Here is a 46,366-nt window from a genome sequence, read left to right as displayed (position 1 = left end):
AGCAGCACCTTGGTTCCAGTCTCCACCTTCAAAAAACCAGTTATAAATAATCTGGGTAAACCAACGACTACCGGGTGAACCGAGCAATGCAGGCACTGCATAGCTACCTGCAGCCAACATAAAGGTCATAATGCAGCCGGTAGCAATACCTGGTTTAGCATGGGGAATAATCACTCGATAATGGGTTCTGATCCAGCCAGCTCCTAGGTTACGAGCAGCTTTAACCTGATTGGTATCGAGACTCTCAATGGCGTTATAAATAGGAAAGATCATAAATAGTATGTAGGCGTATACCATACCGATCAAAACGCCCCCGTCACCAGAGAGAAATCTCACTGGACGATCTATCAAGCCCAACCCTAATAACAGAGCATTCAATGGCCCCTTGTAAGCCAAGATGATGTACCAAGAAAAGGTACGTAGAATCTCGTTAATCCAAAATGGAATAATAAGTAACAACAAACATAACGCCGCTTGCTTTGGCGTGGCCACTTTCGCTAGATAAAAAGCCAACGGGTAACTGACCACTAAGGTTAAGAAGGTAACCAACACACTTGACCAGATGGTTTTGAAGAAAATAGATAAGTGAATGGTGTTCCCGAAAAGGGTGGTGTAATTCACCAAAGAATATTGATCCTTTGGCCCCCCAACTTCGCTCGGAAGCAAATTAGGCTTAAACGAGTAATCCACCATTAAGAGCTGCGGCAGTATCACCATGCCAATTAGCCAAATCGCAATGAGTGCAATGATGCCAACTGACAAAGGCCCGCCAAAGCGACCTTTAAGCTGACTATACATCGCTGGCCTCCCCTGCAATGACGATGGCATCTTGAGCACGATAAGACAGGCTCATTGCCCTCCCTGCGACCATATCTTCAGTATATTGATTAGCTGCCAGCTGAATGGCCAGTGACTGAGCTCCCGCAGACTGGCTATTTAAGGTTAGATATGAGCCTTCAAAGTTCACCTCTTCAAGAGTGGTTGGCAACACAAAATCAGCCCCTTCTCCTAACTGGAACGACTCTGGGCGAATGAAGAGTGTCGCACGAGCACCAGGCGCAATGGGCTCAGCTACACGCCCAGCTAATTTACCTAACACCCCCGCATCGATAATAGCCTCACCATTTCGTGATTCAACGACGGTTCCTGAAATGCCATTATTCTCCCCAACAAAGGAAGCAACGAAGGATGTTTGTGGATCACGATAAAGAGCAATGGGATCAGCCACTTGCTGCAGTTTTCCTGCTGACATGACTGCCACACGGTCTGACATTGTCAGCGCTTCACCTTGGTCATGGGTAATATATATAAAAGTGATGCCTGTTTTACGCTGGATTTCTTTTAATTCAGTACGCATGTGCTGACGCAATTTTAAATCCAACGCTGACAAGGGCTCATCTAATAACAACACTTGAGGCTCAACGGCTAGCGCTCGAGCAATCGCGATACGCTGCTTTTGCCCCCCAGATAACTCGGATACTTTTTTAGTACCGCTACCTTCCAGCGCCACTAACTCCAACAAACGATCAGACGTTTTCTTACGCTCCGCCTTCGAAACCCCGCGGACCTCTAGGCCAAATTCGATATTCTCTGCCACCGTCATTAGGGGGAACAAAGCTAAATTTTGGAAAATCATAGAGGTCGGACGCTTGTTAGCAGGCACGCCACGCATATCTTTCCCGCCGATACGAACGGCACCCTCACTAGGGTCTAGGAAACCACTCACCATATTTAAAATAGTGGTTTTACCGCAGCCAGAAGGCCCTAGAAAGCTAAAGAACTCGCCGGATTCTATTTTCAAATCCATCTTTTGTACGGCGGTAAAATCGCCAAAACGCATGACTACATCATCTAAATGAACACTACTGTCCATGGGGCCTCTCGAATCATTTTTATATAAAACGCGGAATGCCCGCTGGCGAACCAGCAGGCATCTATAGAAGGTTACTTGGATAAATTATGCAGATAGGTAACGGTCTTGATACTCGTTACGAAGCGCCACATACCAAGGTTCTTGGATTGGCCACCACCATAGGTTTGCCAAGTCCTGATCGGAGTAGGAATCTTTAAAGAACTGCTTAGTGGCTTCCGGTAGAAGATCCGCAGCGCCCTTAGAAGTAGAGTTGTAGCCCGTCGCTTTCACAAACATAGCACCCGCTTCAGGAGTGTAGTACCAGTTAATGAACTCGTAGACTGAATCGACGTTATTAGCATTTTTAGGAATGACAAAGCCTTCCATCCACGCCAAAGCACCTTCTTTTGGCGCGCCGTAGGCAATTGGCTCACCTTCTTGGCCAAGTTTAAAGGCTGTACTGTCCCAAGTTTGACCTATCAAGGCGCCGTTAGTACGGAAAGCACCTTGCGCTTCGTTTTCAGTAGACCAGAATTGAGCGATCATATCTTTATGCTTAACCGCTTCTTTCAGGATCACATCGAAGTTAGCACGCATGGCTTGTTCTGTTTTGTATGACTCTAAAAGTGGGTAAGGAAGCTTGCCCATTTTCTCTAGCCAAAGACCAATGCCCACAAGTGCTGAATGACCACGCACGGTCACACCGCCCGCATGCTCTGGCTTCCATAAATCGCCGTAGCTCAGATTTTTAGGATCCACATCAGCATAGTCTTTATGGTAAGCAATCGCTTCAGTACCCCAGTCAGACGGAGCAAAATAACGTTTACCGTCTACCACTCCACCCACTTCGGAACCTGACATAGCGCTGTCTAAACAGCCATCCCAGTTAATACGAGTTGTATCTAGTGGTTGAACCAGCTCGTAATCAACATAGCCAGGAACACGATCGACTGTCGGCATGATAATGTCGAAACCCGTGCCGTCTGTAGCACGTAATGAGTTCATCAACTCGTCGTTAGTTCCATAGGGTGTGAATGTCGCATTGATACCCGTTTTCGCTTTAAAGTCGGCCAACATTTCATCGGTAATGTAACCAGCCCATGCGTAAATTCTAAGCTCTTTTGTTGCAGCTATAGCGTTGCCAATTGAAAACGGCGTTGCAGCCACTGCTCCAGCAGCAGACGCGCCCTTTATAAACTGACGGCGAGAAATTGTCATATTAGCTCCTTGTATCCTTTTGACATTCGTTCCCATGACGGGCGACGGAAAGCCACCTTTTTATTAAATATTTGTTTAATTATCTGTGACTAATGTTTCAATTTAGTGACGAAAAAACAAACAGTCAATAGAAACTGACATTTTGGTCAGTATTCATAGCCGAAAAAACCTTCAACTTTTCCTCCAGAGGAGCAATCTATCCAGTCACACCAGAAACTGAAACAAAACCGTCACATTTTGATAATAAAGTAGCCCCATCCAATCCAAGGCCTAATTATTGAAAGCGAGACTAAATTGAAAATCTCCCATGTCACCCGCATCACCACCTCAAGCTATCTAGTGATTGCCGTTGCACTCATTGCGCTGCTACTTTGGAGCACTCAAAAATATCGTAACGCCTTTGAACAAAACGAGGCCTTTAATACGGTGTGGGAAGCGTCTGCCATTCAATTAGAACAAAGGATCGAGCACTACTTAACGACTGGAGAAGCCTCTCTATTAAATGAGTCCGAGCTTTTTATCTCCGAAACCATTACCCCTCTACTAGCCACTTTGCCTGAATCACTTCAGATCTCGTTATCAGAACGTCTTGCGGCCATCTCTAACAGTTTACAATCCGATGTGAGAGCGGCAGGAAAGCTGTCGGGAAATCCCTACGCTTTAATTGAGAACAACGAACGCCAAATGTTGCTGTCGTTGGAGTATTTAAACCAAGAGCTCAACAATGCAGACAGCAGCATCGATTCAGATTTGGTGCTGCAGTACCTCAAAGCCCAAGGCAATATATTCGCAGCACTTTCGACAATGCGTCAGGCCTCAGGCGAATTCTTAAACAGCCCGTCTGATGACAATCGCAACAACCTTACTCAAGCCAATCAATTACTTATTCAGCAGGTGTCTAAGCTCAGCGCCTTACCTGCCTGGCAAAATAGTGATGACTCAGAGGACTCATCAGGAGACGACCTATCAGCCCTGATGGGTTGGGGTAGTGACGAAGACGAAGATGAGGTGTCGGACGCCTTTGAAGAAACGAAAAGCGAGCTTAACACTTGGTCAAATCGATACTTAAAAGATGTGAATACGAGCCTAGAGGTTATCGCTCAAGCAGACCAAGCCAAACAGAATATTCGTCAGCTCATTTCTCAACTAGAAGAGGAGCTTGAAAAAGGCACAGCAACGATTAAGGCCGCGACTGCTGAAACCGAGCGCAATACCTTAATCGCATTTGGCGCTTTCGTGGTTATCATGATCTTAACCACCATCATCACCCACCTATTCCAAACTCGAGTCGTCGTCAACAGTGCTAAGGATTTATACAATGCAGTGAAAGCCTTGGTTGAGAGTGATGACATTCATACTCTCGCCGTTGCCAATAGCAAAAATGAGCTGTCTGATGTCGCTCGTTATTTAAATCGCTACCTTGAGCAAATCGCTGCACAACGGGTTCAAAGGGACAATGAATTACAAAACATTTCAGCGTCCTTGAACGAAATGCTGAACGCATTTGGCCAAGTTCATGACATCAGCATGGCATCTAAACAGGCCCTAGAGCAAACTGTAGAGCAAGCTGGCCATGTGGACGTATTGGCAAACAAAGCGGAGGTTCGCGCTAAAGAGGTAGAGAGCTACGCCAGAGAAACCAGCGTGGCCATGCAGACCAGTCTTCAACAAGCGTCTTCTTTGGAAAAAGCAAACCAAGCAACAGTAGAGCAACTGCAAAGCAGTAAGTCCGCTTTGGTAAACCTTGAAGAGTCCGTGTCCAGCGCCAACTCAATCGTGACAGGTATTCGAGACATTGCCGAGCAGACCAACTTACTCGCCCTCAACGCCGCCATAGAAGCTGCTCGAGCAGGTGAAGCGGGTCGAGGATTCGCTGTGGTGGCCGATGAGGTGCGCACTCTGTCTGGCCGCACTCAACATTCTCTCGCTGAGATTACCGCCATTTTTGATTCACTAACCCTTTCGACGACTAACTTACGCAAAAACTTGGAGCTTATTGAATCAGTGACAGGCGATCAACGTAACCTCACTGTGGAGCTGGGACACTCGGCTCAGGAAGTTCAAACAAAATCGGAGCAGTCTTCAGTCTTATCCCGTAAAGCAACAGGTTACGCAGAAGAACAAAAGCGTAGTGTAAGCTTACTGACAGAGACCGTTGATCGGGTACGCGAACAAGCAGAAGAATCTGAACAGTTCCTAGCACAGATGACAGCGAATATTCGCAAAAAGATCCAAGATATTACGACCACTCTGGGTATTCGCTAACACTGGATGCGTTTGCGACACCTATAAAAAAGCCGATACACACTGTATCGGCTTTTTTGTTCTGAAGGGATCAAATGAGATTAGAACAACACTCGTGCTTTAATAGTGCCTTCTACTTCTTTCACTTTTTCAAGTGCAAGCTCGCCTTCGTCTGCATCCACTTCCATTACCATGTAGCCAAGTTTCTCAGTTGTACGTAAGAACTGGCCTGTGATGTTAATGTCATTTTCAGAGAAGATAGCGTTGATCTTAGACAACACACCTGGACGGTTCTCGTGAATATGTAGAATACGGTGTTTATCCGCTTGTGCAGGCAATGCCACCTCAGGGAAGTTCACTGCAGCAGTTGTCGTACCGACATCAGAGAATTGAATCAACTTCTCAGCCACTTCCACGCCAATGTTTTCTTGTGCTTCCATTGTGGAGCCACCAATATGCGGAGTCAAAATAACATTGTCTAGGCCGCGTAATGGGGATACGAACTCTTCTGCGTTGCCTTTTGGTTCAACCGGGAATACGTCAATCGCTGCACCAGAAATGTTGCCCGCTTTGATAGACTCAGCTAAGGCATCTAGATCTACTACTGTTCCGCGAGAGGCGTTAATGAAAATAGCGCCTTTTTTCACTTGCGCGATTTCTTCAGCACCGATCATCATCTTAGTGCTCGCCGTCTCAGGAACATGCAAGCTGATGACATCTGACGTAGATAACAACTCTTCTAAAGATTTAACCTGACGTGCGTTACCTAATGGTAATTTCGTCACGATGTCGTAGAAGCAAACCTCCATGCCTAAGGATTCTGCCAATACGCTTAACTGAGTACCTATGCTGCCATAGCCAACAATACCCAGACGCTTACCGCGAGTTTCGTAAGACCCTACGGCAGACTTCATCCAACCACCACGGTGACACACAGCATTTTTTTCTGGAATGCCACGAAGTAGAAGAATCAACTGACCAATCACTAACTCAGCAACGCTTCGTGTATTTGAGAAAGGCGCGTTAAAAACAACGATACCTTTTTCAGAGGCTGCGTCTAAGTTCACTTGGTTTGTGCCAATACAGAAACAGCCAACAGCTACAAGCTTGTTCGCATGCTCCAGTACTTTAGCAGTAAGTTGAGTACGGGAACGAATACCGATGAAATGCGCCTCTGAGATTTTCTCAATCAGCTCATCTTCTGCTAGGGCAGTTTTATGGTATTCAATGTTGTCGTAGCCGGCAGCGTTCAACGCTTCGATAGCAGATTGATGCACGCCTTCCAGCAATAAAATTTTGATCTTTGATTTATCTAAAGAGGTATTGCTCATCGCTTCTTCTGACTTCTCTATGGTAATGGGGGATTTTTAAGGGGTTATGTTAACACACAACCCAAATAGACGTAGCAAAGATAGAGGAATGTGGTTCATCTTGACTGGAGCAAAACTCAACTCAACGATAAATTACGTCTTTTTTACGCAATTTAACTGGAGATGTACTGACCAGCCCACTAGAATATACTGATCAAATTTCAAACAACGAGGTGTTCTATGGACATCCAAGAACTTAATAACAATGGTTACGTCAGCCCGGTATCGAGTCAAACATCGACTGGGACTACCGCTAGTTCGGCGACGACCAGCGTAGCTCCTACATCGGTAGATGTGAGCGTTGAGATCTCACCTCAAGCACAACAGTTAGCCCTAGAAAGCATTCAACAGACGACCGTTACACAAGCTTCTGACATTTCTACATTGGCCGACTCAACGGTGGCAGATCCAACGTCAGAATCTCAGTTTGGAACAAATGCAACGGTGAATAACTCCGCATTAGCAGCAGAAGTCTCCGGCACCTCAGGCGCCACATTGAATGGCACACCATCTAACTCAAGCCAAAGCGCGAGCGTTGCTTCCCAATACAATGTCAGCCCTGACACCGCTCTTGGCCAAACCATCGACTTTTCCGCTTAACACCCCAAGTTAGAGCGACTTAGCGTCGCTCTAAAAACACCCCAGCTTCAACGTGATGGGTATATGGGAATTGATCAAACATGGCGAAACGCTTAACTTCATGAGTAGAGCTCAACGCTTCCAAATTATTCTTTAGCGTCTCTGGATTACAGGAAATGTAAAGAATCTGGTCCACTTTACGCACCAACTCTACCGTTGCATCATCCAATCCAGCCCGCGGCGGATCAACCAACACCACTGATGGGTTGAGGGTATCCATACCAGCTTGTACCAGTGCCTTAGGCAACTCCCCTTCTCCATTCAAGGCGGCAGACACATCTTCACTGGCCATTTTAATCACTTGAACGTTCTTAACGCCGTTCATGGCAATATTCAAACTGGCTGAATTCACTGACACTTTGGCAATTTCAGTACCAATAACACGATCAAATCGGCGAGATAAAGGTATGGAGAAGTTTCCATTACCACAGTACATTTCTAGCAAATCGCCAGAACAGTTTTGCGTCACATCCAACGCCCATTCCAGCATCTTTTCACTGATGCCAGCATTAGGCTGAGTAAAGCTATTTTCCACCTGCTGGTAATGATACAGACGACCACCCACTCGCAAGGTTTCCATAACAAAATCGCGAGTAAGCACCTGCTTACGCTTACGGCTACGACCAATAAAGTGACACGCAGGGAACTGCTCGTTTAAAGCCACTGCAGCCTCATGCCAGGCCTCATCGATGGGCTTGTGGTACAGCATACTAATAAGCGCTTCACCCGTTGTGGTCGTTAAGAAATCCACTTGAAAAAGCTTATGACGCAGCACTGGAATGTCTCGAATGGCATCCAATAACTTAGGCATTAATTCATTAATCAACGCAGATGCCGGAATAAACTGATCGACACGAATAGGCTGACGCGGGTCGGCAGAATCAAACATGGCGTAAAATAAGTCGTCACCTTCATGCCAAATACGAAACTCTGCTCGCATCCGGTAGTGGCTTGGCGCACTTTCAAATACTTCGAGTTCTGGCAAGTTCTGATCTGCCATTAGGGCAATCAAAGTATCTTTCTTTGTTTGTAGCTGAGCATCATATTGCTCAGGCTGAATCTGGTCCGGTCTCATGCATGATTTCCGCAAGTGGTTCGTGGAGGCGCGGCATTATACAAAGAGTCCGATTGTTTTGCGAACACCTGAATCACTGCCGCTATAGGTACTCTTGTCCCAGTAGCACTTCTAATGACAAAGTCAGGGACAGAGCCGCTTCATAATCATTGTCCCTTGCATGGGCAATTTGTGGCTTCACTTCGCCAATTAACCAGTTCTCATACAAGAGCTTCTGATACTGAACAAAGTAAAGGACGGTATCAGACGTTAGATTAGGCCACCCATATTGTAGATAACTTAATTGATAGCGTAGTTTGCTGTCACGATTAAGGGCATGGGTCAGATAAAGGTTTTCTCGCCAATAGGTTTGCGAGTCAGAATCCAAATAGGTCGCCCCAAAGTCCACACCCGTACTATAGGTATCATTAATCCTTCGGTCAGCTTTAAGACTGTAACGCCCGCCATTTCCCAGAGAGTAATAGCTAAATAACGACTCCGATTGGGACCACTGCCATTGACCGGTTTTCCAAGACTGAGCGACTTTAAATCGTAGGAACGGGTCCATGGGCATATCTAACAATACCCCCAAGTCCACATTGGTATTCCACTCTTTCTTGATATAGCGTAATGCTGTGGCGACTCGAGTATTACGAGCAGACTGCAAAATGTTTTGCCCTGCTTCGTTTTCACTCACACGGTTATCTTGGGTCAGCTCATCCCCATCCGTCTCAATCACCAAGTTAAGGCGGTTTTCTGTGTTGGGCAGACGAATACGGGTATCTAGGTTAAAAAAGCCAGAAACACCGTCGCCTTCGTCAATAATAGAACCAAATCGCATACTGACGAAGCTTTGGTTAGCAACCTTGTCACGACGTCCAGAAAAGAACGAATCCAGACCGTTTGACCAGTCACTGACTTTCTCGGAGATCACTTCGTGGGTCGATAGAAACCATTCCTGTGAAGCACTCTTCAGAGTGGGCTCCAATGATTTCTGAGGTTGGGATGTGCTGTCTGCGAAAGATAAGGGACTCAGGCAGCCTATCACTGCCCAACACAACACCTTAAGAGAACACACATCCCTGTAATACAACATTTAGATATCCTGCAACATGGCACGAATCATTTTTGACGAGTTTTGCGCCGCCACGACGAGGTACTCTTCAAAACTTGCCGGAGACTCTTTGTCCGCCACATCGGATAGAGAGCGCACGACTACGAATGGTACTTCAAACTTATGACACACTTGGGCAACGGCTGCCGCTTCCATCTCTACGGCTTTCATAGAAGGGAAAAGAGCCCGTGCTTGCGCAACTCGCTCAGCTTCACACATAAACACGTCGCCAGAGCCGATCAAACCTGTTTTGGCTTTAACTTCGCCCACCTTAGCCACTGCCGCCTGGGCGATTGCAATTAATTCTGCATCTGCCGAGAAAGTCTCAGGCATACTCGGAAGCTGACCCGGCTGATAGCCAAATGCCGTGACATCCACATCGTGATGTACCACTTGGTCAGAGATGATCACATCCCCCACTTCTAATTCAGGATCAAAGCCACCAGCAGAGCCAATATTGATCACTTTAGCGGGTGCAAACTTGGTCATCAGTAGTGTCGAGGAGATAGCAGCATTAACTTTGCCGATCCCAGACTTCAGCAACACAACCTCTTTACCATCTAATTTGCCATGGTAAAAATCGCAGCCAGCTTCACTGGACTCAACGACGTCTGTCATCCACTCTTTGATCACAGCAACTTCTTCGTCCATCGCTCCGATTAAACCAATTACACTCATGTTTTTTACCTTATGTTTTAAATCGCCGACACAAATCAGCTACTTGATCTGCACTTGGGAGCGCAGCTCCCACTTCAAAATATTTTATAAAATCAGGACGCTCTAAGAAGTCCTCTACGGTCACGACAACTGACGTTTCCGGTAAATCTAGCGTCATCAGACCTTGAGCTGTGTGCTTGTCTAAAAGAAGAACAACCGTCTGGGGACTAAAGCCCAGATTGGCTTCTAAACGCTCCATATCAGGCTCTTTACGGGCGGTCACACCTTGCGCTCTCAACTCAGTTTGCCAGACTGCCTGTACTAAGGCGCTCCCCCCAACTAACAACCACTGCTGTTCACGCTTGAAACCTTCTACCAGATTGATAGTGGGCCTAGTAAAGACTTTTTGCAAAGCTCTTAACATGCCATAACTAAATAAGTGGCTGTGAGGAAGCCTAGGATATGGGTCTTCTTGTTTCACATCGCCAACGTAAAGCAGAGGTAAATCGGATGCCTCATCACACATGGTTATAAGGCGAGAAATACCTTTTTCAGCTTTGCTTTGATCCCCTACGCCGACTAACAAACCGTCATAGGGAACAAGCTGCGCCCGGCTGGAATGAAAGAATTCATCGAACGAACCAAAAACATCCAGCTCAATATTTAACCCAGTAAGTAAGGCCTTAACCTTCGCAGCACTATAAAAATCATTTTCTATGAATGCGACTACTTTGTAAGCAAGGCCGCTATTATCCTCATCAGCTCCTATCGGCTCAATCGTTGATAGTAAGGTAATACGCCCTGAGCCTTCATAAAACACCCGCCCTTTCACAAGCTTAGGCAGCACTTCTAGCAACCACGCTAGAATTGGAGTGGGTTCAGAGGCCCCCTGAACTGAAATCGTTAACTTACTTACTTGCCAATCAATCATTAGTCGACGACCGGCCATGTTGCCATTAAGACAAAGCAAAAGTGCTATTTGCAACAAACATTTATGGTCTGAACTCCAACGCGCCTTTCTCGTGGCAGCCGTTAATGGCATCCCAAGTTCAATCTCTGCTAACTGCCCAGACGACAAATGAAATATGCGCCCTACTGTCTCTAATTGCTCAATAAAAAGATCGCCTAAAGTCTGCTCAGAGGTCGCGATTTCAGCCTGGTTAGAAAGGGCGCTTAATAAACCATGAACTGCCCTTAGCCAATATTCAGGTCGAACAGCGTCAACCTCATCGTAGTCTCGATCTAATAAACTCATTTCATTTATCAAAACTTCGGGTTCGGGACGCGGACGATCCAAAGCGTTATTCGGATGTAAGTTATCGATATGCCAAGCCAAACGCCTCAACTCAGTGATATCTCTACCAACCAACATCACACCACGAAAGCCATACTCATTTACGAAAGAGTAAGTCAGCCACTCATAGATCTTGTTTACATGTTCTGCTTCTAGTTCGAAACGACCACCAAAGTCACCTTTCAAAGCGCTCTGAATGGGCTGATGGAAATCTAACGGTGCCATGTCAAAAATCGTCTTTGCAACACCATAATCAGGGAAAATAGTTTTCGCTTCTTGGTTGATAGCCGTGACGCGGGCGGACTCATCACAAAATAATATAGCTGACTGGAGGGAATCCAAGAGGAGATGCAAATGCTGCTCACCAGCTTTAAGCTGAGTTTGAAAGCGATTCATTTGCGCAATCAGAGGCTCAAATTCTTCAAAGCTTACATTAGACTTCTGTGCCATCGTAGGCATGGACGACAGGGGCCGATACATCCAGCGGCGAGCATAGTACTGCACAGACCAATACAACAGGGCTATGCCAAATACCACAGCACCACAAGCCAATAAGAACCATTGACTGACACTCCCTGACAAGGGCTGGATAAGCTTTAGCTCCACCTTAAATTTATCGACCAATGCTGGCAAAGAGAGCACGCTAGTATGACCAATAGTCACCGTCTCATCATCCAACCTCGGAAGCGTATCTTCAAATAAGGTCTTGCCTGTTAAATCTTGCAATCTCATATAGTCCACATCCGCTCCGGACATAAGATCGCTGGATAAGGCTAGGTTATTATCGAGTGAGATAAAGCCATAGAGGTAGCCTTTACTTCTGCCGACGTCATCCACAGGCAATACTTTTTTGAACACCAGCAGCTCACTACCTTCACTTGAGGTTAATCTCATCCAATAATTGAGCCGTGCTTTATTTGATAAAACATTTAACGCATCACGAGTATAAAGACGCGAGCGAGGGTCTAACATGCTCTGCCCATCCGACAGTTGCACATAGAAAAAATCTAAGCCACCAAAAAACAACACATCATGGAGCTGGAACAAGCTATCTAAATCACCCTCTTTACCTACTTGCTGGGCCAAATATTTCGCTTCAAACTCAGCACGATCTAGATAAGCCGAAAAGTTTACTTGAACCGCCAAAGCCCTTTGTTTTAACAACTGCTCCGCTTGGTCTTGGCGCGCGGCAAAATCCGTGGCCCAGAGAATGCCGATCAGCAGCAGTCCAATTAAGGTAAAAGCAAAGCCTGAATGGCGGGTAAACTGCCGCTTTAAACTCACTGAGGCCATAGGGGCCTCGAATAAATAAATGCCTGCTCGTAAATGATGTTCAACGTTTGTTCATCCATTTCTTGTGTAATCAATTGCGAGGATTCGGCATAAACCATGGGGGAAAGACGAGACTCCATATGCGCCTTGACCACTTCTGCCGTTGCTATAGCCATATTGTCATGCATACCCAAAACTGTAACCAATAAATTGGGCCTGGAAGACTCCCCTGGATACGGCGCCTGACCACTCCAGCTATTGGTATAGGAATAGGGAACTTGTGCTGCTTTGAGCGCCTCCCACACACCTAGACTGATATTCGGCGTGCAGGCAAAAATAAACTGCTCACGACCAGTGTCTTCATCATCAATGTGAAGACTGCTGTGGTCAAGGGATGACATGGCCGCTCGATACCCTTCTTCAGATGAATCCGCCACAATATAATAATCGCGAACGGATCGACCAACCGTTTCCAGAGCATTTACAAAGGTACTACATCGGCTGTCATAGAGATAAGCATCTTCCACAGTCACCACATCAATGGTTGCATCGTTACTTAGCCGACGATCCAAATAGCTGGCTAATCGCCCCATAGACTGAGAATAATCTACCCCAATATAAACTAACGGCGGATGAAAGCGCCAAACACGAAAGGGAGTGGAAACATTCAACATAATGACTTTTGGGTAATCACGTTTTAGCACACGCTCTAACTCGGGACGTAGATACTCAGTTACACTATCTATCACTAAATAATCAAAGCGTGACACTCCTACCGCGTCAAATGCCCTCACTACATCTCTCACATCGTGGCCATTGGGGAGATAGTAGACATCCAACCGATAATCAATTCGCAAGATCTGCATGCGACGCTTGAACGCAATCAGCCAGGCTTTATTTTCGATATCGCTGTCGCTACCAGAGAAAATCACGCCAATTTGAAGTGTCGCGGTTTGAAGGGAGTTTATTGGGGCCGGGAGCGAATGCACACGTACTGCGAGTTGATCAAGCAAGGCCTGTTGGCCAGGGTTTTCTTCTAAGAAGCGCTGCAGGGTGACACCTTTTTGACCGAACACGCCCCCCCAACTGATCATGGGGATCATTAAAAGCAATAGGCATAAAGAACGGACATCAAAGCGCATTGTTAGAGTACATCTCAATGGGGAATCAAGACATTCTAACGGGAACACACCTGAAATAAACTGCAGACGAAAAAAAAGCCGACTTAAAGTCAGCTTTTTTTAATTTGGTGCGGAAGGAGAGACTCGAACTCTCACGCCGTGAAGCACTGGAACCTAAATCCAGCGTGTCTACCAATTCCACCACTCCCGCTTGGAATGGCGAGCATTATAGGTTAATCAGTTTTAGGGTCAATAGTTTTTTTTCAAAATCACCTAAAAAATATGCCTAAATGCTCGCGGATACCCGTTTTAGAAGCGACGACCGTTCGCGTACTCGCCACGCTCGTAACGAATGGCCATTTCTTCCAAGTCAATTGTCTTAATACGAGACGCCTGACCTGCACAACCAAAGGCTTCATAACGATCGATACAAACTGCCTTCATAGCTTTGATACTTTCAGTCAAGTATTTACGTGGATCAAAGTTGCCTTTGTGCTCCGCCAAGCTACGGCGAATCGCGCCCGTTGCCGCCAAACGCAAATCCGTATCAATGTTTACCTTACGAACACCGTAGCGAATCGCTTTTACGATTTCTTCTACAGGTACGCCGTAAGTCTCTGGGATCTCACCACCAAACTCATTGATGATTTCCAACCAATCTTGTGGCACTGAAGACGAGCCATGCAACACGATATGAGTGTTTGGCAAGCGTTCCGCGATACGGTTAATACGCTCGATGTCCAAGATATCGCCAGTTGGTGGACGCGTGAACTTGTAGGCACCGTGGCTAGTACCAATGGCAACGGCCAAAGCATCAATACCGGTCGCTTCCACAAATTCGAAGGCTTCATCTGGGTCTGTTAGCATCTGGGAATGGTCAAGAATGCCTTCCGCACCCACGCCATCTTCTTCCCCAGCTTGGCCGGTTTCAAGTGATCCCAAACAACCTAATTCACCCTCAACAGACACACCACAAGCATGTGCAAACTCAACGGTACGACGAGTGACGTCAACATTGTAATCGTAGTCTGCTGGTGTTTTGCCGTCCGACTTCAAGGAGCCATCCATCATAACCGATGAAAAGCCAAGTTGGATCGAGCGCTGACAGATTGCTGGGCTCGTACCGTGATCCTGGTGCATGACTACCGGGATATGTGGGTAATCTTCAATCGCCGCTGCAATCAGGTGGCGAAGGAAGTGAGAGCCTGCATATTTACGCGCCCCTGCTGAGGCTTGCATGATCACTGGCGAGTTGACCTCGTCAGCGGCTTCCATGATCGCTTTGACCTGCTCCATGTTATTCACATTAAATGCAGGCAGTCCGTAATCATGCTCTGCAGCATGATCTAGCAGTTGACGCATACTTATTAAAGGCATAAAAGTTTCCTCTGACAATGAAGTATTTGGTGGTTAGCAGGCAAAGCCGTACGAATCACCCTGTGATTGTTATTCATGCGCATGTGTGTCACATGTGGCTTTCGCCTTATCGTTATATTGTCATTCTGTCTAATGACAGACCGGTCACTCTCTAAGTGTTAGTTATTATAGGGATGAGACGCTCATCTCCGTGACATCTCATCCTGCAGGGTTATCCCTGTCTTATTCAAGCATAAGCATTAAGCTTTACACTAATTTTGCGTGCATGACTCCAACATAGCAACAGCTGGAAGCACCTTTCCTTCAACAAATTCTAAGAAAGCACCACCACCAGTAGAAATGTAGGACACCTTATCCGCGATTTCGTACTTATCTACCGCGGCCAAGGTGTCACCACCACCGGCAATAGAGAAGCCATCACTGTTAGCAATCGCCATAGACAATGCTTTGGTGCCTTCACCAAACTGATCGAACTCAAACACACCGACAGGGCCGTTCCAAATGATCGTTTGCGCACTTTCTAACAAGCCAGCCAGCTTAGCCGCAGCTTTAGGGCCAATGTCCAAAATCATGTCATCAGGCGCAACATCTTTAGCATCTTTTACTGTTGCTGCTGCGTCTGCAGCGAACTCAGTGGCAACAACGACGTCTTCAGGCAAAGGAATACTGACCTTTTCCATCAAGGCTTTCGCTTGCGGGATCAAATCTTCTTCATAAAGAGATTTCCCCACTGGGAAGCCTGCAGCCGCTAGGAATGTATTGGCGATACCACCACCTACAATCAGTTGGTCCACTTTATCTGAAAGAGACTCCAATACCGTCAGCTTCGTTGAAACTTTTGAGCCACCTACGATTGCTGCCATTGGGCGAGCAGGTTTAGCCAAGGCTTTTTCAAGGGCTTCTAACTCGGCTGCTAGCAATGGTCCAGCACAGGCAACTGGCGCAAACTTACCCACACCATGGGTCGATGCTTGAGCACGGTGGGCAGTTCCAAACGCATCCATGACATAGATGTCACACAAGGCCGCCATTTTCTTAGAAAGGGCTTCGTCGTCTTTCTTTTCGCCTTTGTTGAAGCGAACGTTTTCGACTAAGACTAACTGGCCAGCAGCCACGTCGACGCCGTCTAGCCAATCTTTCACTAGGGGCACATCTTGGCCAAGTAAACCGGCCAAATGATCAGCCACCGGCTGCATCGAATACTGTTCTTCGTATTCGCCTTCCGTTGGACGGCCTAAATGGGACATCACAATCACTTTGGCACCCGCTTCCAACGCTAGCTTAAGTGTTGGCAACGCTGCACGGATGCGTGCGTCACTGGTTACTTTGCCTTCTTTTACCGGCACATTAAGGTCTTCACGAATCAACACGCGTTTGTTCGCAAGATCCAAATCGGTCATTTTAATTACGGTCATGCACGATTCCTCGTCGTTTTAAAATTGCTAGTGCTGCGCACCATCCACCAATAATTTTTGCCAATAGCAGGCCACGTCTAACATACGATTAGCGTAACCCCATTCGTTATCAAACCAACACAATAATTTAACCATATGACCATCCACCACTTGGGTCTGGGTGCCATCTACAATGACAGATCGAGGATCATGGTTAAAATCGACTGAGGCATGGGCCTCTTGGGTGTAGCCCAGCAGGTTCGCGTATTTTGAAGACGCCGCCACCTGCAGAGCCGTATTGACTTGTTCCACTGTCACAGGGTGTTCTGTTTGGATCACCATATCAATCACGGATACGTTCAAGGTCGGCACACGAATCGCGTTACAACCAATTTTACCCGCCAACTCTGGCATCAGACGGGCAATACCTCTGCCCAATCCCGTATTAACAGGAATAATGGAACTGATAGCCGACCGAGTCAGTCTCAGGTCATTGGTATGGTAAGCATCAATCACAGGCTGATCATTCATCGCCGAGTGAATCGTTTGAGTGGTGCCATGGACGACCCCAGCAAGGGACTGCAAGGTATCCAACACAGGGATCACACAGTTTGTGGTACAGGACGCCGCCGAAACAATCGTCTGTTCAGCGGTGACCTTAGATTCATTAAAACCATACACAATGGTGGCGTCTACTTCCGCATCGGCTGGTTGAGACAGTAATACACGGGGCACACCAGCATCCACAAAGCGTTGTACCTGCTCACGAGCAGAAAACGCCCCAGAACACTCCAACACTAGGTCAACATTCAGTTCTGCCCAATCAATGTCTTCAGGGGCTTTTGCGTTAGTACAAAAGATTTCGTCTTCACCGATCACTAGATTCTGACCACGTACGGAAACAGGCTTAGGAAACCGACCATGTGTAGTGTCGTATCGGGTGAGATAACTGATGGTTTCAATATCAGATAATTCGTTAATTGCGACCACATGCAAACGGTCTCGGAAGCCGTTTTCATAAATCGCACGCAGTACAGATCGACCAATTCGGCCGTAACCATTAATCGCTACTCGCAACATAGCCCTTCTATTCATGTTCTTACAACAAAAAAGAGGAGCTCAAACGCTCCTCCTTTTGCTGTGATGCCGTTAGGCTTCTAGCAGTTTACCTGCGGTTTCAACAACATTGTCTACCGTGAAGCCGAAGTGTTTCAGCAAGTCACCGCCTGGTGCAGATTCACCAAACGTACGCATGCCCACCATAGCGCCACCAAAACCAACATATTTGTACCAGTAATCCACATGCGCCGCTTCAATGGCAACACGCTTAGTGACACTGCTTGGCAAGACAGATTCTTTGTAGGCAGCATCTTGTGCATCAAACGCATCGGTAGATGGCATAGAGACAACGCGCACTTTAGTGCCTTTCTCCGCCAACACTTTTGCAGACTCAAGAGCCAATGATACTTCTGAACCAGTGGCGATCAAGATTAGCTCTGGTGTACCTTCGCAATCAGACAGCACGTAGCCACCTTTAGCGATGTCAGCAACTTGGGCCTCTGTACGCGCCAACGCAGGCAAACCTTGACGGCTGAAAACCAAAGACGTTGGACCATTGCGACGCTGAATACCCGCAGCCCAAGCCACCGCTGTTTCCGTTGCATCTGCTGGACGCCAAACGGACATATTAGGAGTCATACGTAGGTTAGCAAGCTGTTCAACTGGCTGGTGCGTTGGACCATCTTCACCTTGACCAATGGAGTCATGGGTGTAAACGAAGATATTTTGAATGCCCATCAAGGCAGACATGCGCACAGCGTTACGAGCGTATTCCATAAACATCATGAAAGTCGCGCCGTAGTTGATGAAGCCACCGTGCAAAGAAGCACCGTTCATAATACCGCTCATACCGAACTCACGCACACCGTAGAATACGTAGTTGCCGGCTGGATCTTCTTGGATACCTTTTGAACCAGACCATAGGGTCAAGTTAGAACCCGCCAAGTCAGCAGAGCCACCTAGTAATTCTGGAAGCATAGCGCCGAAAGTACCGATGGCGTTTTGTGACGCTTTACGGCTGGCGATGTTTTCGCCTTTTTCCTGACATTCTTTCACGTAGGCAGCCGCTTTTTCAGCAAAGTCTGCTGGCAATTCACCTTTGATCACACGACGTTCGAATTCTGTAGCAAGTTCTGGGTAAGCGGCCTTGTAGGCTTCAAATTGCGCTTCCCATGCAGATTGAGCCTCAGCACCTTTCGCTTTACCGTCCCAACCTTCGTATACGTCAGCAGGGATTTCAAATGGTGCATGGGGCCAACCTAGGAATTCACGTGCTGCGGCAATCTCTTCGTCACCCAATGGCGCACCGTGACAGTCGTGGGAGCCAGACTTGTTTGGAGAGCCAAAACCGATAATCGTTTTACAGCAAATCAATGTAGGTTTAGACGTTTCCGCTTTCGCGGCTTCAATTGCTGCTTTAATCGCTTCTGGATCATGACCATCAACACCTGAGATCACGTGCCAACCGTAGGACTCAAAGCGCTTAGCGGTGTCGTCAGTAAACCAACCTTCAACGTGACCGTCGATAGAGATGCCGTTGTCATCCCAGAACGCAACCAATTTACCAAGACCTAAAGTACCCGCTAAAGAACAGGCTTCATGGGAGATACCTTCCATCATACAGCCGTCACCAAGGAAGCAGTATGTGTTGTGGTCTACCACTGTGTGACCTTCACGGTTAAATTGCGCCGCCAAAGTTTTCTCTGCGATCGCCATACCTACAGCGTTACTGATACCTGCGCCCAATGGACCTGTAGTGGTTTCAACACCATCAGTGTAGCCGTACTCTGGGTGACCTGGGGTTTTAGAATGTAGCTGACGGAATTGCTTCAGGTCTTCGATTCCTAGATCGTAGCCAGATAGGTGAAGCAAAGAGTAAATCAACATGGAACCGTGACCGTTAGACAACACAAAGCGGTCACGATCAACCCACTTAGAGTTGCTCGGATTGTGTTTTAAAAAGTCATTCCAAAGCACTTCCGCAATATCGGCCATGCCCATTGGTGCACCTGGATGTCCTGATTTTGCTTTTTGAACGGCATCCATACTAAGAACGCGTATGGCATTGGCGAGTTGTTTACGAGACGGCATTGTTAATCCACTCCTGGTTACTGTACGAAATGTCATTTCATTTTCCATGCTATCTCTCTGCCATGCAACGACTCGGGGCATGATATGCCCAGTAATTAGGCAAAGAACATGAAATTGCACAAAGATGGTGGAGAGCATAACAAAAAAGCATCATAAACGCCCATCAAAACCGCCGTACTGCTTGAATTTTAGCCGCACCTAGTCCATTATTCGCACCACAGCGTCGATTTGTTTCGGCTTGCGGACGCTATATAAATTCAGCTAAACAGAAGCACAGAATGCCTGTTTAGCCCTTTAATCCAGCTAAGCGGGTTTTTTTATGCCTGTTTGGCTCTCTTGACGACCATTTGATAGAGGCACAAACATGTCAGAATATTCTCTATTTACTTCAGAATCCGTTTCTGAAGGCCATCCAGATAAAATCGCAGACCAAGTCTCCGACGCCATCCTAGATGCCATCCTTAAAGAAGACGCAGACGCTCGCGTTGCCTGTGAAACCCTTGTGAAAACAGGCATGGTTTTAGTGGCAGGAGAAGTCCGCACCAACGCTTGGGTCGACATCGAAGACATCGCCCGCGGTGTGATTCGTGAAATCGGCTACAACAGCTCAGACATGGGTTTTGACTGGGAATCTTGCGCCGTCCTAAATGCAATCGGTAAGCAGTCTGCAGACATCGCTGTGGGCGTTGACGAAGCAGACGAAAAAGAACTGGGTGCCGGTGACCAAGGCCTAATGTTCGGCTTCGCCACCAACGAAACCGATGTTCTCATGCCCGCTCCTGTGACTTACGCACACCGTTTGGTTCAACGCCAAGCAGAAGTTCGTAAAAACGGCACCTTAGATTTCCTTCGTCCAGATGCGAAAAGCCAAGTAACCTTCCGCTACGATGAGAATGGTAAGCCTTGTGCGATTGATGCCGTAGTATTGTCTACCCAGCACAGCGCTAACATTAAACAAGCGGATCTTCGTGAAGCGGTATTGGAAGAAATCATCAAGCCCGTACTTCCTGAAGAATGGCTATCAAAAGACACTAAATACTTTATCAACCCAACCGGCCAATTCATCATTGGTGGCCCTGTAGGGGACTGTGGTTTAACAGGTCGTAAGATCATCGTTGACACATACGGCGGCATGGCACGTCACGGTGGCGGTGCTTTCTCTGGTAAAGACCCATCCAAAGTAGACCGCTCAGCAGCCTATGCTGGTCGCTACGTGGCGAAAAACATTGTTGCTGCTGGCCTAGCGGACAAATGTGAGATCCAGGTGTCCTACGCTATCGGTGTTGCTGAGCCAACGTCCATCAGCATCAACACCTTTGGCACTGGCAAGGTGAGCGATGACATCATCTCTCAATTGGTTCGCGAGCACTTTGAATTGCGCCCAGCTGGCTTAATCAAGATGCTAGACCTTAAACGTCCAATCTACCTGCCAACGGCTGCATACGGACACTTTGGTCGTGAAGGGGATAACTTTACTTGGGAGCGCACGGATAAAGCCGACGCACTTCGTAAAGCCGCTGGTTTATAATTAGCTCGTTTTCCGTTATAAAAGCCCTCTCAATAGAGGGCTTTTTCATTTATGCGCATTCCACGAATATTCGTCGACCTACCACTGTCAGAACACACACTGTTTGACTTACCAGATGGTGCTTTCCAACATTGCTGTAAAGTGCTTCGACTCAAGGATGAACATCCCGTAATAGTGTTTGATGGGGCCGGTGGACAATATCGAGCCCACCTAACCAATGTTCAAAAACGCAGCGCCCAATTGGCAGTAGAGACGTTTGAAGAATTAACCAATGAATCCCCCCTACAAGTGACCATTGGCCAATCCATTTCCCGGGGGGAGCGCATGGACTATGCGGTACAAAAAGCGGTGGAAGCCGGAGTCTTCAAGATCCAGCCCCTATTCAGCGAACGGTGTGAGGTCAAACTTAACGATGCTCGCATAGAAAAGCGCGTGCAACATTGGCAACAGGTTGCTATTAGCGCAGCGGAACAATGCGGCCGAGGAATCGTGCCTGAAGTCGCCATGCCTATGCCATTAGCTAACTGGTTGCAGACCTGTGACAATATGTTGAAATTAACCCTTCATCATCACAGTGCGCGGCCAATACGAGAATACACCCTGCCTGAGTCCAAACAAGTGGCCCTTTTAATTGGCCCAGAAGGTGGCCTAACCGAGCAGGAAGTTAATCGCGCCCAAGAGGCAGAATTTCGAGCTATCGCTCTAGGTCCGAGAGTACTTAGAACCGAAACGGCTCCCGTTGTTGCCCTGACTGCATTGAACTTGCTTTGGGGCGACATCTAGACATTTACAATTTATTACATAAAACATCACTTAACCCGTACATAAACCGCCCCTTGGTTAACACTAACTCTACACACCGTGCAGCATTTTGTCATACGATGGAGGGACTTAGGATGAAAACGCAACACACTTACAGGTAAACAAAGTCATGATGCGACGCAAACAACTAGTGAGCAGTCTAGTATTAGCCTCTTCACTGGCTGCCTTTCCAGCGTTAGGGATCACGCTAGAAGAAGCAACCTACATTGCTATCGAAAATAGCCCTGAAGTTCGACAAGCTTTAGCAAGTTACCGTGAAGGCATAGAGAATACCGAAATCACTCGCCGTGGCGGCTTGTATCCGTCTATTGATTTGTCAGCAGGTCTAGGGCACGAAACCACCTATGACTACCAAGACTCAGGTGAAGATGTGGGGTTAACGCGCCGCGAACTGTCTTTAAGTCTTACCCAACCTATTTTTGATGGCTTCATGTCTAAGTTCGACACTCAACGTCTAACAGAAGAAACCGAGGCCAGCCGCTGGGGTGCGTTGATCGCCGTAGAAAATACCGCCCTAGACGTAGCCGAAGCCTATGCCAACGTATTGCGTCATCGTGAACTCGTGGATTTAGCCAACATTAACCAACAAACCCACGAGCGCATTTACGATCAGATCAAACTCAAAAGTGATGCAGGCGTGGGTCGTCAATCAGATCTTAGCCAAATCACAGCGCGACTAGCAAAGGCCAATGCCAATCGCCTTTCAGCTATTAACAATCTACAAGATGCGGAATCCACTTACAAAAAAGTAGTGGGTGAACTGCCACCGGAAGAAATGATCTATCCAGTGCCGGATCGCGACCTGATTCCAAGTTCCATGGAAGAAGCCGTTGCCGATGCGATGAAGTACAACCCCGCTATCGAAGCCGCCCGATGGGACGTGAAAGCTACCGAAAGCTTCATTAGCGCAACCGATTCCAACAAGTACCCAGAAGTTAACTTCCTACTTGAGCGCACATTTAACAACAATATTGATGGCGATGAAGGTCCTTCTGAAGACCTAACCGCAATGTTTCGTATGACCTACAACCTCTACGGTGGCAACACAGATAAGCGCCGTAAAGAAGTGGCCGTCCAGCAAAATGTTCAGGCTTCGGAAATTCAGCGTAACACCGCCCGCGAGACAGAGCTATCCGTGCGCCTTGCTTGGTCTGCCTATGAAGCCTCTTTGGGCTCTAAAGAGTATCTACGGGAATACGTCATCGCCACCAAAGAATCGCAAATCGCCTACGACAAGCAATTCCGTCTTGGTCGTCGTACCTTGCTAGACGTACTCGACAGCGAAAACGAGCTGTTTACTGCGCGCCAAGACTACGTAAACGCGGACTATGATGAACTCTTTTCTGAGTTCCGACTGTTCAATGCCAAAGGCGAGTTAATGCGCGCCTTCCGTATTTACCGCCCACCTGTACTTGGTTTTGCTGATGCTTTTGAAGAAGATGAAACGCCACCACGAGGCGCTTCCGCTATTGATGAATTAAAACAAGCGGAGACACAGATTCAAGCACCAGCGACAACAGAACCACAAAGTGCGCCGGCCCAATCTCCTGCAACAGACACAACCTCGGATGAAGACAGCTTATTCCTTGATGCTACTGAGGAAGGTCGCAGTTGGTAAAAGCGATGCCCTTGTTGTTTCCTGTATTGATAGCTTTAGTTTGGGCTGGCATGACACCAGCCCAAGCCGAGTCCCTGTTTGGCGATCGAATTACCAAGCAACAACTGCAAGACAATGATGAAGACGGTGTCATTAATGCACGGGATCTGTGCCCCAACACGCCACAGGGTGCCCGCGTGGACAACGACGGCTGTCATGAAGTCACCACAAAGCTGTTATCGGTGGAAATGAACGTCCTGTTTGACTCAGGTCGCTTTGACGTCAAACCCCTGTATTTCTCTGAAATCAAAAAAGTCGCAGACTTTTTACGATCTCAACCCAACAGCTCCGTAGTCATTGAAGGCCATACGGATGACGTGGGTAACGATGAATACAACCTTAACCTGTCACAAAACCGTGCCGACGCCATCGCTAACGTCCTGATTAACAATTTCCGCATTGCGGCCTCCCGCGTGGAAGCCATTGGCTATGGTGAAACACGCCCCATCGCCAGCAACAGCACCACCTCAGGACAAGCCCGTAACCGCCGGGTTGTAGCAGAAGTCTTTGCAAATTCGGTAAGAGACGTGGAGCGCTGGACCATATACAGCGTGGACTAGGTACGCAAACTTTTCGCGCCCTCTCCCTTATTTTTCCTTCGCTGAGTCCTTATACTGCTATACCATCCCTATTAAAATTTAGGCTTTATACTTAATTCAAAGCCACCACAGGAATCGATTCAGATGACCATTAAACTCGGCATTGTCATGGACCCTATCCAGTCCATCACCTACAAAAAAGACACGTCTCTGGCCATGCTCTGGGCTGCGGCAGAAAAAGGCTGGTCACTCCACTACATGGAACTAAAAGATATGTTCCTAGACCAAGGCAAAGCCTTTGCCATGACCAAGCCTTTATCCGTTTTCAAAGATCCAGAACATTTCTATGAACTCGGCGAAGAAGCGCCAATGGCCCTAGGAGACTTGGATGTCATCCTAATGCGCAAAGATCCGCCATTTGATAGCGAATTCATGTACAGCACCATGATCCTTGCCCAAGCCCAACGTGATGGCGCCATGGTAGTGAATGATCCAAATGCTCTGCTTGAATGCAATGAGAAGCTGTTTGCCACACGTTTCCCTCAATGCGGACCCAACGTACTAGTGACACGCCGCGCAGACTTACTAAAAGCCTTCCACAAAGAGCACAAAGACGTCATCTTTAAACCATTGGATGGCATGGGTGGCAGCTCCATCTTCCGCATTAAAGAAGACGACCCTAACGTTAGCGTTATCATCGAAACCCTAACCCAAATGGGCAACGAACAAATCATGGCGCAAAAGTTTATCCCAGAGATCAAAGATGGGGACAAGCGTATTCTGATCGTAGACGGTAAGCCTATTCCTTATGGTTTAGCACGCATTCCGGCCTCTGGCGAAACTCGTGGCAACTTAGCCGCAGGGGGACGTGGCGAAGGCCGTCCACTGACTGAGCGAGACCTTTGGATCTGTGACCAAGTGATTCCAACTTTGAAAGAAAAAGGGCTAATGTTCGTAGGGCTCGACGTGATCGGCGATTACCTAACCGAAATCAACGTCACCAGTCCAACCTGTGTCCGTGAACTCGATAACCAATACGGTCTAAACATTGCCATGACACTGATGGATGCAATCGAGGCTCGCCTGCAAGGCAACTAACCTCCATGCGCGTAGCTGACCGTTTTTCCATTACATTGTTTATCGCCATCAGCTTACACCTGATGGCGATAACCTTGGTTAACTTTGACTTCTTGTCAGAGCGGCCAGCAGCGCGCAAAACCCTTGAGGTGACACTGGTTCAACACCGATCAACACCTCCTAAAGAAGCTGACTTCATCGCCCAAGCTGACCAACAAGCAAGCGGAACGGAGCTGCACAAACAAAAGCTCACGACGACCGAAACAGCCCAATTTCGTGCCGATGATATTCAAGAAATGACGCCTCCGGTGCAACCACAGCTAGCATCCGCAGAGCCCGTTGAAGATCCCCACCTGATTTCAAGTCGTAACCAATCTGACGTATTCCGCGTATTAGAAGAGCCAGAGCAGCAAAACAAAACTCTGGAAGAGCGCTTCCTAGGGGAAACTCAAGTACCAAGCCGCCTGTCCTCGGACATCGCCACCCTAGAAGCCCTACTGGACCAGCAGCGCCAAGCCTATGCTAAGCGCCCTCGCATCCGACGCCTGACCTCCGTATCAGCTAAATCTGCGGTGGACGCCCGCTACCTAGACGATTGGCGGCGACGCATTGAGCGCATTGGTAACATTCACTACCCTGCTGAAGCCAAGCAGCGACACTTATACGGTCAACTACGTTTAGCCGTCTCAGTTTTGCCGAACGGGTACGTGAAAGACATTGAAGTCCTGCACTCATCTGGCTTCAGAGTGTTAGATGATGCCGCCATGCGTATTGTACGCTTGGCTGAACCATTTGATTCTTTTCCTACGGAACTAAAATCCGAAGTCGATCAGTTAGAAATTATCCGCACCTGGCAATTTGTCCCTGGCAACCAACTTCGCAGCCAATAATTCCTTAACGACCGTCTGTCAGTAGATAGGCTAACAGGCACAAAAAAGCCCTCACATGGAGGGCTTCTTTTAATCGTTTGACCTAGGGAAAGACTTAGTGGAACTCTGCTTCACCCATAGCCGCACGAATCTTTTTCATAGCATTCTTTTCAAGCTGACGAATACGCTCAGCAGAAACACCATACTCAGCAGCCAAATCATGCAAAGTGGCTTTTTGCTCGTTCAACCAACGACGAATCAGGATATCACGACTACGATCGTCCAGATCTAGCATGGCTTCTTCTAGACGGCGGTTAGAGTCTGCTTCCCAGTTGCCATGCTCAAGCATAGAAGCTGGGTCATAACGGGCGTCTTCTAAGAAGTTAGCAGGCGCTTGATAAGCACTGTCATCGTCATCGTCCGAGAAGGCATCAAACGCCATATCAGAAGAGCTCATACGGCCTTCCATCTGGCGCACAACTTCAGGCGTTACACCCAAGTCTTCTGCCACTGACTGTACTTCCGAGTTGCTCAACCAAGTCAAAGACTTCTTCGCACTACGTAAATTGAAAAACATCTTACGCTGGGCTTTTGTGGTCGCGACTTTCACGATACGCCAGTTTTTCAAAATAAATTCGTGGATTTCAGCCTTGATCCAATGCACAGCAAAGGACACCAGACGAACACCCACTTCGGGGTTAAACCGTTTTACAGCCTTCATTAGGCCGACGTTACCCTCTTGGATCAAATCCCCTTGATTCAACCCGTAACCAGAATAGCTTTTCGCAATATGAACGACGAAACGCAGGTGAGACATAACCAACGAACGGGCCGCTTCAAGGTCGCCTTGATAGTAAAGACGCTCTGCTAGTTCGTTTTCTTCTTCTGCTGACAAAATTGGAATGGTACCAACGGCCTGCATATATGACTCAAGGTTTTGACCCGGTGTCATCATGTCGATTGGCTGGAGAGCTTTACCCATTTCTATTTCACCTCTTAGTGTTCGTACTGAGTATGAACACATACTAGCAACAAAGTTAACACGGTATGTGCCGCAAATGTGGATAATAAAGGGGCATTCGTAAATCCAAACACCGTTTTCATCCGCAATTATTGCAGCTCTATATCTCTGATATGACGGCTCACGGCAACCCAAGAACCTACCACACCAATAGTAGCGCTAATAGTTAAACACATAATAATTTCACCTGCATTAAAACTTTGCAGTTCGAAACCCGCATGATACAGCTCAACTAATCGCTCCGCGGGCGCGCTGACCCACCAAGTCAGCAACAAGATACAAACTGTAGCAAGCACACCCCCAATCACCCCAAACCAAAACCCCATGTACAGGAATGGTCGGCGAATATAGCGATTGGTTGCTCCCACTAATTTCATCACCAAGACTTCATCACGGCGACTTTCCACGGCGGTGCGTATGGTGTTCCCCACAATCAGTAACACAGCCATCACCAATAATGCTGAGATGGCGTACACGAAGCGCTTACCGAAATTCAGAATGGTCGCCAAACGCTGCAACCATTCTGCGTCTAACTCGGCGTATTCCACCTGAGGCAGATCTTGTAGCTGATCGCGAAGTGTTTGTAGGGCTGGTAAGGTTTCTAGATCCACCAATGCCTTAGGAATCACCTTTAACACAATCGGCAAGGGGTTTTCTGGCAAGGCAGACAACACTTGTTCGTAGCCGCTGGACTGCTCGAAATAACGCAGTCCTTCTTCCTTGGAAATGTACTCCACAGAATCCACGTCGGCCCGGCCGGATAACTGATGGGATAAAGATAGAGCTTCCGTATCCTCCTGATTAGGGAAAAGATACAAGGTGATGACTGACTGCTGCTCCCAGCGGTCGGTCACTGACTGGACGTTCTTTAACAAAACGAAAAGTCCACCAGGCAAAGACAGGGAAATAGCAATCACCAGAACTGTCATAAAGCTCGCCAATGGGTAACCCAACAATCGGCTAAAGCTTTCCATTAAAACCGCTTGGTGGTTACGCATATAGCGGCCTAAATTGAAGCTCTCGGCTCCTGACCAAAGGCTTTTACGGGTCGATGTGTGCTGTTGGCGGGTCGCACCACGGCGCGTTGGGGGTGTCGGCTTTGCCATTAAGCAAACCCTCCATCGTTTACCATTCGACCTTGATTCAAGGTCAATACCCGATGGCGCATACGAGCCACTAACGCCAAGTCGTGACTGGCCACCAATACGGTGACGCCGACACGATTAAACTCTTGGAACAGATTCATGATTTCAGACGATAACCTAGGGTCTAGGTTACCCGTAGGCTCATCCGCCAATAATAGTTGCGGCTTATTAACCACTGCTCGGGCAATACCAATACGCTGCTGCTCACCGCCGGATAGAGCCATTGGGTTAAGTTTTTCTTTTCCCAATAAGCCCACTTTATCCAATGCTGCACGCACACGCTTACCGGTTTGATCAGGGTCAGCGCCACTGACTTGTAAAGGCAAAGCCACATTATGGAAGACACTACGATCAAACAGCAGTTGGTGGTTTTGAAACACCACCCCAACTCGACGTCTATGGTATGGAATCGCCTGTTTGCCTAGGGTGCGCAAGTCCACACCATCCACTAGGATTTTCCCATAGCTCTGGCGTTCAATCATCATAATGAGTTTCATCAAGGTACTCTTACCTGCACCCGAGTGCCCAGTCAAAAACGCCATTTCTCCTTGGCGTAAATGAAAGTTCACCTGCGACAAAGCTTCTTGGCCAGTGTCGTACTTTTTACCTACTTGTTGAAACTCAATTTCCACACAAACTTCCCGTTTTCAGTGTTAGTGGTTAACTGTTACTCACTATCGAACAAGGCGTCAACAAATTCTTGGGATTTGAACGGACGCAGATCATCCACTTGTTCACCCACTCCGATGTAGCGAATTGGTAGACCAAACTGTTTCGCAATGGCGAAGATAATGCCACCTTTTGCGGTACCATCCAGCTTGGTTAACGTAATACCTGACACACCAACGGCTTCGGTGAAGAGCTTGGCTTGGCTCAAGGCGTTTTGTCCGGTGCCTGCATCCAGCACCAACATCACTTCATGGGGCGCTTCCACATCTAGCTTCTTCATAACTCGAACCACTTTCTCAAGTTCGCTCATGAGGTTCGCTTTATTTTGCAAACGACCTGCGGTGTCAGCAATCACCACATCTACCCCACGGGCTTTAGCGGATTCGATGGCATCGTAAATCACTGACGCAGAATCAGCACCGGTATGTTGTGCGACAACAGGAACATTGTTACGTTCCCCCCAGACTTGGAGCTGCTCCACTGCAGCAGCACGGAAGGTATCTCCGGCCGCCAACATCACACTCTTACCATCCGCTTGATATTTCTTCGCTAATTTACCAATGGTAGTGGTTTTACCCACCCCATTAACCCCAACCATCAGGATCACAAACGGGCCATCAGCCTTAGTTGGATTCAGCTCCTGCTCGGAGTTACGAAGAATGTGGTTAAGCTCATCCTTTAGCGTCGCCAATACCCCAGGGCCATCTTTCAACTCTTTACGGTTCAACTTCTCTGTCAATGTCCCCATTAGCTCTGTGGTAGCGTCCATCCCCACATCCGCCATAAGAAGCTGAGTTTCGAGCTCTTCTAGCAGGTCATCATCGATTTTCTTGCTGCCCAATACGATGCTAGACAACCCCGATCCAAGACCATTTCGTGTACGAGATAACCCAGCCTTAATACGCTGGGACCAAGATAAGCTAGGTGCCGCTGGCGTTTGTTCCAAAGGAGCAGGCTCAGTGGCCTTTGGCTCAGGGTTAAGGGCTGGCTCAGGCTTAACCTCTGTTTCCACCGGCTCAGGGGGATCAACTTGAGCTGACTGGGCTTCTGCAACGTCAGCCTTGTTGTCCTTAGAGGCAGGAGATAGGGGTTCTTCTGTCTGTTCTACTTCGTTTACGGAAGACTCTTCTGGCGTCTTGTCTTTGCCAGCTTTGATGTCCGCATCCATCCCCTTTATCACTTTGCGTTTTATCACAAACGCAATAATGGCCAAGATGGCACCGATAACGATCGGAGCAAAACGCGCGTACTCGCCGAAATACGGCGTTAGGTAAGCAATAATCTGGTTAACAAATTCCATTCACATCTCTCTAGATCTGCCCCGTTTAAGGGGATATGGGCAACAGCACCTACTCTCAAAACCTGCGTAAATGCCTTAAAAGCGGTGATTTTAGCATCATTCCTATTGGCAAAAAGCCCCACTTTCGTGGAAAAATGCATATCAAACCTCTGATCATGCGACATTTTTTATGATTAAACGCGATAAACCCTTGTTTAGCCGCCCAGTACTAGCGGTCATCATAGTTGCTTGCACACTGGCTATTTGGCTGCTCAACCTTACTGCGCCTCATACTCAGTTGGCGACACCAAATATTGAAACTTGGCAAACCGAGTCAGACATCCCAGTTTATTGGGTAAACCAAGGTATTTGGGAGGGCCAGGATAAGCTAGCGATTTCTTTTGTCTTTCAAGGGGATACTCGTAACGCGCCACTCACCGCTGCCACCTTGGGGATGATGCTTGGCCCTAGCCTACCTCTTAGCACGGCCACCATTAACCAGCGCTTAGCCCCTGCAGCGGCCAGCGTTGATAGCAGTTTTGATCATCTTCAACAGACTCTGAATGTCACCTTAAGTAGCCAACCACAATACCTAGCGCCCGCCTTGAAGGTGTTAGACACTTGGTTTAATAACACCCAACTCAAAGCCACACCCCTGGAAACTTGGCAACGCCAATACACCCCCGACCCTGCCGAGCAACAGCTTTGGCAGCAATTTTTCTACGCGCCGGACGCCCCCTTTTCACAGCCAAAACAAGCACTCACCTTAGAAGATATAAACACCTATTTGCAGCATCTAAAAGCTCACGTGTCCCACATTTTAATCGCAGGCGCCATGGACGAAAACGCTCAGCGGGTCTTGGCGAGGGGGCTTTCATCTATGACGAAATCATTGCAGCATAACCTTTACCCTGTCTCTTGGCAGCTCCCTACCCAGCCAGCTACCGCAATATTGGGCAACAATGACCTCAGCGCCATCTATGGCGTTGTGGCAATGGAGCCCTTAGCTTCTGTAGAAGACTGGCTAGCACAGCAAATCTGGGTACGAGATATGTTGCAAGCACAGCAGGATCAGGTCGGTAGCCAGGTGCCCCAATGGGAGCTGCACTTAGGTCGCCAACTTGCCTACGCCAATTGGCAGATAGACGTGCCAACTCAAGTGTTTATAGACGACCAACAACCCTTAACAGCTGCATCCAGCTGGTTCGCCAGCGAAAAGCTACCTAGCTACACAGACACTGGACGTTTTAACGAACTGAAAGCCCAGCTTTTGAATCAACTGGAAGCCTTGGCCAAGAACCCTAGCTGGTGGGCCATCATGGGCACCCGTGTTGCCTTGCCAGACAGTCCACTGTCTCTTGAAACTTTCAGCAAAAGCTACAGTGACGCGGCGAACTCTTTTACAATAGAGCAATATCAGCAGCATATTGATGCGCTCCTAATACCGTCCTCGCGACAAGAAGTTCAGGTCAAACAATGAAGAAGCCTTCAGGCAAACGCTCAACCTCAAAATCCGCCTCCCACTCAAAACTTCGCATTATTGGCGGAGAGTGGCGTTCACGCCAATTACCGATTCCAAACATCGAAGGATTAAGGCCTACCACTGACCGTGTTCGAGAGACAGTATTCAACTGGCTTAACTTCGATATTCCTGGGGCCTCTTGTTTGGACTTATTCTGTGGTTCAGGGGCACTCGGCTTTGAAGCGCTCTCCCGTGGTGCAAAAGACTGTACCTTTGTAGAACTAAATCGCTCCGTTTCGGAGCAAATCAAAACAAACCTAAAAACCCTACAGGCCCATAATGGAAGTGTTATCAATACCGATGCCACAACCTTTTTGCGACAACCTGCGACCGGGTTTGATGTGGTTTTCTTGGATCCGCCCTTTCGCAAGGACTTGTTAGATCAAGTTATTCCTCTGCTGACATCTGGTTGGATCAAGCCTCAAGGCTACATCTACATTGAAAGAGAAAGTGAGAAGTCCCTTGAGTTACCGGACAACTGGCAGCTAGAAAAAGAAAAAGTCGCGGGACAGCTGACGTTTTCTTTGTACCGCAACGCCTGACCTACCTCACCGCTCCTATGGCACGTTTTTATTACCATAAAAACGTGCACAGATATTGCACAGCCCTGTTCACCAGAACATGACTCTCTTTATATAGGTGCGGTTGTATTATGCTCAAGAATCTCTCGTTTCGTGCAAAACTCATCATCTTATTATTGTGCGCCATTATTGGCTTCGCCTTGGTCACTTGGACTGCCATCCAAGGCATGCATTCCCAAAAGCAGGCAAACGCTCAGCTGCGTGTGTTTGGTAGCATTCAAACCAGCGTTGACCGAATGAGCTTAGGCATTCTAGAGGCAGCTGACCGACTTCGCGGTCTAAACAATGACACTTACGAAGCCTATGCCAATGATCTAAAAGCGCAAAAAGCGGCTGACCTACAAGCTTTAAGCGATAGCATTGAACGCGCCCAAAGTGATCAACTGATCAATGCGCTGCAAGCCTCACAAGATGAACTGTCTCGCTACGCTGACGCGCTACTGGAGCTCGCCTACCAACGTAGTGTCATTGGCTTCGACAACAGCTCCGGCTTGAAGGGACAAATCACTTCTCTCGGCAACAAAATTAGTAATGATATTGCCGCTCTCAGCCTACTGAAAAGGGAGTTCGTCAACGTACGTAAAGCAGAAGGCACCTACTTAAGCAGCCCAAGTCCGGAAGTCCTTGCAGAATTAGACGCCAGCTATGAGCGCTTTATGGCACGGGTAGACAACTTTGGTTTCCAAGATACCCATGGGCAAACCGCGGCCCAGTACCACGATGCCATTCTTGCTTATGGCTCAGCCTTCAGTGCTTTAGATGCCGCTGAAACCACCTTCGATGCAGAAAAAGACGCTTTCGCCGAAACACAAGTCGCCCTAGCGGATCTACTGACCACTTATATCATCGCTGCGGAAAACGAGGCAGAAGCCAGCAGTGATCAATCTTTAATAGCCCTCCTCGGCGTCAGTGTGGCCGTGTCTATTGTCTCCATTCTGCTAATGCTAAGTATTGGCCGTAGCGCCCGAAACACCCTTAACCGTGTAATTGCTGACTTAACAAAAGTAAAAGACGGCGACATGACCTCCAAAGCAGTGATCAACGATAAACGCAACGACGAGTTCGATGCCCTCAGTCGCTCCCTCAATGAAATGACTGGCGGCCTTGGCAATGTCTTATCCGAAGTCGTGATCACCACCGGTAGTGTCGGCACCATGATCACAGGATTAAGCCAAGCCATTGGCAATATTGCCGACAACAACCGCTCGGTTAACCAACGTACTAACTCCTTAGCGGAGTCCACTGACGACATCTCTACCCGCATCACCACCTTGTCGACCACCACTGACAACCTACGAGAGCACTCCAGCGAAACCTATCAATCCGCGAAAGCCGGTGCAAAAACCATCCGCGAGGTATTAGACAACCTGAAAGACACGGTAGAAGCGGTTAACCTGACAAGCCAAGAGTTAAATGAACTGGGCCGTTTGTCCACGGACATCGACAACGTGATCAACATGATCAATGACCTTGCCAACCAAACCAACCTACTCGCCCTTAACGCCGCCATTGAAGCCGCCCGTGCAGGGGAAGCAGGACGAGGCTTCTCTGTGGTAGCGGACGAAGTCCGCTCTTTGGCAGAAAAAACCGTGGATGCGACGTCTAAAATCACAGACATAGTCGGCACTATTCAGTCGTCTACCCAGTCCGCCATTAGCACTATGGAAAAAGGCCAACAGCGCCTAAGCGTCATTGAACAAAGTGGTAACGAAGCAGAAGAAGCCATGCGCACCATAGAAACCAATGCGCAAACCAGCTATCAAGCGTCCGATGAGATGGCCGCTTCCATTCAAGATGTGGCGTCAACAGCGGTGGAAATGAGTACCGAAATGGAACAGATCGCCCAGCAACTAAGGGAAGACACCAGCTCCATTGAACAGATCGTGGGGAACGCTCGCCAGATCCATGATATGGCCAATACCTTAGCCGATAAAACCCGCGTCTTTACCCTGTCCTAAAAGCCCATCATTAACACGCCAGCCTGTCTGAGCAGGCTGGCTTTTAACCACTCTCTCTTGATGCCACACAGCGCAAACGCTAGACTGTGCGTCCATTTACCATGATTCCATTGGCCGCAATACTTTGCGGTGTTTTCGCTTTCATTCATCAGGAAACGTACAACCTATGCCGGATACCCTTCCTGCCGACTCAGTAGGGCTCGTGTCACCAAAAGTGGCCCAGTTTGATGAGCCGCTGATTCTCGCTTGTGGCCAAACGCTGCCAACCTATCAGCTTATCTACGAAACCTACGGCACGCTTAATGCGGATGCCAGCAATGCGATTTTGATTTGTCACGCCTTGAGCGGTGACCATCACGCGGCCGGCTATCATTCCATGGAAGACCGTAAACCCGGCTGGTGGGACAGCGCTATTGGCCCAGGCAAACCCATCGATACCAACGTTTTCTTTGTCATCAGCCTTAACAATCTAGGCGGCTGTTGTGGTAGCACAGGGCCCACTACGGTCAACCCAGCCACAGGCAAAGTTTGGGGAGCAGAGTTTCCATTTGTCACCGTGGAAGACTGGGTTGAGAGCCAAGCTCGCCTAGCCGATCGACTAGGGATCAAAACCTTTGCTGCCATTGTCGGAGGCAGCTTGGGCGGTATGCAGGTACTGGAATGGAGCATCCGTTATCCAGATCGTTTGCAAGGGGCGGCGATCATTGCCTCGGCGCCTAAACTATCAACGCAAAACATTGCCTTTAATGAAGTGGCTCGTCAGTCCATTCGCCGTGACCCAGAATTCTTCGATGGGCAATATGTGGAACACAATGCTGTCCCCACCAATGGCCTTGGCTTAGCCCGCATGCTTGGTCACATTACTTACTTGTCTGATGATTCCATGGGTAACAAGTTTGGCCGTCAGATGCGTCATGATGCCTACCAGTACAACTATGAAATCGAATTTGAAGTGGAAAGCTACCTGCGTTATCAAGGGGAAGCCTTCACCAAACGTTTTGACGCCAATACCTATATGCTGATGACCAAGGCATTGGATTACTTCGATCCAGCTGCTAGAGAAGGTGGCGATTTAGCCAAGGTACTTTCTAAGGCTCAATGTGAGTTCTTATTGGTGTCCTTCACCACGGATTGGCGCTTTGCCCCAGAACGTAGTGAAGAAATCGTCGACGCCTTGATACGCTCTGACAAACACGTCACCTACACCAAGATTGACTCCATCGAAGGCCATGACGCCTTTTTGTTCCCGATTCCCCGCTACATGGCGGCGATGCGTGGCTTTTTAGGCCGCATTGCAAAACGTCTACCAAAGGAGAATGTCTAAATGCGCGCTGACCTCGAATTAATCAGTGACTGGATCGCTAAAGACTCGCGAGTACTCGACCTTGGCTGTGGCAATGGCGCTCTGTTAGAACACCTAGCGGAGCATAAGAACACCACCGGCTATGGACTCGAAATCGATGCAGAGAACATTAACTTCTGTATTGAAAAAGGCATTCCGGTGTTAGAGCAAGACATCGACGAAGGCTTACAGAACTTTGATTTGCAAAGTTTTGACGTGGTCGTCATGGCCCACGCCCTGCAGCAATTCCGACGCCCTGATCTATTGTTAGATGAGATGTTGCGCATTGGTAAAGAAGCCATCATCACTTTCCCAAACTTCGGTCATTGGCGTAACCGCATTCACCTAGGCATCAAGGGGCATATGCCCGTGTCTGAGTTTTTGCCTTATAACTGGTATGACACACCGAACATCCACTTCTGTACTTTCAACGATTTTCGCGACTTATGTCAGCAGAAAGACTTAAAAGTACTACGCTGGGCCGCCGTTGACGGACAATTACGAGATCATTGGTGGACTCGCATGATGCCTAACCTTTTCAGCGAAACGGCCATCTTTCACGTTAGCCGTTAATATAGAGATCTACCCATGAGCCAAACCATTGTGCTTGCCAGCAATAACGCGGGCAAAATAAAAGAATTCAACCGACTGTTTGATGCCTTTGATGTGGAAGTAAAACCTCAAGGTGACTTCAAAGTGGAAGACGCAGACGAGACCGGTTTAACCTTTATTGAAAACGCCATCATCAAAGCCCGCCATGCCTGCGAAAAGACAGGTTTACCAGCTTTGGCGGACGATTCGGGTATTGAAGTGGACTACTTAAATGGCGCACCAGGCATATACTCCGCTCGTTTTGCAGGCGGCCACGGGGATAACGAAGCCAACAACGCCCTACTACTCGAAAAGCTAGCAGGGGTTCCCGCAGAGCAACGTACCGCACGCTTCCATTGCGTCTTAGCTTTCATGCGTCACAAAGATGATCCGACCCCCATTATTGCCCACGGCAGCTGGGAAGGTCGCATTTTAGAATCTGCAGAAGGGGTGGAAGGATTTGGCTATGACCCTATCTTTTATGTACCCGAAAAAGGCTGCAGCTCTGCAAGCCTGTCCAAAGATGAAAAAAACCAGCTGAGCCATCGAGCGAAAGCTCTAACGCAACTGTTTGATGCGCTACAAGCAGGCAACATTCTGTCATGAGCGCCCTGCCGCCTTTAAGCCTCTACATTCACGTCCCTTGGTGCGTACGTAAGTGCCCGTACTGTGACTTCAACTCCCACCAAGCGGACCGTTTTGAAGAGCAAGGTAAGCTGCCCGAGCAGGCCTACTTGGATCAGCTACTGGCAGATTTAGAAGTTGACCTGCCTTACGTGGCAGATCGCCCCATTCAAACAGCTTTTATTGGCGGCGGCACGCCCAGCCTCATGAGCGCAGATTTTTATTACCAATTAATGGATGCCCTGCGCAGCAAACTGACTTGGGTGGACAATGCCGAAATCACCATGGAAGCGAACCCCGGCACCTTCGAACAAGAAAAGTTCGCCCACTTTCGTCAAGCGGGGATTAATCGCCTTTCCATTGGTATCCAAAGTTTTCAGCCAAACCTGTTGAAAACCTTAGGAAGAATCCACAATCGCGAAGAAGCCTTGCACGCTGTGGATAAGTCACGGGCCGCTGGATTCGATAACATCAACTTAGACCTGATGCATGGTTTGCCGGATCAAACCACCGCCATGGCTCTGGAAGATCTGCAACTCGCCATCGATTTGAACCCTGAGCACCTGTCTTGGTATCAACTGACCATTGAGCCCAATACTGAGTTCTATCGTCGACCGCCCACCTTGCCAGAAGACAATACCCTATGGAATATCCAAGACGAAGGGTTAGCACTACTGGAGCAAAAGGGTTATCACCAGTACGAAGTTTCCGCCAATGCAAAAGCGGGGCGTGAAGCCAAACACAATCTCAATTACTGGCGATTTGGGGATTATCTAGGGATTGGCGCTGGCGCCCACGGTAAAATCACCCTGCCCGATGGGCAGATTTTTCGTACCCGCAAAACTCGCCACCCAAATCATTACCTGAGCAATTTGCCTGAAGCCTTATGCATCAAAGACGCCATTGAGCCAGAAGATTTGCCTTTAGAGTTCATGATGAATCGCTTACGCTTGTTTGAAAGTTTCCCCCTAAAAGCCTTTGAGCAATATGGTTATCGCCCTGTACCAGCCGTGTTAAAAAGCGCCTGTGAGATTGCCGCAACCCGCGGATTATTAAGTGAAAACTTATGGAAAAATGGAATAATAAGCACCACAGAAAAGGGTAAATTATTCCTCAATGAGTTACTCGAACTTTTCTTGCCAGAATAATACTTACACTTACAATAATTTGACATCTAAGTATTTTGCTGTCATTCTGCCTTCCATCAGGTTGTTTTATAGGCGATCTTATATGACAACCTTGAACGTTTTGGCGATTTTTTAGCCAAGTTGAAGTGTCAAAGCTTCTATTTCAATCAGGCCTTTGCCTGTACATGTGCGTCCCTCAGCACACTTTTGTGAATAGTTTTACTCGCTTCGTTAGAGTAAAAGCACAGCGACAATTGGAATGGTTGTTTTTAGGCAGCGTCGAAACGTGACTCTCTCCTTTGCCGTCATTCCAATTGTTACCATCTTAATAATTGGGAGATAAAAGATGAGTAATACTACTCCGCCAAAAGGGCGGGAAGAGTACAGCACATCCTACAAGGTCGGACAGGATAACGTTCAGTTCCTTGGCTTAGATGTACACAATCCAGTCTTCGGCATCAGTGCCCTAATCATTTTAGCCTTCGTTATTGGCTCTATCGTTTTCCCTGGTGACGCCAAAGAGCTTTTAATGGCCGCTCGCGGTTGGTCAATCAACAACTTCGATTGGTTCTTTGCCATTTCTGGTAACCTATTTGTTTTATTCTGTTTAGTCTTAATCGTTCTCCCAATGGGTAAAATCCGATTAGGCGGTACAGAAGCCAAATCCGAACACTCTACGATAGCCTGGTTCTGTATGCTGTTTGCAGCAGGTATGGGTATTGGTTTGATGTTCTGGAGTGTGGCAGAACCTGTGGCTTACTACACAGGCTGGTACGGCACACCGCTTAATGTGGAAGCAAATACTCCTGAAGCGGCTCGCTTAGCAATGGGTGCAACCATGTTCCACTGGGGTCTACACCCATGGGCCATCTATGCGGTTGTGGCTTTGTCCCTCGCTTTCTTCGCGTACAACAAAGGTTTGCCTTTAACCATCCGTTCTGCGTTCTACCCACTTTTCGGTGAGCGTGTCTGGGGTACTTTGGGCCACTTTGTCGACATCCTATCGGTAATTGCGACCATCTTTGGTTTGGCAACATCCCTAGGGTTTGGCGCACAGCAAGCAACGTCTGGTTTACATTTCCTATTTGGTTTACCAAACACGCTAGCCACTCAGATCTGTGTCATCATCGCTGTTACCGGTGTTGCCATTATTTCGGTTGCTCGTGGTCTAGACGGTGGTGTGAAGCTGCTTTCGAACGTTAACATGATCATTGCAGCAGTATTGGCTTTGTTCATCGTGATCGTTGGTCATACGGGTGCCATCTTCGCTGCCATTGGTAGTTTCTTCCTAGGCTATGTTGAAAACATTATTCCTCTAAGTAACTGGATTGGTCGTGATGACCAAACCTTCTACCACGGCTGGACAATCTTCTACTGGGCTTGGTGGATTAGCTGGTCACCATTTGTTGGTATGTTTATCGCCCGCGTATCTCGTGGCCGTACCGTACGTGAGTTCATCATTGCCGTATTGCTTGTACCGACTGCCGTATCCCTTGTGTGGATGGCGATCTTCGGTGGCTCTGCTATCGAGCAAGTAGAAAACGGTGTAGGTGCTCTGTCAGGTGGTATCTCAGAAGTATCGTTGGCCATGTTCCAAATGTTTGAGCAGTTGCCACTTACCTCTGTGATTTCATTTGTGGGTATCGTATTGGTCTTGGTGTTCTTCGTGACCTCTTCTGACTCTGGTTCACTGGTTATCGATGGCATCACTGCCGGTGGTAAGACAGATGCACCTATGTCTCAGCGTATTTTCTGGGCTGTGATGGAAGGTATTATTGCGATTGCCTTGTTGGTAGGCGGTGGCTCCGACGCCTTGACCGCCATCCAAGCTGCGGCGATTACCATAGGTCTACCGTTTACCTTGTTGATGCTGGTTATGTGTGTCAGCTTGTTTATCGGCCTAAAACAAGACCTTAAATTTGTCGGGAAATAATCGTTCCTAACAAATTACCTTCGCAAAGGCGGGCTTAGCTCGCCTTTGTTGCGTTTGGGGAGCCCTTAGATTAGAATTGCTTCACCTCTTAAGGGAGTAATCTTCTTCCTATCTGTGAAGATCCTCTGTCAACATAATTGAGCCTCAAGCTCATGGCAGGAGAGTCCTAGAGCCTTAGCGCTTCGGATTGATGAGACTTAAGACGATGACTTGGCTCAGGTGGGCACAGGTTCATTGTCTTATGTTTAATCGCCCACCACGGAAACACAAATGGAAGCCTTACTAACCTCAATTTCAACTGTCGCACTGGCAGAAATGGGTGATAAAACCCAGCTTCTGGCACTCTTTCTTGCGACACGATTCTCTTCTAAATTTCAAATCGTTCTTGGTATTCTTGCCGCGACTATTCTTAACCACTTAGCTTCGGCATGGTTTGGCGCACAAGTTGCTGACTGGGTGCCTGAAGGTTGGGTAAATTGGTTAGTCGGTGCTAGCTTTATAGCAGTAGGCTTATGGATCTTGATCCCTGATAAGGATGACAGTGAAGAAAGCAACGTTATGAAATCTGGTGCGTTTATTGCGACGTTTGTTCTCTTTTTCCTAGCGGAAATCGGTGACAAGACACAATTGGCCACCGTTATACTTGGGGCTAACTATCAATCAGTACTTTGGGTGACCGTGGGCTCAACCATAGGTATGCTGTTAGCAAACGTACCTGTCGTGTTTGCAGGTAACTGGTTAATGCAACGCATCAACCCGGCGAAAACACGAATCGCTGCTTGTATTCTATTTGTCGTACTGGGTATTAGCGCGATCATTTATCCAGTCATGTAATTACGAGGATATTATGGACATTGAACTCTCGGAAATATTGGACACCCTTTGTGAGTACGCACCGTTTGCGGACCTAAAAGACGAACCCATCTTGCAAGAGATGGTAAAAGACATCGAAATCCAATACCTCCGAGCGGGACAATGGGCCATCGCCCCTGAAGAACGGAATGAAACGTTATTCTTCATTCGCAGCGGCGCAGTAGAGTCCAAGGGCAGAGAGGGCAAGCTACTGCGACGCATGCATGAAGGTGACATCTTCGGATCTTCGTCACTGCTCCGAGGGGGTAAGTCTTCACAAACCATGCGCGCTTTAGAGGACACACTCCTCTATCGCATTCCGGCACGTTGGTTTATTCAGTTTTATACGGATTTCGACGCATTTTCTGACTTCTTTGAAGTATCTCGAGAAGTACGTTTGAAAGCCGCCATGGACAGCCAGTCCTCAGACTTGTCGTTAATGACCTGTCCAATTCACAGTCTCTTACGCCGTCAGCCCATCACCGCTGATCAAAGCGTTGATATTATGACCGCCGCTAACATCATGGCTGAGGAGCGAGTCTCCTCATTACTGATTACCGAAAACGATATGCTGGTGGGCATTTTAACCGACCGGGATTTACGCAACCGAGTAGTGGCAAAGGGTTTGCCTTTCGACACGGGTGTCAGCACCGTCATGACCCGTGATCCTATCTCCGTGGACGCGGGGGATTTTGCCTCTGAAGCCGTGTTAAAAATGATGTCAGCAAACATTCACCATTTGCCTGTGCTCAAGAAAGACCGCCCTATTGGTGTCATCAGCACCGGTGACTTGGTGCAACGGGAAAGCCATGGCTCCATCTATGTCATCAGCGATATTTTCAAACAAGAAAGCATCGAAGGCCTGGTCAGCATCAGTAAAAAAATGACTCACACTTTCACTCAGCTGGTGAATGCAGATGCCAACACACAAATGATCGGCAACGCTTTGTCCCACATTGGCGTCGCATTTGTGAAGCGTCTATTACAGCTGGGTGAGCAACAGCTTGGTCCAGCGCCAGTCCCCTACTGTTTCTTGGCCCTAGGCTCCCAAGCTCGGGAAGAGCAAACCATTAGCACCGACCAAGACAATGCCATGATCTTAAGTGATCGTTATAACGAAGCAGAGCACGGCGATTACTTCCGGGAGCTGAGCGAATACGTTTGTAACAACTTAGACAAATGCGGCTATCCGCTTTGTACTGGGGAGATCATGGCCATGAACCCCAAATGGCGTATGACTCTTTCTCAATGGAAAGAGCAATTCTCTGAGTGGATCCTCAAGCCAAAAGCAGAAGCTCTACTGCATCTGTCGATCTTCTTTGACCTACGGGGCATTTATGGGGATAAGATGTTCGCCAAGCAGCTTAATCGTCACATTCGCGAACAGGCCCAAAGCCACAAAGGTTTCTTATCTGCCTTGGCGCGCAACGCTAACCAACGCACGCCACCGCTAGGGTTCTTCCGTCAATTTGTATTGGATGATGAAGGCAAACAGTCCCGTACCTTTAACCTAAAAGGTCGTGGTATTGCTCCGATTTGTGATTTGGTGCGGGTACATGCCTTGGCACTAGGGTCTTCTAAGCTCAATACCTTCGAACGCTTGGAAGACATCGAAGAAGCGGGGGTGATGCCAGACGGCAGAGCACGAGACTTGATCCTCGCCTTGGAAATGATTGGCATGGTGCGTATCAAAAACCAAAAGTCTCAAATCGAGAACGGTGAAGAACCTGATAACAAGGTTGACCCAGAAACGCTTTCAGCCTTCGAGAAGCGCCATTTGAGGGACGCTTTTAACATTGTTTCGCGTCAGCAAGAGTTCTTGAAATACCGCTATCCAGGGAAGGGTTAGTTCCACATTATGCAATCACCTTATGAAACACCCGATGATTGGCAGGCGACCTTCGCACAGCTTGCCAAAGAAGTGCAAACGCCTGAGCTTAAAGCGTTTTATGAAGCCGGAGCCGCTCGTTTTGATGGCAATCTCCAAGAGGCGCCGCTGGTAGCATTAGACATTGAAACCACTGGACTGGACCCTGATACGGACGACATTGTGAGCATTGGTTTAGTGGATATGACATTGGATCGTATTCCTCTCAATCAAGCCCGCTATTGGCTCGCTAAGCCCCATGGTCCACTGACAGCAGAATCCGTTACCATTCATGAAATCACCCATGAAGAGATCAAGGATGCCCCGCGACTTTCCAGCTTTTTGGACGACGTTTTAGAGGCGATCGCCGGTAAAGTGGTGGTGGTCCATTGCGCCGCTATTGAACGCCCGTTTCTTTATCAAGCGGCACAAAAATACTTCGGTGAGCCATTACTGTTTCCCATGGTAGATACCATGGCCCTTGAGGCGGCCATCATCCACAAACCTTGGTGGAAACGCTTTGGTAGACAACCTTCCGTCCGTTTAGATGCTTGTCGCCAGCGCTACAATCTCCCCCGCTACCGCGCCCATCAAGCCTTGATTGATGCCATCTCTTGCGCAGAGCTTTTGCAAGCGCAAGCAGCACACCACTTAGATGTCGAGCGCCCCCTAAAGGATTATTACTGCTAACCATTCCTCGGTTCACAATAACACGCTAGAGTGCGGGACAACTTTCCCGCACCACTAGTTGGGTTTCAAGCTCCACATCTTTTGACTCACGCAAACCTAAAAAAATCTCCGCGGCAATGCGGCCTTTGGCAACAGTCTGCTGATACACAGTAGTAATGGAAGGATGGAAAGTCTCGCTTTCTGGAATGCCATCGAATCCCACCACTTGCAGATCTTCCGGTACGCGAAGGCCCATTTGCAATGCTGTCTGAAGCGCCGCCAAAGCAATCCGATCACTCATGCAAAGTAATAACTGAGGGCGATTAGCCATGGTGAGGGCTTCTCTAGCCGCTTGATAAGCCAACTTATGATCGTTATGGGGAATGTTCCAGATCAACTCTGGAGGCAGCTCTACTTGAGCTTCTTGCAAGGCCCTGCGATAGCCCGCCAGACGCTGAATCGAGATTGACGCCGCCGCATCAAACAGCTCGTCATCACGTATGCGACACACTCGATCCGTTTCTAATAAGGCTAATCCCAATATCGCAATATGCTCAGGCTGATGCACTAGAGCATGCTTGGCAATGTCGTAGGCGCCCTTTTCATTGGTCACATTCACCGATGGGGTGCCGGGAATGGCACTGTCGACCGTAACCACATTTTTGCGCGCATCTAACCAAGGCGCACTATGGTACTGCTGGGGCTTGTGTCCATAGACGATAAAGCCATCCACCATGGACGACTGCATGCGCGTTTGCACATCCTGCTTGGCTTCTGTCGCGGACAACAGCAGCATGTTGTAATCATTGGCTTCAAAGACTTCCGCCATACCTGTAATAAACTGATTGGCAACCGGATCAGACAGGGAATAACTCAGCTCGTCCGATAGGACTATCCCCACAATCCCAGTACGCCCAGTACGCAAGCTCCGAGCCGCCGCATTGGGGCCGTAATAGCCCATCTCTTCACACTGCTTCAAAATATTTTCGCGCAGCTCAGCAGACAGCTGATCAGGACGATTAAAGGCGTTAGAGATGGTCGCGGTGGACACATTCAGATGCAAGGCAACGTCTTTGAGGGTGAGTTTTTTTATTGTCGTTTTCATATCAACCTGCAATACAACTCGACGGGTAAACAAAGCGCCCCAACTCATCTGTTGGGGCGCAAAAGGGCTAGCCTAATACCCCATAAAACGCTTGGTAAGGCGGTAATGACACAGTACTTCCAGAGATCGAAGCCGTGAAGCCATGACCCGTGAGTGGCTCAGACACAGCCACAGATACTTCTGCAGTGTGGTGGTCACCTGTCATATTTAGCACGACCAAGACCCGTTGCCCTTGGTATTCACGCTCAAACGCCACCAGGTCATCATTGGCTACGTCGATTAAAGTCAAAGCGCCATTCACTAGGGTTGGCTGGTTTTGGCGCCATGCCATCAAGCGACGCACCTTATGTAATAGGGCCTCTGGGTCCGCTTCTTGCTCCGCCACACTCAGTGGTAATTGCGCCGCGGAGACTGGCAACCATGGCTCCACGGTAGAGAAGCCACCAAGAGGTGATTTGTCCCATACCATGGGAGTACGACAGCCATCACGGCCTTTAAACACTGGCCATAGAGGAATGCCATAAGGGTCTTGGATGCGCTCAAAGGGCACTTCTGCTTCAGGTAAGCCTAGCTCTTCCCCTTGGTACAAGCACACACTGCCGCGCAAGGATAAAATCAGCGCCATGGCCACCAATGGGTAAGCTCTCGGATCTTCCCCTTTGCCCCAGCGGGAGCGGGAGCGCTCTACGTCATGGTTCGACAGGGCCCAACATGGCCAGCCATCCCCCACAATCTCATTCATGTTGGCTAAGACTTCACGGATGTAAGCCGGTGAATGGGGCTTGTTCAAAAAGTCGAAGGTGTAAGCCATATGTAGCTTATCGCCACCGGAGGTATATTCCGCCATGCGTTTGAGAGGGAAGTCGTCACCAATCTCACCCACCGTGGTGGTGCCTGGGTATTCATCCATCAAAGCCCGTAGCTCTTTGAGGAAGTCCAAGTTTTCCGGACGGCTCAAGTCATACACGTGACGCTGGTAAGTGTATGGATTGTCCTCTGGTGCGCCTTTGGTTTTTGGCTCACCCGGCGGCACTGGTGGGTTGTCTTCCAAGCCTTGACTATGGAAATAGAAGTTCACCGTATCAAGACGGAAACCATCCACCCCCAAATCGAGCCAAAAACGCATATTATCCAAGTGGGCTTTACGCACCACTGGATTGTGGAAGTTAAAGTCCGGTTGGCTTTCGAGAAAGTTATGCAAATAGTACTGCAGACGACGGCTGTCCCATTTCCAGGCACTGCCTCCAAAGATCGACAGCCAGTTATTTGGCGGAGAGCCGTCTGGTTTTGGGTCCGCCCAAACATACCAGTCCGCTTTGTCATTGGTCTTGTCCTGACGGCTTTCTTCAAACCAAGGATGCACGTCAGATGAATGGCTGATGACCTGATCCACCATGACCTTAAGATTCAAAGAGTGAGCCTTGTCGATCAGAGCTTTGAAATCCTCCAAAGAACCAAACATAGGGTCAATATCACGGTAATCACTGATGTCGTAACCAAAGTCTTTCATCGGTGAAGTAAAAATCGGCGACAGCCAAATCGCATCGACCCCTAACGAGGCCACATAGTCGAGCTTCTGTGCAATGCCCGCAAGATCTCCAATGCCATCGCCATTGGCGTCCATAAAACTGCGCGGGTAAATCTGATAAATCACCCCGCCTTTCCACCAGTTCAGATCGGTTGACATAACACCATTCTCCAAAAAATTGGGTGCTGAGATAAAAGACTCAGCACCGGTCATCAATCATGCATCACATGACCGCTAGTCGCGGCGGTATGTGTTCTCTTGTTCATCAAACAAATGTAGGGCTTCAGGCTTCGCCGCTAAGCGCA

39 protein-coding genes and 1 tRNA gene (2 of these 40 only partly in view) are annotated in these 46,366 nt (G+C 48.2%); 19 read left to right on the top strand and 21 right to left on the bottom strand.

Annotated elements, in window-relative coordinates:
* The 3 genes from ACZ5DR_RS06280 to ACZ5DR_RS06270 form a co-directional block, all read right to left on the bottom strand.
* Positions 1 to 798: the 5' portion of an ABC transporter permease gene (locus ACZ5DR_RS06280; protein ID WP_377365969.1), read on the bottom strand. It extends 90 nt beyond the left edge of the window; 798 of the gene's 888 nt are visible here — the first part of the coding sequence; the start codon lies at positions 796 to 798; its stop codon lies beyond the left edge, outside the window.
* Positions 791 to 1,873 (bottom strand): ABC transporter ATP-binding protein, encoded by a 1,083-nt coding sequence (locus ACZ5DR_RS06275; protein ID WP_377365970.1) that lies wholly within the window; start codon positions 1,871 to 1,873, stop codon positions 791 to 793. The genes ACZ5DR_RS06280 and ACZ5DR_RS06275 overlap by 8 nt, the downstream gene beginning before the upstream one ends.
* A gap of 84 nt (positions 1,874 to 1,957) precedes the next feature.
* Positions 1,958 to 3,070: an extracellular solute-binding protein gene (locus ACZ5DR_RS06270; protein WP_377365971.1), complete on the bottom strand. Its 1,113-nt coding sequence runs from the start codon at positions 3,068 to 3,070 to the stop codon at positions 1,958 to 1,960.
* 294 nt (positions 3,071 to 3,364) lie between these two features.
* Between ACZ5DR_RS06270 and ACZ5DR_RS06265 the strand changes: the two genes are divergently transcribed.
* A complete protein-coding gene (locus ACZ5DR_RS06265) occupies positions 3,365 to 5,335 on the top strand; it encodes a methyl-accepting chemotaxis protein (RefSeq protein ID WP_377365972.1) in 1,971 nt (656 codons plus the stop codon).
* 80 nt (positions 5,336 to 5,415) lie between these two features.
* Here the strand turns inward: ACZ5DR_RS06265 and serA are convergent, their stop codons facing one another.
* Positions 5,416 to 6,645, bottom strand: coding sequence for a phosphoglycerate dehydrogenase (gene serA, locus ACZ5DR_RS06260; protein ID WP_377365973.1), 1,230 nt, complete (start codon positions 6,643 to 6,645; stop codon positions 5,416 to 5,418).
* A 219-nt stretch (positions 6,646 to 6,864) separates the two neighbouring features.
* On the opposite strand from serA, the gene ACZ5DR_RS06255 reads away from it, so the two are divergent.
* The gene (locus ACZ5DR_RS06255; protein ID WP_377365974.1) at positions 6,865 to 7,284 is read left to right on the top strand and encodes a hypothetical protein; all 420 of its coding nucleotides are present in this window, start codon (positions 6,865 to 6,867) and stop codon (positions 7,282 to 7,284) included.
* A 19-nt stretch (positions 7,285 to 7,303) separates the two neighbouring features.
* On the opposite strand, the gene trmA is transcribed toward ACZ5DR_RS06255, so the two are convergent.
* The 10 genes from trmA to tkt all read right to left on the bottom strand — a co-directional run bounded on the left by trmA (position 7,304) and on the right by tkt (position 19,756).
* Entirely contained in the window at positions 7,304 to 8,398 is a 1,095-nt protein-coding gene (gene trmA, locus ACZ5DR_RS06250; protein ID WP_377365975.1) for a tRNA (uridine(54)-C5)-methyltransferase TrmA, read from the bottom strand.
* 82 nt (positions 8,399 to 8,480) lie between these two features.
* Positions 8,481 to 9,473 (bottom strand): hypothetical protein, encoded by a 993-nt coding sequence (locus ACZ5DR_RS06245; protein ID WP_377365976.1) that lies wholly within the window; start codon positions 9,471 to 9,473, stop codon positions 8,481 to 8,483.
* Positions 9,474 to 10,169, bottom strand: a complete 696-nt coding sequence (mtnN, locus tag ACZ5DR_RS06240; protein ID WP_377365977.1) for a 5'-methylthioadenosine/S-adenosylhomocysteine nucleosidase — start codon at positions 10,167 to 10,169, stop codon at positions 9,474 to 9,476.
* A 10-nt stretch (positions 10,170 to 10,179) separates the two neighbouring features.
* Positions 10,180 to 12,735 carry a PAS domain-containing protein gene (locus ACZ5DR_RS06235; protein ID WP_377365978.1) on the bottom strand — a complete coding sequence of 852 codons (2,556 nt, stop codon included), beginning with the start codon at positions 12,733 to 12,735 and terminating at the stop codon, positions 10,180 to 10,182.
* Positions 12,723 to 13,856: a type 1 periplasmic-binding domain-containing protein gene (locus ACZ5DR_RS06230; protein ID WP_464543880.1), complete on the bottom strand. Its 1,134-nt coding sequence runs from the start codon at positions 13,854 to 13,856 to the stop codon at positions 12,723 to 12,725. The genes ACZ5DR_RS06235 and ACZ5DR_RS06230 overlap by 13 nt, the downstream gene beginning before the upstream one ends.
* A 105-nt stretch (positions 13,857 to 13,961) precedes the next feature.
* Positions 13,962 to 14,046 (bottom strand) — tRNA-Leu (locus ACZ5DR_RS06225).
* A gap of 98 nt (positions 14,047 to 14,144) precedes the next feature.
* Positions 14,145 to 15,212 (bottom strand): class II fructose-bisphosphate aldolase, encoded by a 1,068-nt coding sequence (gene fba, locus ACZ5DR_RS06220; protein ID WP_377365980.1) that lies wholly within the window; start codon positions 15,210 to 15,212, stop codon positions 14,145 to 14,147.
* Positions 15,213 to 15,463: 251 nt separating this feature from the next.
* The gene (locus tag ACZ5DR_RS06215; protein WP_377365981.1) at positions 15,464 to 16,627 is read right to left on the bottom strand and encodes a phosphoglycerate kinase; all 1,164 of its coding nucleotides are present in this window, start codon (positions 16,625 to 16,627) and stop codon (positions 15,464 to 15,466) included.
* Between the two features lie 27 nt (positions 16,628 to 16,654).
* A complete protein-coding gene (locus tag ACZ5DR_RS06210; RefSeq protein WP_377365982.1) occupies positions 16,655 to 17,686 on the bottom strand; it encodes a type I glyceraldehyde-3-phosphate dehydrogenase in 1,032 nt (343 codons plus the stop codon).
* 69 nt (positions 17,687 to 17,755) lie between these two features.
* On the bottom strand, positions 17,756 to 19,756 hold the full coding sequence (tkt, locus tag ACZ5DR_RS06205; protein WP_377365983.1) for a transketolase: 2,001 nt from the start codon (positions 19,754 to 19,756) through the stop codon (positions 17,756 to 17,758).
* A gap of 364 nt (positions 19,757 to 20,120) precedes the next feature.
* Here tkt and metK point away from each other — a divergent pair, with 364 nt between their 5' ends.
* From metK to ACZ5DR_RS06175, 6 genes are all read left to right on the top strand, one after another.
* Positions 20,121 to 21,284: a methionine adenosyltransferase gene (gene metK, locus ACZ5DR_RS06200; RefSeq protein ID WP_377365984.1), complete on the top strand. Its 1,164-nt coding sequence runs from the start codon at positions 20,121 to 20,123 to the stop codon at positions 21,282 to 21,284.
* 51 nt (positions 21,285 to 21,335) lie between these two features.
* Positions 21,336 to 22,067, top strand: a complete 732-nt coding sequence (locus ACZ5DR_RS06195) for a 16S rRNA (uracil(1498)-N(3))-methyltransferase (RefSeq protein WP_377365985.1) — start codon at positions 21,336 to 21,338, stop codon at positions 22,065 to 22,067.
* 148 nt (positions 22,068 to 22,215) lie between these two features.
* Positions 22,216 to 23,724 (top strand): TolC family outer membrane protein, encoded by a 1,509-nt coding sequence (locus tag ACZ5DR_RS06190; protein WP_377365986.1) that lies wholly within the window; start codon positions 22,216 to 22,218, stop codon positions 23,722 to 23,724.
* Between the two features lie 5 nt (positions 23,725 to 23,729).
* Entirely contained in the window at positions 23,730 to 24,323 is a 594-nt protein-coding gene (locus ACZ5DR_RS06185) for an OmpA family protein (RefSeq protein ID WP_377365987.1), read from the top strand.
* Positions 24,324 to 24,446: 123 nt separating this feature from the next.
* A complete protein-coding gene (gene gshB / locus ACZ5DR_RS06180) occupies positions 24,447 to 25,400 on the top strand; it encodes a glutathione synthase (protein WP_377365988.1) in 954 nt (317 codons plus the stop codon).
* A 5-nt stretch (positions 25,401 to 25,405) separates the two neighbouring features.
* On the top strand, positions 25,406 to 26,269 hold the full coding sequence (locus ACZ5DR_RS06175; protein ID WP_377365989.1) for an energy transducer TonB: 864 nt from the start codon (positions 25,406 to 25,408) through the stop codon (positions 26,267 to 26,269).
* Between the two features lie 94 nt (positions 26,270 to 26,363).
* Here the strand turns inward: ACZ5DR_RS06175 and rpoH are convergent, their stop codons facing one another.
* The 4 genes from rpoH to ftsY all read right to left on the bottom strand — a co-directional run bounded on the left by rpoH (position 26,364) and on the right by ftsY (position 30,383).
* Positions 26,364 to 27,230 (bottom strand): RNA polymerase sigma factor RpoH, encoded by an 867-nt coding sequence (rpoH, locus tag ACZ5DR_RS06170; protein ID WP_377365990.1) that lies wholly within the window; start codon positions 27,228 to 27,230, stop codon positions 26,364 to 26,366.
* A gap of 128 nt (positions 27,231 to 27,358) precedes the next feature.
* Positions 27,359 to 28,375: a permease-like cell division protein FtsX gene (gene ftsX / locus ACZ5DR_RS06165; RefSeq protein WP_377365991.1), complete on the bottom strand. Its 1,017-nt coding sequence runs from the start codon at positions 28,373 to 28,375 to the stop codon at positions 27,359 to 27,361.
* Positions 28,375 to 29,046, bottom strand: a complete 672-nt coding sequence (ftsE, locus tag ACZ5DR_RS06160; RefSeq protein WP_377365992.1) for a cell division ATP-binding protein FtsE — start codon at positions 29,044 to 29,046, stop codon at positions 28,375 to 28,377. The genes ftsX and ftsE overlap by 1 nt, the downstream gene beginning before the upstream one ends.
* Before the next feature lie 35 nt (positions 29,047 to 29,081).
* Positions 29,082 to 30,383, bottom strand: coding sequence for a signal recognition particle-docking protein FtsY (ftsY, locus tag ACZ5DR_RS06155; RefSeq protein ID WP_377365993.1), 1,302 nt, complete (start codon positions 30,381 to 30,383; stop codon positions 29,082 to 29,084).
* Between the two features lie 169 nt (positions 30,384 to 30,552).
* Here ftsY and ACZ5DR_RS06150 point away from each other — a divergent pair, with 169 nt between their 5' ends.
* The 11 genes from ACZ5DR_RS06150 to ACZ5DR_RS06100 all read left to right on the top strand — a co-directional run bounded on the left by ACZ5DR_RS06150 (position 30,553) and on the right by ACZ5DR_RS06100 (position 43,449).
* Entirely contained in the window at positions 30,553 to 31,842 is a 1,290-nt protein-coding gene (locus tag ACZ5DR_RS06150) for a hypothetical protein (RefSeq protein WP_377365994.1), read from the top strand.
* Entirely contained in the window at positions 31,839 to 32,426 is a 588-nt protein-coding gene (gene rsmD / locus ACZ5DR_RS06145) for a 16S rRNA (guanine(966)-N(2))-methyltransferase RsmD (RefSeq protein WP_377365995.1), read from the top strand. The genes ACZ5DR_RS06150 and rsmD overlap by 4 nt, the downstream gene beginning before the upstream one ends.
* A 110-nt stretch (positions 32,427 to 32,536) precedes the next feature.
* Positions 32,537 to 34,423, top strand: a complete 1,887-nt coding sequence (locus ACZ5DR_RS06140; RefSeq protein ID WP_377365996.1) for a methyl-accepting chemotaxis protein — start codon at positions 32,537 to 32,539, stop codon at positions 34,421 to 34,423.
* Positions 34,424 to 34,589: 166 nt separating this feature from the next.
* Positions 34,590 to 35,747, top strand: coding sequence for a homoserine O-succinyltransferase MetX (gene metX, locus ACZ5DR_RS06135; RefSeq protein WP_377365997.1), 1,158 nt, complete (start codon positions 34,590 to 34,592; stop codon positions 35,745 to 35,747).
* Complete coding sequence (gene metW / locus ACZ5DR_RS06130) at positions 35,748 to 36,338, top strand: methionine biosynthesis protein MetW (protein ID WP_377365999.1); 591 nt, start codon at positions 35,748 to 35,750, stop codon at positions 36,336 to 36,338.
* Between the two features lie 15 nt (positions 36,339 to 36,353).
* Complete coding sequence (gene rdgB, locus ACZ5DR_RS06125; RefSeq protein ID WP_377366000.1) at positions 36,354 to 36,962, top strand: RdgB/HAM1 family non-canonical purine NTP pyrophosphatase; 609 nt, start codon at positions 36,354 to 36,356, stop codon at positions 36,960 to 36,962.
* Positions 36,959 to 38,128 carry a radical SAM family heme chaperone HemW gene (hemW, locus tag ACZ5DR_RS06120; protein ID WP_377366001.1) on the top strand — a complete coding sequence of 390 codons (1,170 nt, stop codon included), beginning with the start codon at positions 36,959 to 36,961 and terminating at the stop codon, positions 38,126 to 38,128. The genes rdgB and hemW overlap by 4 nt, the downstream gene beginning before the upstream one ends.
* 325 nt (positions 38,129 to 38,453) lie before the next feature.
* Entirely contained in the window at positions 38,454 to 40,040 is a 1,587-nt protein-coding gene (locus ACZ5DR_RS06115) for a BCCT family transporter (RefSeq protein ID WP_377366002.1), read from the top strand.
* Between the two features lie 270 nt (positions 40,041 to 40,310).
* Positions 40,311 to 40,874 (top strand): TMEM165/GDT1 family protein, encoded by a 564-nt coding sequence (locus ACZ5DR_RS06110; protein ID WP_377366003.1) that lies wholly within the window; start codon positions 40,311 to 40,313, stop codon positions 40,872 to 40,874.
* 13 nt (positions 40,875 to 40,887) lie between these two features.
* A complete protein-coding gene (locus tag ACZ5DR_RS06105; protein WP_377366004.1) occupies positions 40,888 to 42,741 on the top strand; it encodes a DUF294 nucleotidyltransferase-like domain-containing protein in 1,854 nt (617 codons plus the stop codon).
* Positions 42,742 to 42,750: 9 nt separating this feature from the next.
* A complete protein-coding gene (locus ACZ5DR_RS06100; RefSeq protein WP_377366005.1) occupies positions 42,751 to 43,449 on the top strand; it encodes a 3'-5' exonuclease in 699 nt (232 codons plus the stop codon).
* 25 nt (positions 43,450 to 43,474) lie between these two features.
* Here the strand turns inward: ACZ5DR_RS06100 and ACZ5DR_RS06095 are convergent, their stop codons facing one another.
* From ACZ5DR_RS06095 to ACZ5DR_RS06085, 3 genes are all read right to left on the bottom strand, one after another.
* Positions 43,475 to 44,533 carry a LacI family DNA-binding transcriptional regulator gene (locus ACZ5DR_RS06095; RefSeq protein ID WP_377366006.1) on the bottom strand — a complete coding sequence of 353 codons (1,059 nt, stop codon included), beginning with the start codon at positions 44,531 to 44,533 and terminating at the stop codon, positions 43,475 to 43,477.
* A gap of 67 nt (positions 44,534 to 44,600) precedes the next feature.
* Positions 44,601 to 46,220: an alpha-glucosidase family protein gene (locus ACZ5DR_RS06090; RefSeq protein WP_377366007.1), complete on the bottom strand. Its 1,620-nt coding sequence runs from the start codon at positions 46,218 to 46,220 to the stop codon at positions 44,601 to 44,603.
* Between the two features lie 75 nt (positions 46,221 to 46,295).
* Positions 46,296 to 46,366: the 3' portion of an ABC transporter ATP-binding protein gene (locus ACZ5DR_RS06085; RefSeq protein WP_377366008.1), read on the bottom strand. It continues 1,027 nt past the right edge of the window; only the last 71 of its 1,098 coding nucleotides appear in the window; its start codon lies off the right edge, out of view — the gene reads right to left on this strand; the stop codon is at positions 46,296 to 46,298.

Source organism: Marinomonas vaga (assembly GCF_055388305.1).
This window is presented reverse-complemented; position numbering and strand designations above follow the sequence as displayed.

Excerpts from the sequence above, each read along its gene's own strand:
- metX (WP_377365997.1), top strand. The coding sequence starts at position 34,590 with ATGCCGGATACCCTTCCTGCCGACTCAGTAGGGCTCGTGTCACCAAAA.
- ACZ5DR_RS06115 (WP_377366002.1), top strand. The coding sequence starts at position 38,454 with ATGAGTAATACTACTCCGCCAAAAGGGCGGGAAGAGTACAGCACATCC.
- ACZ5DR_RS06175 (WP_377365989.1), top strand. The coding sequence starts at position 25,406 with ATGCGCGTAGCTGACCGTTTTTCCATTACATTGTTTATCGCCATCAGC.
- mtnN (WP_377365977.1), bottom strand. The coding sequence starts at position 10,169 with ATGAGTGTAATTGGTTTAATCGGAGCGATGGACGAAGAAGTTGCTGTG.
- ACZ5DR_RS06235 (WP_377365978.1), bottom strand. The coding sequence starts at position 12,735 with ATGGCCTCAGTGAGTTTAAAGCGGCAGTTTACCCGCCATTCAGGCTTT.
- ACZ5DR_RS06090 (WP_377366007.1), bottom strand. The coding sequence starts at position 46,220 with ATGTCAACCGATCTGAACTGGTGGAAAGGCGGGGTGATTTATCAGATT.
- ACZ5DR_RS06210 (WP_377365982.1), bottom strand. The coding sequence starts at position 17,686 with ATGTTGCGAGTAGCGATTAATGGTTACGGCCGAATTGGTCGATCTGTA.
- tkt (WP_377365983.1), bottom strand. The coding sequence starts at position 19,756 with ATGCCGTCTCGTAAACAACTCGCCAATGCCATACGCGTTCTTAGTATG.
- ACZ5DR_RS06110 (WP_377366003.1), top strand. The coding sequence starts at position 40,311 with ATGGAAGCCTTACTAACCTCAATTTCAACTGTCGCACTGGCAGAAATG.
- metK (WP_377365984.1), top strand. The coding sequence starts at position 20,121 with ATGTCAGAATATTCTCTATTTACTTCAGAATCCGTTTCTGAAGGCCAT.
- ACZ5DR_RS06140 (WP_377365996.1), top strand. The coding sequence starts at position 32,537 with ATGCTCAAGAATCTCTCGTTTCGTGCAAAACTCATCATCTTATTATTG.
- ftsY (WP_377365993.1), bottom strand. The coding sequence starts at position 30,383 with ATGGAATTTGTTAACCAGATTATTGCTTACCTAACGCCGTATTTCGGC.
- ACZ5DR_RS06255 (WP_377365974.1), top strand. The coding sequence starts at position 6,865 with ATGGACATCCAAGAACTTAATAACAATGGTTACGTCAGCCCGGTATCG.
- rsmD (WP_377365995.1), top strand. The coding sequence starts at position 31,839 with ATGAAGAAGCCTTCAGGCAAACGCTCAACCTCAAAATCCGCCTCCCAC.
- ACZ5DR_RS06230 (WP_464543880.1), bottom strand. The coding sequence starts at position 13,856 with ATGCGCTTTGATGTCCGTTCTTTATGCCTATTGCTTTTAATGATCCCC.
- ACZ5DR_RS06245 (WP_377365976.1), bottom strand. The coding sequence starts at position 9,473 with ATGTTGTATTACAGGGATGTGTGTTCTCTTAAGGTGTTGTGTTGGGCA.
- gshB (WP_377365988.1), top strand. The coding sequence starts at position 24,447 with ATGACCATTAAACTCGGCATTGTCATGGACCCTATCCAGTCCATCACC.
- rdgB (WP_377366000.1), top strand. The coding sequence starts at position 36,354 with ATGAGCCAAACCATTGTGCTTGCCAGCAATAACGCGGGCAAAATAAAA.
- fba (WP_377365980.1), bottom strand. The coding sequence starts at position 15,212 with ATGCCTTTAATAAGTATGCGTCAACTGCTAGATCATGCTGCAGAGCAT.
- serA (WP_377365973.1), bottom strand. The coding sequence starts at position 6,645 with ATGAGCAATACCTCTTTAGATAAATCAAAGATCAAAATTTTATTGCTG.
- ACZ5DR_RS06190 (WP_377365986.1), top strand. The coding sequence starts at position 22,216 with ATGATGCGACGCAAACAACTAGTGAGCAGTCTAGTATTAGCCTCTTCA.
- ACZ5DR_RS06095 (WP_377366006.1), bottom strand. The coding sequence starts at position 44,533 with ATGAAAACGACAATAAAAAAACTCACCCTCAAAGACGTTGCCTTGCAT.
- ACZ5DR_RS06195 (WP_377365985.1), top strand. The coding sequence starts at position 21,336 with ATGCGCATTCCACGAATATTCGTCGACCTACCACTGTCAGAACACACA.
- hemW (WP_377366001.1), top strand. The coding sequence starts at position 36,959 with ATGAGCGCCCTGCCGCCTTTAAGCCTCTACATTCACGTCCCTTGGTGC.
- ACZ5DR_RS06185 (WP_377365987.1), top strand. The coding sequence starts at position 23,730 with ATGCCCTTGTTGTTTCCTGTATTGATAGCTTTAGTTTGGGCTGGCATG.
- trmA (WP_377365975.1), bottom strand. The coding sequence starts at position 8,398 with ATGAGACCGGACCAGATTCAGCCTGAGCAATATGATGCTCAGCTACAA.
- ACZ5DR_RS06105 (WP_377366004.1), top strand. The coding sequence starts at position 40,888 with ATGGACATTGAACTCTCGGAAATATTGGACACCCTTTGTGAGTACGCA.
- metW (WP_377365999.1), top strand. The coding sequence starts at position 35,748 with ATGCGCGCTGACCTCGAATTAATCAGTGACTGGATCGCTAAAGACTCG.
- ACZ5DR_RS06270 (WP_377365971.1), bottom strand. The coding sequence starts at position 3,070 with ATGACAATTTCTCGCCGTCAGTTTATAAAGGGCGCGTCTGCTGCTGGA.
- ACZ5DR_RS06100 (WP_377366005.1), top strand. The coding sequence starts at position 42,751 with ATGCAATCACCTTATGAAACACCCGATGATTGGCAGGCGACCTTCGCA.
- ACZ5DR_RS06215 (WP_377365981.1), bottom strand. The coding sequence starts at position 16,627 with ATGACCGTAATTAAAATGACCGATTTGGATCTTGCGAACAAACGCGTG.
- ACZ5DR_RS06275 (WP_377365970.1), bottom strand. The coding sequence starts at position 1,873 with ATGGACAGTAGTGTTCATTTAGATGATGTAGTCATGCGTTTTGGCGAT.
- ACZ5DR_RS06150 (WP_377365994.1), top strand. The coding sequence starts at position 30,553 with ATGATTAAACGCGATAAACCCTTGTTTAGCCGCCCAGTACTAGCGGTC.
- ftsX (WP_377365991.1), bottom strand. The coding sequence starts at position 28,375 with ATGGCAAAGCCGACACCCCCAACGCGCCGTGGTGCGACCCGCCAACAG.
- rpoH (WP_377365990.1), bottom strand. The coding sequence starts at position 27,230 with ATGGGTAAAGCTCTCCAGCCAATCGACATGATGACACCGGGTCAAAAC.